Below are 57,671 nucleotides of genomic sequence, written 5' to 3'. Positions count from 1 at the left end.
GCGATCTCGGGCACCTCGAGCGCGAAGAGCTTGCGGACCAGGCCGGGGTGCGTGCGCGACACCGTGATCGCCGGCCCCTTCGTCCCCTTCGAGACGCTCGTCACGTAGACGCGGATGCGGGAACCGTGGCGGTACTCCTCGCCGGGCACCTGCTCCTCGGGCGGCAGGATCGCCTCGACGGTGCCGAGGTCGACGTGGACCATGCGAGGGTTGGGGCCCTGCTGGATGACGCCGGCGACGATGTCGCCTTCTTTGCCGCGGAACTCTCCCAGCACGGCGTCGTCGGCGATGTCGCGCAGTCGCTGGTTGATGACCTGCTTGGCGGCGAAAGCGGCGATACGGCCGAAGTCCTCCGGCGTGCTCTCCTCTTCTCCGACGATGACGCCCTCTTCGTCGCGCACGGGGATGAACACTCCGACGTGGCCCGTCTTGCGGTCGAGGTGAGAGCGCGCGCCCTCGGGCAGCTCGCCGCTCGGCGAGGTGTGCTTCGCGTAGGCGGTCAGGATCGCCTGCTCGATGATGGCGACGAGTTCGTCGAAGGGGATCTCCCTCTCGCGTTCGACGGTACGCAGCAGTCCGAGATCGATATCCACGGTGACCTCCTATATTCAGCTCTTCGCGGCGGGCGACGCCGCCGCATCCCCCCTACGTTACCCGATCCGGCCTCATCCGCCGCAGTCGTCGAAGACGCTCTCGGGCACCACGTCGGCGCGCAACGAGTTCGTCCAGCGCACCAGCGAGGTCAGCATTCCGGAGCGCGGCTGGAGGATGTCCTGGTGCCCGCGCCCCGCCACCGGCACGGCGCGCACGCGCTCCCCCGCCTCGCACAGCCGGTCCACGAGGTCGCGCTGCGTCTTCGTCGGCAGCACCTCGTCGTTCGTGCCCCACGCGATGAACATCGGCGTGTCCCATGGCCCCGTCGGCACGTTCTGGGCCAGGCGGCGTCCGAGGGCGCCGCGCGTGAGCTCAGCGGTGTCGAACGGGGTGTCTTCACTCAGCCCCAGCGCGGTCAGCGCCGAGACCATCACGCCCGGCTCGCTCAGGCACCGCTGCGTCATCTCTCGGATGAAAGAGCGCGCCCCCGTCGTCACGTAGTCCTCGAGCCGGACATCCGAGTACGTGTCTGCGTACGGCACGATGACCCAGGAGACGAGCACCGTCAGCATCGCCCCCGCGTCGCCCCCGGTCAGCTCGCTCGCCAGAGCGACGGGATCGGCGGCGGGAGCGAACGCGGCCGTCCCGAGCACATCGATGCCCGGTGTGTATTCCGGCGCGAGCATGGTCGTCCACAGCGCGGCATGACCTCCTTGCGAGTGCCCCCACACGACGGTCTCCGGCGACAGCACGAGATCCTCGATCTCGCCGGCGGCCAGCACCGCATCCAGCGCCGAACGTGCTTCGCCCGTGCCGATCAGGTACGGGAACTCACCCGGCGCACCCTGGCCGCTGTAGTCGGGCGCGACCACGACCCACCCGCGGGCGAGCATGCGCTCGAGCGCGGGGATCGCCCACTTCGTCGCCGTGCCGTCGGCGAGACTCGGTGCGCAGCCGCGCGCCACGCCCGTCGTGCCGTGGTTCCACAGCAGGACCGGGCGGGGACCGGGCGGCGGATCGTCGGGGATGATGACCATCCCGCTGCCGACGGCGGACGCACCGGTGGACGAGCGCGTCGTGTAGAGGATGCGCTGCACCGTGCCGCGGTCGGGCTCACGACCGCCGTACTCGCCCACACGGATCAGCTGCCCGTGTCCCTCGGGCACGTGCGCGGGAGGGTCGTAGAAGGCGTCGACGACGGGGGCGCCCTCGCGGAGCCAGTCGTTCAGTCCGAAGCCACCCACCGTGCTGACCACGAGCACGAACGAGAGCGCGTAGCGGCCCACCGCACGCAGGACCCGGCGTCGCCGTGAGGGAGCCGCCCGTATCCGGTCCGCTTCGGGCACGCGTGGATTCCGCGTGCGGATGCCACGGGCGATGAGCCCGACACCGAAGACGATCGTGCGCACACCGAAGACGACGGCGACGACGAGCAGCGTGACGTCGGGCCAGGTCAGCGACAGGACGCCGAACGCGACCTGAGCGCCACCCCAGACGGCCGAGAGCACGCGAACGCTGACGACGCCCCGCGCGAGCGCGTCACCGACGGATGCGAGACCGCCGACGACGAGCAGCACCGCGAGAGTGGGAGGCAGCAGTTCGATGCTGCGTCCGAGCCAGACGAGGATGACGATCCCGCCCGCGATCCACAACAGCGCGATCAACCGTGTCCACCAGGTGGGCCCGGCGCGCCGAGACACCAGCTCGAGCACCCCGGAGACGATGACGCTCAGCCCGACGTAGAGTCCGAGCAGCACGAGGGAGGCGAGCGGACGGATGACGATGAGCAGGCCGAGCACCACGACGACGACGCCGATGAGCAGCACGACTCGCGCGGGCGCCGCATCCAAGAGACCCGGCAGAGCACTGACCCGCAGTCGGCGGCGCAGCGGAACGTGTTCGGGCATCGGGACATTGTAGGCGCGCGGCACCCGCGGACCCGCATGCTCCGCAACCCCTCGGCTCTCGACGCGCGAGATCGTATTCTGCGTCGATGAGCACCCCGAAGAAGACCGCCCGGCGCCTCGAGAGCGACCCGCGTCTGCGCACGCTCGCGAAGGCGGGCTACGCGGCGACCGGCCTCGTCCACGTCATGCTGGGCGGCATCGTGCTCGCCGTCGCCTTCGGCGGGGACGGCCACGCCGACCAGTCCGGGGCGTTCCGCGCTCTGGCGGCCTCCCCAGGCGGACTCGTCGCGCTCTGGGCGGTGGCGCTCGCGCTCCTGGCGCTGGCGCTGTGGCACGCCGTGGCCGCGCTCGAGGGTGCGGGCGAGAAAGGCACATGGACCCAAAGACTGTCTGAGGCGGGCCAGGCCGCTGCGTTCGCGGCCCTCGGTGTCATCGCGATCGTCGTGTCCGTCGGCGGCCGATCGGATGGGGACGAGAGCGTCAAGGAGACAAGCAGCGGAGTCCTGTCGATCCCCGGCGGACCGTTCATCCTCGGCGCGGTGGGAGTCGGCGTTCTCGTGGCTGGCGTCGCGTTCGGCGTGATCGGGGTGCGGCGAGGCTTCCGCAAGAAGCTCTCGGTGCCGGCCGGAGCGATGCGGGCTGTGGTCGAGACGCTGGGCGTCGTCGGCTACGTGGCCAAGGGCGTCTCGCTCGCGACGGTCGGTGTGCTCCTGGGCGTCGCCGCGATCCGTGTCGATGCACAGGAGGCGGGTGGTCTGGACGGCGCGGTGCGGTCCCTCCTCGAACTGCCCGCGGGCCCGCTCATCGCGATCGCGGTGGGTGGAGGACTGATCGCCTACGGACTGTTCTGCCTGTTCCGGGCACGATACGCCCGCCTCTGAGGCGCGCAGCTCCCGGTCGCCGTGTTGCCGAGCTCCACCTGGAAACGGCAAGCTGGCTTGCGATACCCGTCGAACAAGGAGCGAGATGACGTCGTCCCCCACCCTCCGCGGCTACCCGTTCCAGCCGGCCGATCCCGGACTCATCGGGCTGCTCGGCTTCGTGATCGCGACCCTGACAGCGCAGCTCACGCACCTCGGACTGCAGGACGAGAACCCGGTGTTCTGGATCGGGGCGGCCTTCGGCGGCGTGGTGCAGGTGACAGCTGGAATGCTCTCCTACTTCATCGGTGACGACTTCCATTTCATCGTCTACAACGCGTTCGGGTGGTACTGGATCGTCGTCCCCGGATTCCTGCTGGGCGAGGAGCTCGGCTTCTTCGAGGTCACCGCGCAGGCGCGCGGACTCTTCTCGCTGATCTTCGCCGTGCTGGCGCTTCTGTTCGCCGTGCCCGGGGCGCTGCACAACGGGGTCCTGCCCATGACGCTGATCTGCGTCGCCGGAGGACTCGGCCTGCAGTCCGCCGGAGCCTTCGCCGACGCGCCGATGCTGGGATCCGTCGGATCGGTGCTGCTGCTGGCCGCATCCGCGCTGGCGCTCTACATGCTCGTCGAGAAGTTCCTGTGGCGCACGATGCACCGCCACCTGCTGCCGCTCGGCCGCCCGTGGCTGCGGGGCGAACCCGCGTCCGAGAGCTGAGGCTCAGCTCTCCTGCAGCAGCCGGTACGCCGCCTCGAGCGCGAGCTTCTCGCGTGAGCCGGTGCGACGATCCCACACCTCGACGAGTCCCTCGGCCGCATCACGGCCGACGACGACGACGCGCGGGATGCCGACCAGCTCGGCGTCGCCGAACTTCACTCCGGGCGAGACCTTGGGCCGATCATCGTAGAGCACGTCCATACCTCGGGACTCGAGCTCTGCACTGATCTCCTCCGCCAGCTCGAAAGCCGCGGCATCCCGCCCTGCCGCCACGACGTGCACGTCGAACGGCGCGACCGACGCGGGCCAGATGAGACCCTTCTCGTCGTTGTTCAGTTCGGCGATGATCGCGAGGATGCGGGTCACGCCGATGCCGTAGGAGCCCATCGTGACGGTGACGAGCTTGCCGTTCTCGTCGAGTACCTTGAGCCCCAGCGCCTCGGCGTACTTCCGGCCCAGCTGGAAGACGTGTCCGATCTCCATGCCGCGCGCGAGCGTGACAGGGCCGGAGCCGTCGGGGGCAGGGTCACCCTCGCGCACGTTCGCGACATCGACGGTGCCGTCGGCGAAGAAGTCACGGCCGGCGACGAGCGAGTGCACGTGCTTCTGGTCGATGTTGGCACCGGTGACCCAGCTCGTGCCGTCGACGACACGGGGGTCGAGAAGGTAGCGGATGCCGGTGGCCGACTCTTCGCCCAGCACGGCACCTTCGGGCGACCAGGGCCCGATGTAGCCCTTGACCAGCAGCGGGTGGGCGGCGAAGTCCGCCTCGGTGGCGGGTGCGACCTCGGCCGGCGCGAAGGCGACCTCGACGCGCTTGTCGTCGACCTCGCGGTCGCCCGGCAGTCCGATGACGACGAGCTCACGCGAACCGTCGAGGTGCGTGAGTGCCAACACGACGTTCTTGAGCGTGTCGGCGGCGGTGTACTCGCCCTCGAGGTGGGCGTTCATGTGGTCGACGAGCGTCGCGATCGTCGGGGTGTTCGGCGAGTCGAAGACGACCGGCTCCGGCAGACCCTCGATCGGACCGGCCTCCGGTGCCGCGGTCGTGTACGCCTCGACGTTGGCCGCGTACCCCCCGGCGGAGCGCACGAAGGTGTCTTCACCGACGGGAGTGGGGTGCAGGAACTCCTCGGAGCGCGATCCGCCCATCGCGCCCGCATCCGCCTGGACGATGACGTACTCGAGACCGAGCCGCTGGAAGATGCGCTCGTAGGCGTCGCGCTGCGCCTGGTAGGAGGCATCGAGCCCCGCATCCGTCGCGTCGAAGGAGTAGGCGTCCTTCATCGTGAACTCGCGACCGCGCAGCAGACCGGCGCGGGGACGCGCCTCGTCGCGATACTTGTCCTGGATCTGATAGATCGTCAGCGGGAGGTCCTTGTAGGACGAGTAGAGGTCCTTCACGAGCAGAGTGAAGGCTTCCTCGTGCGTCGGGGCGAGCAGGTAGTCACCGCCCTTGCGATCCTGGAGGCGGAAGAGCAGGTCGCCGTACTCGTCCCAGCGACCGGTCGCCTCGTACGCGCCACGGGGCATGAGCGCCGGGAAGTGCACCTCCTGCGCACCGGCCGCCGCCATCTCCTCGCGCACGACCGTCTCGATCTTCGCCTTCACGCGCAGCCCGAGCGGGAGCCACGCGAAGATACCGGCCGCCTGCGGTCGGATGTAGCCGGCGCGGATCAGCAGCTTGTGGCTGGCGACCTCGGCGTCGGAGGGGTCTTCGCGGAGCGTGCGGAGAAAGAACGTTGACAGACGTGTGACCACGATTCCCAGTCTACGGATGCGGCGGCCCGCCGTGAGCGCGACGGCTCACGGCGGGCCGGGTGTCCCGGGATGTCCGGGGGGTCAGCCGAGCGTGGCGTTGAGGGCCGTGAGGTACGGCTCCACGAGGTATGCCAGGGACTCCGGGGGCACCCCGTTGTCACCCGTGAGGATGAGGAGGTTTTCGCCGGACGCGACCACCAGCCGTGGGTCGTACGCTTCCAGACGGTCCAGCCCGCGTGCCGTTGTGGCACGGTCCGCGCCAGCGACTGTGACAGACTCGGCTCCTTCACTGGCGGCGATCGCGTCGAAGAACTGCGCGCCCCCGGGCACGACTGCTACTCCGGCATACCCGTAACCGCCGCCGTCTTCCGCTGCGATCGGGACGAGCCAGTTACACGAGGTTTCATAGCCGGCCAGCCCCTTCGCCGCTTCTGCGAAGCGACCGTCGAGCGCGGCATCGTCCTCGCCGAACTCCGCTTCCTTGGCATCGTTCGGCGTAGCGACGGAGGCGATCCACTCGCAGTCCGGCAGGGACCACCATCCGACGAGGCGCTCCGCTCGCTGCGGCGCTGGATACTGACCCGCTCGCGCGACGAGGTCGTCCACCAGTTGGGGCGCCCAATCCGCCGGCTGGTCCGCATACGCACGGATGTACATCCACGATCCGTTAGCAGCCACGGCGGCGATGCAGGTGCCGGCATCCTCCGGGCAGGACAACTCACTCGTCGCCAAGAGCGAGCCGTCGCGCGCGACCGCGGGGAGAACCGTGATCTCGAGCCGCGGACTCGCGTACGACTCGGGTGCGTGCCACCAACAGCTCAGAGCGCCGTTGAGCTCGTAGGCGGGGTATGGCCAGGCCAGCGGGTACTCGGCCATCGTGATCCCCACCCGCTGCGTCAACCACTCGGCATCGACGACATTCGCACAGGACCCGCCGAACGCCATCACCGCCGTCGCCGGCTCGTCGGGCGTCGTCGTGGGCTCCGGGGTGCGGGTCGGGGTAGGCGTCGCGGTGGTCTCGATCGGGGTGGCGATGCGGTCCGGGCTGCCGAGCGCGGTCAGCGCGACCGCACCCACCACGGCGGCGACCAGGACCACCGCGGCACCGCCCGTGACCGCTTGCATCCGACGCCGCCGCGCGGCACGCATCCTGCCCGCGCCCGCGGTGACCAGAGCACGCAGCTCGTTCTGTTCGCCGGCCGAGAGCCGGTCGTCGTTCACGCCCATGATGCCTCCACCTCGGCCATCTCCTCGCGGAGCCTTGCCTTCGCGCGCGCCAACCTCGACTTCACAGTCCCCGGCGCGATACCCAGAGCCTCCGCGACCTCCCGCTCCGAGTAGCCCTCCAGCACCGCCAGTACGACGACGGCTCGCTCCCGCTCGGGCAGCTTCTTCAGCGCGGCAAGCACCCCGGTCTCATCCGACACCGACGGCGCGTCGACATGACGCCCCGCCGGGGTCTTCGCCAACAGCGCCCGATACCGCCGGGCCGCCCGATCCAGATTCCGCGCGGCATGAGCAACCGTGACCAGCAACCACGGCAGCACCGAACCGTCCACCGCATGCACCGACCCATGCTTGCGCCACAGCTCAAAGAACGCGACCGCCACCGCATCCTTCGCATCCTCGTGATCCCCCAGCAACCGGAACGCATGCCGGAACACCCGCCCCTGATGCAGATCGAACACATCCCCCAACGCCGACTCATCGCCGGCACGCACCCGTTGCCACAACGCGGCTTCAGCATCTCTCACACTCTGAAGTGTCCGGCATCGCTCGTTCGGTTCCCGAACCGAGCAGATTCATCCGAACGCCGTGACATGTGCACGGCGAAGCTGCCCATGCAGGTCTCGAGGCCCCCTCCTGTTCACGTCTGCACCACGCGTCGTGCAGATGTCGCAGGACGGTGCGTCGATTTGACCGGGAGGGTGCCGGCATGCGCAATATATTGCATGCCGATTCCCTCGCAGACGCTTCCGCCTCGGTCCCTGCTGCGCGACGAGGTATACGTGCGCCTGCGCGACGCGATCGTCGACGGCACCCTCGCACCCGACGAGCAGCTGCGCGACACGGAGATCGCCGCCTGGCTCGGGGTGAGCCGCACGCCGGTCCGAGAGGCCCTGCTAGAACTCGGTCGATCGGGGCTCGTGCGGGCGCTTCCGGGCCGTTCCACCGTCGTCGCGCCGATCGACCCGCAGAGCGTCCGCGACGCGCAGGCGGTCGTCGCGGCCATGCACCGGCTGGCGGTCGAGACGGCGGTCCCCCGCCTGAGTGCGGACGACATCGAACGGATGCGGGAGGCGAACGCCGCCTTCACCGCCGCGCACGCGGCCGGCGACGTGGAGGCCGCCCTCGCCGCCGACCACGCGTTCCACGACGTCGCGCTCGCCGCATCCGGAAACGCCGCGGTACGCACCGTTCTGGGGCAGTACGAACCCGTGCTCCAACGCGCCGAGCGCCTGCGCTTCGGCTCGACCGAAGGGCACGCCTCGGCCGCACGCCACGCGCGACTCATCGAACTGTGCGCGGCCGGCGATGTCGCGGGCGCCGCAGCCCTCGCCGAACAGACCTGGCAGAGCCTCGCCGTCGAGCAGCCGCAGACCCCCGACACCCCGACAGCCGAGGAGTACTCCGCATGAAGCTCGACCAGTTCCCCCGCCACTCGCTCACCTTCGGGCCCAGCCCGCTGCAGCACCTGAAGCGTCTCACCCAGCACCTCGGCGGCGCCCAGGTGTGGGCGAAGCGCGAAGACGTCTCCAGCGGACTCGCCTTCGGCGGCAACAAGGTCCGCAAGCTCGAGTACATCGTCCCCGACGTGCTCGCCTCGGGGGCGGACACCCTCGTGTCGATCGGCGGCTACCAGTCGAACCACACCCGCGCGGTCGCCGCCGTCGCCGCACATCTGGGTCTGAAGGCGCGCCTCGTGCAGGAGAAGTGGGTGCCGTGGGACGACCCCACCAACGACAAGGTCGGCAACATCCTGCTCTCACGCATGATGGGAGCGGACTCGCGGCTCGACGACGCCGGCTTCGACATCGGCATCCGGGATTCGTGGCGGCAGGCTCTCGCGGAGGTGGAGGACGCCGGCGGCACGCCGTACCCGATCCCCGCGGGCGCATCGGAGCACCCGCTGGGCGGCCTCGGCTTCGCCAACTGGGCGTTCGAGGTGGCCGAGCAGGAGAAGCAGCTCGGCGTGTTCTTCGACACGATCGTCGTCTGCACGGTGACCGGCTCGACTCACGCCGGCATGATCGCGGGCTTCGCCGCGCTGGAGGACCTGACCGGCGTCAAGCGCCGGGTGCTCGGCATCGACGCATCCGCGACGCTCGCCAAGACCCGCGACCAGGTCGGCCGCATCGCCCGCGCCACGGCCGAGCTCATCGAACTGGGCCGCGACCTGCGCGACGACGAGATCCAGGTGCTCGAGGGGTGGGCGGGTGATCTGTACGGGATTCCGGTCGACTCGACCATGGAGGCGATCGCACTCGGCGCCCAGCTCGAGGCGATGATCACCGACCCCGTGTACGAGGGCAAGTCGCTCGCCGGGCTCATCGACCTCGTCGGCTCCGGCGACATCCCCAAGGACTCCACGGTGCTCTACGCGCACCTCGGCGGTCAGCCGGCGATCAACGCCTACCACTCGCTCTGGAGCTGATCCGCCACAGCGAAGCACCCCGCATCCGTCGCTCGGATGCGGGGTGCTTCTGCGTCAGGGGCGGGCACCGCGATCCACGATCACCCGCACGCCCGAGTTGCGTCGCGGTTGCGCAACCGCGCCAGTCATTGACAGGCGCATCTGCGCAAACCTGTGGCATCTGCGCATATGCGACGCAACTCGGGCAACCGAAAACACTCCGAGCGGCGACCGCAGACCCCGGCGAGCGGATGCGGGGGGGGTCAGGCGGTGACGACCTGGGCGGTGCCGAGGGGAGCGTCAGGGCCCATCTCGGCGGCGATGCGGTTGGCCTCCGCAATCAAGGTCGCGACGATCTCGCTCTCGGGCACCGTCTTCACGACCTCGCCCTTCACGAAGATCTGCCCCTTGCCGTTGCCGCTGGCGACACCGAGGTCGGCGTCTCGTGCCTCACCGGGTCCGTTGACGACACAGCCCATGACCGCGACGCGCAGCGGCACCGTCATGTCCTTCAGCCCCTCGGTGACGTCGTCGGCGAGGGTGTAGACATCGACCTGTGCACGGCCGCACGAGGGACACGAGACGATCTCGAGCTTGCGCTCGCGAAGATTCAGCGACTGCAGGATCTGGTGGCCGACCTTGACCTCCTCCGCAGGAGGCGCGGACAGCGAGACGCGGATGGTGTCGCCGATGCCCTCGGAGAGCAGGATGCCGAAGGCGGTCGCCGACTTGATCGTGCCCTGGAATGCAGGGCCCGCCTCGGTGACACCCAGATGCAGGGGCCAGTCGCCGCGCTCGGCGAGCAGGCGGTACGCCTTCACCATCACGACCGGGTCGTTGTGCTTGACCGAGATCTTGAAGTCGTGGAAGTCGTGCTCCTCGAACAGCGACGCCTCCCACACGGCGCTCTCCATGAGAGCTTCCGGGGTGGCCTTGCCGTACTTCTCCAGCAGACGCTTATCGAGCGAGCCCGCGTTCACGCCGATGCGAAGCGAAACGCCCGCCGCAGATGCGGCCTTCGCGATCTCGCCCACCTTGTCGTCGAACTGGCGGATGTTGCCGGGGTTCACCCGGACGGCGGCGCATCCGGCATCGATCGCCTGAAAGACGTACTTCGGCTGGAAGTGGATGTCGGCGATGACCGGGATCTGACTCTTCTTCGCGATGATGTGCAGCACATCGGCGTCGTCCTGGCTGGGAACCGCGACGCGCACGATCTCGCAGCCGGATGCGGTCAGCTCCGCGATCTGCTGCAACGTCGCGTTGATGTCGGTCGTCTTGGTCGTCGTCATCGACTGCACGCTGATAGGCGCATCCCCGCCGACGAGCACCTTGCCGACGCGGATCTGGCGGCTCTTGCGGCGCGGGGCGAGGATTTCCGGGACGCGCGGCATCCCGAGGTTGACGGCTGGCACGCGATCAGCCTACGCGCCCGCTCCTGTGTGGGGACCGAGGCTTGCGCCCACGTCGGCCCGACGTCACCGAGCGGTCATGGATGGATGTGGTACTTTCTCGCCATGCACACGAACCGCACCTGGTGGCACACCGCGTAGGCGGTGTGCGTGTGTGACACGGACCGCCCCTGGGCGGTCCTTCTTCATGAGGCGGCCGCTTTCTGGACGAAGGAACGACCAAGATGGACAACGCCGCCTCCCTGATCAGCGACCTGACCGCATCCGCTGCGCCCTTCGCGCTCATCGCGCGCGACACGCAGACCGTCGAGGTGCTCACCGGCGACGTCGTGGACGTCGAGCTGCTCGCCGACATCCCGCTGCACGACGCCGACGGCACGCCCCGCGAGGTGCTGGCGCTCGTGCCGTACCGGCAGGTGCGCGAACGCGGCTTCGTCTGCCACGACGACGGTGCGCCGCTGCGCTGCCTCGTCGTCACCGAGCATCGCTCGCTCCCGCGCGAGGAGGTGCTCGCCGCGCTCCCCACGACCCCCATCCCGCTCGAGGATGCGGGCTTCGACATGTCGGACGAGACGTACGCCGACATCGTCCGCACCGTCATCGCCGACGAGATCGGCCGGGGCGAGGGCGCCAACTTCGTCATCCGGCGCGACTTCACCGCGTCGGTGACGGCCGATCCGCGCGTGACCGCGCTCACCTGGTTCCGCGCTCTGCTCGAGCACGAGCGCGGCGCGTACTGGACCTTCGCGGTGGTCACCGACGGGCACGTCGCCGTCGGCGCGAGCCCCGAGGCCCACGTGAGCGCGCAGGGCGGCATCGTCACGATGAACCCGATCTCCGGCACGTTCCGCCATCCCGACACCGGCGCGACGGTGGAGACACTGGCCGAGTTCCTGGAGTCGACCAAGGAGACCGAAGAGCTCTTCATGGTCGTGGACGAGGAGCTCAAGATGATGAGCGCCGTCTGCTCCGACGGCGGACGCATCACCGGCCCGCACCTCAAGGAGATGTCGCGGCTCACGCACACGGAGTACATGCTGCGCGGCTCGTCGCGGCTGGATCCTCGCACCATTCTGCGCGAGACGATGTTCGCGCCCACGGTGACCGGTTCGCCCATGCAGAACGCGTGCACCGTGATCGCACGGCACGAGACCGAGCCGCGCGGCTACTACTCCGGGGTCGCTGCGCTGTTCACGCCGACGGCGGATGCGGCCGGCACCGGTCACGACCTCGACGCGCCCATCCTCATCCGCACCGCCTACCTCGTCGACGGCCGCCTGCGTGTGCCGGTCGGCGCCACGCTCGTGCGCCACTCGGACCCCGATGGCGAGGTCGGTGAGACCCACGGCAAGGCCGCGGGCGTGCTGGGTGCCATCGGCGCCGTCCCCCGTACGCGCATCGCGGACCCCGACGCACCCGCCGCGGCCCGACCGCTGGCGGAGGACCCCGGCATCGCCGCCCTCCTCGCCTCGCGCAACTCGCGCCTCGCAGCGTTCTGGCTGAACCCGCAGAGCGGCTCCTCCGACGGCCCCTTCGCGGGCCGCACGGCCGTCGTCGTGGATGCGGAGGACCGCTTCACGACGATGCTCGCGCACCAGCTGCGCCACCTCGGCCTCGAAACGACGATCGTCGACTGGAGCGTCGCGGACGCGGGCACGCTCGACGCGGCCGACCTCGTGATCGCGGGCCCCGGTCCCGGCGATCCCCGCGACGATGAGAGCGCCCGCATCCGTCGGATGCGCGAGATCGTCGGCGCCCGCCTGGACGCCCACCGCCCGCTGCTGGCCGTGTGCCTGAGCCATCAGATCCTCGCGGACCGGCTCGGCATCGCGCTCGCGCCGCTGGCGCGCCCGCACCAGGGTCTGCAGCTCGAGGTGGACGTCTTCGGTGAGCCCGCATCCATCGGCTTCTACAACACCTTCACCGCGCGCGTCGCACCGGGCACCTCGGTCATCGACCGCGCCGAGGTGTCGGCCGATCCCGTGTCGGGCGACGTCTATGCGCTGCGCGGAGACGGCTTCGCCTCGGTGCAGGGCCACCTGGAGTCCATCCTGTCCCGCGACGGGATGCGGACCCTCGAGCGTCTCATCGCCGCCGCCCTGAGGATGCCGACAGCCTGACGCCGCTCAGATCAGCGACAGCGGGTTGATGAGGTCTGCCAGGATCAGCACGCCGCCCATGACCGCGAGCGCCGCCACGACGACGAACGTCAACGGCACCAGCTTTGTCGCATCCACGGGGCGGGGCGCCGGGCGGCGCGCGATGCGCGCCCACCATCTCTTGATGCCGTCCCACAGGGCGACGACGACGTGCCCGCCGTCGAGCGGCAGCAGCGGCACGAGGTTGAAGACGAACAGCGCGATGTTCAGCGAGCCCAGGAGGCCGACGATGCCGGCCACGCGGTTGACGATCGGCGAGGAGGACGACGCCATCTCCCCCGCGATCACGCCCGCGCCCACGACGCTCAGCGGACCGTTCGGATCGCGCTCGGCGCCCGTGACGAGGGTCGAAGCCGTCTCTGCCACCATCACCGGCAGCTTGACGATGATGCCGGCGACGGCGCCCACGTTCTCGATCGCGGCCTGCGGGCCTGCCCACAACGGCTGAGCGACGAGCGCGCCGGTGGGACGCACCCCGATAAAGCCGATTTCCATGCTCGGGTCGTCCGCCTTGGGCACGGCCGCCGGCGTGATCGTCACGGTGCGCTGCGTGCCGTCCCGGTCGATGACGAAGTTCATCGCCCGCCCCGGCGACGCCTGGATGAGCGCGGTCGCCTCGGTGAAGTCGGCGACCGCAACACCGTCGATCGAGACGATGGTGTCACCCGGCTCGAGGCCGGCCTGCTCGGCCGGCGCGGAGGTGGACGCGCAGTCCTGGGACGCCGACGAGACCGGCACGCATTCGCTGAGCGAGGACACGGTCGTCGTCGCGGTCTGCACCCCGAACCCGCTGAAGAGGATCGTGAAGAGCACGATCGCCAGCAGCAGGTTCATGAAGGGCCCGCCCAGCATGATGATGACGCGCTTGTAGACGGGGAGCCGGTAGAAGGTGCGCTCCTCGGCGCCGATCAACGTCTCCGCGTTGGCCTCGCGTGCGTCCTGAACGAGCGTGCGGAAGAAGCGGGACGACACGCGCCGCCGAGCCGCGCGGCCTCGGGTCGCCGCGGCGTCCTCCACATCCTCTTGCCCCGTGGGCGCGGGCGGGTACATGCCCGCCATCGAGATGTAGCCGCCCAGCGGCAGCAGCTTGACGCCGTACTCCGTCTCGCCGCGGCGCCGCGAGAACAGCGTCGGGCCGAAGCCGATCATGTACTGCCCGACGCGCACGCCGAACGCCTTGGCGGGCAGGAGATGGCCGATTTCGTGGAGGGCGATCGAGACGGCGAGGCCGACGACGAGCACCACGACACCGATCACGAAGGCGAGGATCGTCACCGCACCACCGTAGCGGCGACGGCTTTGAGCGAGCCGTGCACCCCACGGCGAGCCACGGGCACGGATCGCGTCTGATTGAATGGAGGGCCATGTCATCGCCCGCGAATCTGCCCCCGGTCCTGCGCCCAGAGAACCCGCCGACGCGGGCGCTGGGCGATCTCGCGATCCGCTTCGGGGCCGAGGTGCGCGGCGACGCCCGGGGGGTCGAGCTGCACGGCATCACACTCGCGACGGCGGACCTCCGCCCGGGCGAGGCATTCGTGGCCCTCCGGGGCGTGAATCGCCACGGCGCGGAGTTCGCCGCTCAGGCGATCGAGCGCGGCGCCGTCGCGATCATCACGGATGCGGCGGGCGCCGAGCTCATCGGCGCATCCCCTGTCCCGCTGCTCGTCCTCGAGAACCCGCGGGCGCGGATGGGCGAGCTCTCCGCGTGGGTCTACGGCACGGGCATCGATGACGAGCTCCCCCTGCTGTTCGCCACGACGGGCACGAACGGCAAGACGAGCGTGTCCCACCTCCTCGAGGGCATGCTCTCGCAGCTCGGCGTCGTGACCGGGCTCTCCTCGACCGCCGAACGTCACATCGCCGGCCAGGTGATCGTGTCGCGCCTGACCACGCCCGAGGCATCCGAGTTCCACGCTCTCCTCGCGCTCATGCGCGAGCGGGGCGTCGAGGCGGTCGCGGTCGAGGTGAGCGCGCAGGCGCTGAGCCGTCACCGCGTCGACGGGATCGTCTTCGACGTCGCCGCCTTCACGAACCTCACCCACGACCACCTCGACGACTACGCGGACATGCAGGAGTACCTCGAGGCGAAACTCCCGCTCTTCCGCCCCGACCGCGCCCGCCGCGCCGTCATCTCGCTCGACTCGGCCGCAGCCGCCGACGTCGTGGCGCGGTGCGAGATCCCCTTCACCACGATCGCGACGCCCGACATCGCCGCCGATGCCACGCTCGCCGCCACCGCCGATTGGCGGGTCGAGATCATCGACGAGCGCCAGGAAGGCACCCGGTTCGCGCTCCACGGCCCCGACGGCGAACGCCTCGAGACCGTGGTGCCGGTGATCGGTCGCCACATGGCCGCCAACGCGGCGCTCGCCATCGTCATGATGTACGAGGGCGGCTATCCGTGGCAGCGGCTCGTGGACACGCTGGACGGCTCGCGCATCGATGCCTACCTGCCGGGTCGCACCGAGCGGGTCTCGGGAGACGCGGGACCCGCCGTGTACGTGGACTTCGGGCATTCGCCCGATGCCTTCGAGAAGACCCTGGCCGCGGTCCGCCGCGTCACCCCCGGCCGCGTGCTCATGCTGTTCGGCGCCGACGGCGATCGCGACACGACCAAGCGTCACGACATGGGGCGCACCGGCGTCGAGGGCAGCGACATCCTCGTCATCACCGACCACCATCCGCGTTTCGAGGAACCGACGTCAATCCGCGCGACCCTGATCGAGGGGGCTCGACGCGCCCGTCCGGATGCGGAGATCCACGAGTTCTCGCCGCCCGAGCGCGCGATCGTCGAGGCCGTCGCCCTGGTCGGCGAGGGCGACGCGATCCTCTGGGCCGGACCCGGCCACCAGGATTACCGCGATATCCGCGGGCAGCGCACGCCGTACTCCGCTCGCGAACTCGCACGCCGCGCACTGCGCGACGCCGGATGGCCCGTTCCCGAGCCGCGCTGGCCCGTTCCGTACGAGGACTGAACCCGCGTCCGCCTCCCGACGGCGGCCTCGATCACACGTGGGACCTTGGTCCCTGGCGTCGCGAGCACCTTGTTGTTCCCACACAACGAAGTAAGTGGTCTGACCTCTGTGATTATTCACGGCGTGCACGCTCGGAACGCCGCTCCAGCCCGGGTCTAGCGTGACAACAGGCCCGCCGGGCGGGCGCCCGACGACGAGCACCACCCGACGCGACCAGCCCCACGAGGACAAGGAAGCGACATCATGAGCATCGTCACCCCCGCAGGAGTATCCCGCGACGCGCAGGACGCCCAGCCCCAGGCCTGGGACGGCTTCACGGCCGGCCCGTGGCAGGACGGCGTCGACGTGCGCGACTTCATCCAGCGCAACTACACCCCGTACACCGGCGACGGCTCGTTCCTCGCGGGACCCACCGAGCGCACGACACGGGTGTGGAACACGCTCGCCGCCATGTTCCCCGAGGAGCGCGAGCGCGGCGTCTACGACATCGACCCCTACACGCCCGCCGCGATCACGGCCCACCAGCCCGGGTACATCGCCAAGGACGACGAGCTCATCGTGGGCCTGCAGACCGACGCGCCGCTCAAGCGGGCGATCATGCCCAACGGCGGATGGCGGATGGTCGAGGGCGCCCTCAAGACCTACGGGTACGAGGTCGACGAGACCCTGAAGGCGATCTACACGCAGTACCGCAAGACGCACAACGAGGGCGTCTTCGACGTGTACTCCCCCTCGGTGCGCGCCGCCCGCCGGTCGCACATCATCACCGGCCTGCCCGACGCCTACGGCCGCGGCCGCATCATCGGCGACTACCGCCGCGTCGCGCTCTACGGCGTGGACGCCCTCATCGCCGCGAAGAAACTCGACAAGCTGGGCCTCGACACGACCCCGTTCTCGGAGGACGTCGTCCGCGCCCGCGAGGAGCACGCCGAGCAGATCCGCGCCCTGGGCGAGCTGAAGCAGATGGCCGCCTCTTACGGCTACGACATCTCCGGTCCCGCCACGACCGCCCGCGAGGCCGTCCAGTGGCTCTACTTCGCCTACCTCGGTTCGGTGAAGGAGCAGAACGGTGCCGCGATGTCGCTCGGTCGCACCTCGACGTTCCTCGACGTGTTCGTGCAGCGCGACCTCGAGCGGGGATTGCTCACCGAGAGCGAAGCGCAGGAGATCATCGACGACTTCGTGATCAAGCTGCGCATCGTGCGGTTCCTTCGCACCCCCGAATACGACCAGCTGTTCTCCGGCGACCCGACCTGGGTGACCGAGACGATCGGCGGCGTCGGCGAGGACGGCCGTCCGCTGGTGACGCGCACCTCGTTCCGCTACCTGCAGACGCTCTACAACCTGGGTCCCGCACCCGAGCCGAACATGACCGTGTTCTGGAGCGAGCAGCTCCCCGAGGGGTTCAAGAACTTCTGCGCGCAGGTGTCGATCGACACGTCGGCCGTCCAGTACGAGTCGGATGACCTCATCCGCGCCCAGTGGGGCGACGACGCGGCCATCGCCTGCTGCGTGTCGCCGATGCGCGTCGGCAAGCAGATGCAGTTCTTCGGCGCCCGCGTGAACCTCGCCAAGACCCTGCTGTACGCCATCAACGGCGGACGCGACGAGGTCACCGGCGAGCAGATCGCCCCCGAGGAGACGCCCGTCGGCGACGGCCCCCTCGACTACGCCGACGTCGACGCTCGCTTCGACCGGATGATGGACTGGCTCGCCGCGACCTACGTGGAGGCTCTGAACTGCATCCACTGGTCGCACGACAAGTACGCGTACGAGCGTCTCGAGATGGCGCTGCACGACAAGGACGTGCTGCGCACGATGGCCTTCGGCATCGCCGGGCTCTCGGTCGCCGCCGACTCCCTCTCCGCCATCAAGTACGCGACCGTCACCCCGATCCGCGACGAGCGCGGCATCGTCGTCGACTACCGCACCGAGGGCGTCTTCCCCGCCTACGGCAACGACGACGACCGAGCGGACGCGATCGCCGTGGAGCTCGTCGAACGGTTCATGGCGAAGCTTCGCCGTCACCCGATGTACCGCAACGCGCTGCCGACGCAGTCCGTGCTGACGATCACCTCGAACGTGGTCTACGGCAAGGCCACGGGCAACACCCCCGACGGACGCCGCGCCGGCGAACCGTTCGCACCGGGCGCCAACCCGATGAACGGACGCGACACCCACGGGATGCTGGCCTCGGCGCTCTCGGTCGCCAAGGTGCCCTACACGGAGGCCCAGGACGGGATCTCGTTGACCAACACGATCGTGCCTGCCGGCCTCGGCCGCACCGCCGACGAGCGTTCGCACAACCTGGCGGGCCTTCTGGACGCGTACTTCAGCTCCAACGGCTACCACATGAACGTCAACGTGCTGAACCGCGAGACGCTGCTGGATGCCATGGAGAACCCCGAGGCGTATCCGCAGCTGACGATCCGCGTGTCCGGCTACGCCGTGAACTTCGTGCGACTGACGCGTGAGCAGCAGCTCGACGTGCTGTCGCGCACGTTCCACGGGGGGATGTGAGACGGTCATGACCGTGCTGCTGGGCACCCCGCTCCCCCGGGACGCGGTGCAGCTCGATGCTCCGGTCGTGGAGGCCGGCACCACCCGTCGCGGTGGTGCCGGCCTCCACGGCCTCGAAGTCGCCGACATCGATCGCGCGGGGCGCCTCGCAGCGATGCGCTCCGGCGAGCTCGGGTCCGTGCACTCCTGGGAGCTGGTGACGGCGGTCGACGGCCCCGGAACCCGCCTGACGCTGTTCCTCAACGGCTGCCCGCTGCGGTGCCTGTACTGCCAGAACCCTGACACGTTCGCCATGAAGGACGGGGTCCCCGTGACGGCGGATGCGGTACTGGAACGCCTCCGTCGCTACCTCGGCGTCTTCCGCGCCACCGGAGGCGGTCTCACGATCTCCGGGGGCGAGGTTCTGATGCAGCCCGCGTTCGCCGCCCGATTGATCCGCGGCGCCAAGGAGATGGGGATCCACACGGCGCTCGACACGTCCGGCTACCTGGGAGCGCACGCATCCGACGAGCTGCTCGCCGACACCGACCTGGTCCTGCTGGATGTGAAGTCCGGTGACCCCGACACCTACCGCCGTGTCACGGGTCGGGAGCTCGAGCCGACCCTCGAGTTCGGTGAGAGGCTCGCACGCCGGGGCGACGTCGAGGTATGGGTGCGGTTCGTCCTCGTCCCGGGTCTCACCGACGACGTCGACAATGTCGCCGCGGTCGCCCGATACGCCGCATCCCTGAACGAGATCACCCCGGGCACCGTCACGCGCGTCGAGGTCCTGCCGTTCCACCAGATGGGTCGCGACAAGTGGCACGAGCTGGGGCGCACCTACCCCCTCGAAGACACTCCCGCACCGGAGAAGGAGCTCATCGACCGGGTGCGCGGGCAGTTCGCCGCAGAAGGACTGACGGTCTACTGACCCGCCGCTGCCACGGCCGCATCCGCGGCACGGCGCGCCCAGCTCTCGGCATCGGCCAGGCCCTCGCGACTCAGGGTCGCGGGGGCCTCGTGCGTGTCGACGACGCGGCGGACGATGTCGAGGATGTCGAGGAACCCGATCCGTCCGTCGTGGAACGCATCGACGGCCTGCTCATTGGCCGCGTTGAACACCGCGGGATACGTGCGCCCCGCCTCCCCCACGCTCTTGGCGAGCGCGACCGCGCCGAAGGCCTCCTCATCGAGCGGCTCGAAGGTCCACGTCGACGCACGGGTGAAGTCGAGCGGTGCGCCGACACCGGTCATCCGGTGCGGCCAGTCCAGGCCCAGCGAGATCGGCAGGCGCATGTCCGGCGGCGACGCCTGGGCGATGGTGGACCCGTCCACGAACTCCACCATCGAGTGCACGATCGACTGCGGATGCACCACGACGTCGATGTCGGCGTAGCCGATGCCGAAGAGAAGGTGCGCCTCGATGACCTCGAGCCCCTTGTTCACGAGCGTCGCCGAGTTGGTGGTCACCACGCGTCCCATGTCCCACGTCGGGTGCGCGAGAGCCTCGGCCGGCGTGGCCGTGGCGAGCTGCTCGCGCGTACGTCCTCGGAACGGGCCTCCGGATGCGGTGAGCACGAGTCGGCGTACCTCGGAGTGCTCTCCCGACCGCAGCGCCTGCGCGATCGCCGAGTGTTCGGAGTCCACCGGCACGATCTGGCCCGGCGCGGCGAGGGCGGTCACCAGCTCACCGCCGACGATGAGCGACTCCTTGTTCGCGAGCGCGAGTGTGCGTCCCTCCTCGAGGGCGGCGAGGGTCGGACCGAGCCCGACGGAGCCCGTGATGCCATTGAGGACGACATCGGCGGCGACGTCTCGGACGAGCGCCTCCGCCTCGACGGCCCCGAGTGCCGTGTCGGCGACGCCGAACTCGGCCGCCTGGGCCGCGAGTCCGGCGGCATCCGTGCCCGCGGCCAGGCCCACGACGCGGAAGCGATCCGGGTTGTTGCGGATCACCTCCAGCGCCTGGGTGCCGATCGACCCGGTGGAGCCGAGGACGACGACGCGCCGCACGGGATCAGCCCTCGGTCGGCTTGGTGGAGACGATGTCGATGACGAAGACGAGCGTCTCGCCTGCGAGCTGCTGCTGCGACGACCCCGCCTCGCCGTAGCCGCACGCCGGCGACATGGACACCAGCACCTGCGAGCCGACCTTCTGCCCCTCCAGCGCTCGCTTGAAGCCGACGACCACGCCATCGGTGGAGAAGCTCGCGGTCTGACCGCGGTCGTAGCTCGAGTCGAACGTCGAGCCATCCGACCACTTCACACCCGCGTAATTGACCTCGACCGTGTCGCCGGCACCGACGGTGTCGCCGTCGCCCTCCTTGAGCACGTCGACGCGCACGCCGTCCTCGGGAGCGGAGGCGGGAATCGTGATCGTGGGCTTGTCGTCGGTGAAGGTCACCGCGGGCTTGTCGCCCGAGAACGGCTCCGCCGGGCACCATGCGGCCTCAGGCGTCGAGGAGATGAGATCCACGACGAACACCTGTGCGGCGCTGTTGCTGCTCGCGGGGAGGGTCGCTACGACACGGGTGCCGGGGGTGGCGCAGCCCAGAACCTTGCCGAGCACGCTCTCCGCGGCGATCGGCTGCGGCTGCACGGGCGTGCCGTCGTAGCCGACGGATCCCTGCAGCTGCCCTGTGGCGGCGTCGAACGCCGAAAGGGCGTACGTGACGTAGTCGCCCGCGGCGACCGGGGTGCCGGTGCCCTCAGTGACCACCGTGCGCTCCACGTCGGAGATGTCCAACGGAGCCGTGAAGGTCGCGGTCGGCTGCTGTCCGACCTCGCCCGACACGGTCACCGCGTCGGAGGCGGCGCCCGAGGAGGCGACATCCGCGCAGAGATCGGCTGCCGCGCTCGCGGCGGGCGTGGAGGTCGCGTCGGGCGAGGGTGCGGCGGAGCATCCGGCGAGCGCGAGGGCGCTGACCGCGAGTGCGGACAGGATGTAGAGCGGACGGCGCACGGGAACCTCCATGAATCGGTGCGGGGCCCACCCATCATCCCGCATCCGCCCATGCCCCGGCTGAGAGGGTCCGACGTGGCCTCATGCGCCGGAGGGAATGGAATCCGCAGTAGCCTCTTACGGTGACAGATGCGCAGAGCCGCGACGCGGAGAACGTCCCCGATCCGCGCGCATCCGAATCCAAGCCGGTCACGGATGTCGGCTTCGCCTACTTCCTCGGGCGCCGGGTACTGGCTCCCCTAGCGCGCGTCGCCTACCGGCCGCGCATCGAGGGGCGCCAGAACGTGCCGCGCACGGGACCGGTCATCTTCGCCGCGAACCACCTCTCGTTCATCGACTCCTTCGCGATCCCCATGGCAGCGCCCCGCCCGGTGCAGTTCCTCGCGAAGTCGAGCTACTTCGACGGCCCCGGACTCAAGGGCTGGCTGTCGCGGCAGATCTTCCTCGGACTCGGTGCGAACCCCGTCGAGCGCGGCGCGGGCCAGGCGGCGCTGGACGCACTCGACCAGCAGAAGCGGATGCTGGAAGCCGGCAAGGCCATCGCGCTGTATCCCGAGGGCACCCGCTCACTCGACGGCAGGCTCTACAAGGGGCGCACCGGCGTCGCCTTCCTCGCTCTTCAGACCGGAGCACCCGTGGTGCCGGTCGGTCTCATCGGCACGAACGAAGCGATGCCCGTGGGGGCGAAGTTCCCCCGCACGAAGCCGCGCGTCACGATCCGTTTCGGCGAGCCGCTCGATCTCTCCGCCCACGGTCCCGCCAGCTCCGGACGAGCACGCCGCGCGGCGACCGACGAGCTCATGGCGGCGATCCACGCCCTTTCGGAGCAGGAACTGGCCGGCACATACAACGAGGTGCCCGCGCACGGCGCCATCGAACGCATCAAGCGGGTCCTGCCTCACGAGCGCCTCTGACGGCACACTTTCTCATTCACGGCTTTCGGTACTTGACGCTCGACCCCACCGGGTGGAGATTCGGAGCGTCTGCGAAGCCACAATGAGGAGGCATCCGTGAAGAAATTCATCAACGACCCGGCCCAGGTACTCTCCGATGCTCTGACCGGCATCCGACTCGCACATCCCGAACTGCGCGTCGATTCCACCAACCGCGTCATCTTCCGCGCCGAGGCGACACGCCCCGGCAAGGTCGCGCTGGTCTCCGGCGGCGGCTCCGGCCACGAGCCCATGCACGGCGGGTTCGTGGGCACCGGGATGCTCGACGCCGCCTGCGCGGGCGAGGTGTTCACCTCTCCGACGCCCGACCAGATCCTCGCGGCCACCGTCGGCGCGGACTCCGGCGCCGGTGTGCTGCACATCGTGAAGAACTACACCGGCGACGTCCTCAACTTCGAGATGGCGGCCGAGCTCGCTGCCGCCGAGGGCGTGCGCGTCGAATCCGTCGTCGTCGCCGACGACGTCGCCGTGCAGGACTCCACCTGGACGGCGGGACGCCGGGGTGTGGGCACGACGGTGGTGCTCGAGAAGATCGTGGGCGCGGCCGCAGAGGAAGGCCTGGACCTCGACGCCCTCGCCGCCCTCGCCACCCGCGTCAGCGAGAGCGGACGATCCATGGGCGTGGCGCTCACCAGCTGCACCGTGCCCGCGGCGGGCAAGCCCACCTTCGACCTCCCGGAGGGCGAGATGGAGGTGGGCGTCGGCATCCACGGCGAGCCAGGACGTTCACGTGTCCCCCTCGCCAGCGCGCACGAGATCGCCCGCATGCTCGTCGACCCGATCGTGCACGACTTCGGCGACGCGCGCGGCGACGCCATCGTGCTGCTGTCGGGGCTCGGGGCCACTCCCCTGATCGAGCAGTACCTCCTGTACGGCGAGATCGCGCCGCTGCTGACGGAGGCGGGCTTCAACGTTCGCCGCGTGCTCGTCGGCGACTACATCACAAGCCTCGACATGGCCGGCGCGTCGCTGACCGTCGTGCGGGCCGACGACGAGTTCGTGCGCCTCTGGGATGCCCCCGTCGTCACGCCTGGCCTGCGCTGGGGAGCGTGAGCGCGCGATGACCGTAGCCACCCTCGAGACGCTGGGCGCCTGGATCTCCGGATTCCGTGACCAGATCGTGCAGCACCAGGCCGAGCTCACCGAGCTCGACTCCGTGATCGGCGACGCCGACCATGGCTCCAACATGGCACGCGGCATGGAGGCCGTCGTGGCGGCGGTGCAGGCGACGCCGCCGGCGGATGCGGCGGCGCTGTTCAAGACTGTCGGGATGACCCTCGTGTCGACCGTCGGAGGGGCGAGCGGGCCGCTGTACGGCACGTTCTTCCTCCGTTTCGGGGGTGCCGCGGGCGCCGCCGCGGAGCTCGACGCCGCGGCCCTCGGATCCGCGCTGCGTGCCGGCGCCGAGGGCGTGCGCACCCGCGGCAAGGCCGAACCCGGCGACAAGACGATGCTCGACGCGATGCTCCCCGCCGTCGACGCCTGGGAAGAGGCGGTGTCCGCGGGCTCCGACCTCGCGGCGGCCGCATCCGCCGCGGCCGACGCGGCCGCCACCGGCCGTGACGCCACCATCCCGCTCGTGGCGCGCAAGGGCCGCGCGAGCTATCTCGGCGAACGTAGCGCCGGTCATCAGGATCCGGGGGCGACGTCCACGGCGCTGCTGTTCACGACGCTGCGGGATGCGGTGACGGCCGCATGATCGGCTTCGTCGTCGTCTCCCACAGCCGCCCGCTCGCTGAGGCCGCCGTGGCCCTCGCCACCCAGATGGTCGCCGAGGCGCTGCCCCCGATCGAGATCGCCGCGGGCTCCGCGGACGGCGGATTCGGCACGGATGCGGCGGCCATCGCCGCATCCGTCGACCGGCTCGACGCGGCCGAGGACGTCGTCGTGCTGATGGACCTCGGCTCCGCCGTGTTGAGCGCCGAGATGGCGCTCGAGTTCGTCGAGAACCCCGACCGCGTGCACCTCAGTTCTGCACCCTTCGTGGAAGGACTCGTGGCGGCCGTCGTGCTCGCGGCGACGGGAGCCGACTGGACGAGCATCCACGCCGAGCTCGGCAGCGCGTATGCGCAGAAGGCGCGCCACCTGGGGGCGGAGCCTGGTCCCGACGAGTCGGCGCCGGAGCCGCCGGTTCCTCTGCCCGAGCCGGCGTCCGGCGGCGACGAGGCATCCTTCGAGGCGGTCGTCGTCAATCCCTCGGGACTGCACGCACGGCCCGCGGCCACGTTCGTGAAGACCGCGGCGAAGTTCGACGCCCTGGTGGAGATCGAGAACGTCGACGCGGGTTCGGGCCCGGTCTCCGCGGCGAGCCTGCTCGCGCTCATCGCCCTGGGCATCGGGCGCGGAGCGCGCGTCCGAGTGCGCGCGCGGGGGCGCGAGGCTCAGCCGGCGATCGACGCGCTGCGCGCCCTCGTCGAAGACGGCTTCGGGGAGCTCTGAGACGCCCGGGGGCTCATGCGCGAAAGGCTCATGAGCCGCCGGGCGACGGTCTCCTCGAGCACGAGGTCGGTGATCAGGCCCGCCGCCAGGGCGCCCTGCAGCGCGTCGATCTTCGACAGACCCGACATGACGCAGAAGCGTCGCGGGATGCGGCGGACGTCGTCAAGGTCGGGGCCGCTGGATCGCAGATTCAGCGACGGGATGTCGGAGGATCCGTCGATGCGGTAGAACATCGTCGCGCAGTCGCCGACGACGCCCTCCTGCTCGATGAGAGCCAGATCGCGCTGGTCGAAGTAGTCGCCCGAGTAGACGTGCGAGGGGACGGCGGCGCGGGGCGATCCGAGGCCGAACACGAACAGGCCGACCCGACGCTGCATCTGCAGCACGGCGCGCACCGACTTCTCCCGCCACATCGCCTCCTTGGTCGCTGCCTCGTCGAACAGCGCGGGCACCGGGAAATGGTGCACAGAGGCCGACCACGCGGCACCGAATCGCGACAGGATCTCCCCCGCGTACGGCACGCCGAACGTGTGCCCGTTGGCGGCCCCGTTCATCTGCACCACGTGCGTGTCGTGGGTGCGCTTGGTCGGCAGGTGTCGGGCGATCGCCGAGAGCGTCGAGCCCCAGGCGATGCCGACGGTCATCGAGGAGTCGACGTGCTCGCTGAGGATGCGCGCCGCCGACAACGCGGTGCGGTCCAGACGCTCGGCCTCGCCGATGTGACTCGTGGTGGGCACGATGTGCACCGTGATGCCGAACCGCTCCGCCAACCGTTCCTCGATCTGGCTGCGCGCCGCGAGTGGAGAGTGGACCGAGATCGACACCAGGCCCGTGTCGCGGGCATGGGAGATCAGACGGGAGACCGAGGAGCGCGAGGTGTGCATCTCACGCGCGATCGCCTCCATCGTGAGGTCCTGCAGGTAGTACAGCTGTGCCGCGCGCAACGCGTCGCGCACCTTCATCGCCCCGGCCTCCGCCATGATCATCCCTTCGCCCGTTGCACCATTCTGCACGTTTGTGCAGAGAACTTGCGACGATGTCCCACTCCCATGCAACCTGCGAGGGTTCCATCGATACGAAAGGTCGACGACGACATGTCGCTCTCCCCCTCGCTGCGGCCGCAGGTCGCACAGATCCGCGACGCTCAGGATCTCGACGTTCTCATCGTGGGCGGCGGGATCAACGGCATCGCCACGCTCCGCGACCTCTCCCTCCAGGGCGTCAAAGCAGCCCTGGTCGAGCGCGGGGACTTTGTCTCCGGCGCGTCGAGCGCGTCCAGCCACATGGTGCACGGCGGCGTGCGCTACCTCGAGAACGGCGAGTTCCGCCTCGTGAAGGAGGCGGTCACCGAGCGCAACGCGCTCCTGAAGACCGCCCCGCACTACGTGCGGCCGCTGCCGACGACGATCCCGATCTTCAAGACGTTCTCGGGAATCTTGTCCGCTCCCTTCCGGCTGCTGGTCACGCACGGACGCGGCAAGCCCAACGAGCGCGGTGCGCTGCTGATCAAGATCGGCCTCGTGATCTACGACACGTTCTCGCGCGACGGTGGATCCGTCCCGCGCCACCGGTTCGTGGGCAAGAAGAAGTCGCTCGCCGACTTCCCCAAGATGAACGAGGGGCTCGCTTACACGGCGACGTACTACGACGCTTCCATGCACGACCCGGAACGTCTCGCCTTGGACGTGCTCTCCGACGGCCTCGAGGACGGCTCGGCGATGGCCGCGAACTACGTCACGGCGATCGGCGCCGACGAGAACGGCGTGCTCCTGCGCGACGAGGTCACCGGCACCGAGTTCACCGTGGCGGCGAAGGTCGTCCTGAACACGTCTGGGCCGTGGACCGACCTGACCAACGCGGCACTCGGAACCCCGACCCGCTACATGGGCGGCACGAAGGGCTCGCACATCGTGCTCGACAACCCGGAGCTGCTGGCAGCCACCCGCGGCCGGGAGATCTTCTTCGAGCACTCGGACGGGCGCATCGTGCTGATCTACCCGCTCAAGGGCCGCGTCCTGGTGGGCACCACCGACATCGACGCCGACCCCTCCAAGAAGGTCACCTGCACGGACGACGAGATCCAGTACTTCTTCGACCTCGTGCGACACGTCTTCCCGACGATCGAGGTCAACCGGTCTCAGATCGTCTACACCTTCTCCGGCATCCGTCCCCTCCCGCGCCACGATGACACGGCTCCCGGCTTCGTGTCCCGCGACTACCGGATCGTCGACGGCACGCTGGGCAAGATCCCGACGCTCAGCCTGGTCGGCGGCAAGTGGACGACCTTCCGCGCGCTGGCGGAGCATCTCAGCACCCGCGCGCTCGAGAAGCTGGGCCGCACGCACCGCGTGAGCACGCAGGGCCTGGCGATCGGCGGCGGCAAGGGCTACCCGATGACCCCGGAAGCCCGCCGCGCGTGGGTCGCCGAGCGCAGCGGACGTCACTCCGCATCGCTCGTGCTCAGCCTGCTGGACCGCTACGGCACGCGCGCCGAAGCCGTCCTCGCCGACCTCCCGGCACAGCCCACCGAGCTCGAGCACGCACACGGCTACTTCCGCGAGGAGCTGGCCTACCTCGCACGCACCGAGCAGGTCGTGCACCTCATCGACCTGCTGCTGCGCCGCACGGACATCGCCTTCGTCGGCGGGCTGAGCGCGGCCACCCTCCAGGAGGCCGCCGAGGCGATCGCCGAACCGCTCGGTTGGGACGATGCCCGGGTGAACGAGGAGATCGCCCACGCCACCCAGATCCTTCGGGATGACCACCGTATCGACCTCGCAGAGGGCGGTCGACTGGCTTCCTGAGAGAACGTGCGGGCGCGTTCTCTGGTGCGCGCCCGCACACCCGCTCTAGTTTCGGAGCAACCCGATATCCCGCCGCACGAAGGGGCGACAGGCGGGCATCACTGAAAGGTCAATGTAGACATGAACGAAGTCAATCTCGGTTTGTACTTCCTCTCCGAAACCGTGGGAACGGCGATGCTGCTGTTGCTCGGTTGCGGTGTGGTTGCGAACGTCGCTCTGACGAAGACGAAGGGCAACGGTGGCGGGTTCCTCCTCGTCAACTGGGGCTGGGGCCTCGCGGTCTTCGCCGGTGTGATCGTCTCGGCGTACTCCGGTGCACAGCTGAACCCGGCCGTGTCCATCGGTCTTCTCGTCCACGGCGACATCAGCGTCACCCAGTTCGGGATCGCCGTGCTCGCCCAGATGCTGGGTGCCATCATCGGCGCCGTCCTGTGCTGGGTCGCCTACAAGCAGCACTTCGACGACGAGCCCGACCCGGCGAACAAGCTCGGCGTCTTCTCCACCGGGCCGGCGATCCGCTCGTACGGCTGGAACCTCATGACGGAGATCATCGCGACGTTCGTGCTGGTGTTCGTGATCTTCGGATTCCGTGACTACGGTGTCGCCGACATCGGCGTTCCCGGAGGCCTCGGTGGCCTCGCCGCCGTGCCGGTCGCGCTGCTCGTGGTCGGCATCGGCGCCTCCCTCGGTGGCCCGACCGGATACGCCATCAACCCGGCCCGCGACCTGGGTCCGCGCATCGCCCACGCCATCCTGCCGATCAAGGGCAAGGGCTCCAGCGACTGGTCCTACTCGTGGGTCCCGGTCGTCGGCCCTCTCATCGGTGGCACCCTCGCCGGTCTGCTCGCCCCGCTCCTGCTGGGCTTCGTCGCCGCCTGATCCGATCCACTCCCGGGTGGGCGGCGCCGCCGCGCGTCGCCCACCTCCCCACCATCCGAACCAATAGACAAGGAAGTCCATCCAATGGCTGACTACGTCCTCGCCATCGACCAGGGAACCACCTCCACACGCGCGATGATCTTCGACCGCAAGGGAAGCGTGATCTCCGTCGGGCAGAAGGAGCACGAGCAGATCTTCCCGAAGGCGGGCTGGGTCGAGCACGACCCCACCGAGATCTGGCACAACACCCAGGAGGTCATCGGCCTCGCCCTGAGCCGTGCCGACATCACGCGTCACGACATCGCCGCGATCGGCATCACCAACCAGCGCGAGACCGCGGTGGTCTGGGACAAGAACACCGGAAAGCCCGTCTACAACGCCATCGTCTGGCAGGACACCCGCACGCAGCCGATCGTCGATCGCCTCGCCGACGGTGACACCGACCGCTACAAGGACATCGTGGGCCTGCCTCTGGCGACCTACTTCTCCGGCACCAAGATCGTGTGGATCCTCGAGAACGTCGAGGGCGCGCGCGAGAAGGCGGAGGCGGGTGACCTCCTCTTCGGCACGACTGACACGTGGGTGCTCTGGAACCTCACCGGCGGCATCGACGGCGGCGTGCACGCGACGGACGTCACCAACGCCAGCCGCACGCTGTTCATGGACCTCGAGACGCTGCAGTGGCGCGACGACATCCTCGCCGACTTCGGCGTGCCGCGCTCGATGATGCCGGAGATCCGCTCCTCGTCCGAGGTCTACGGCAACGCCGAGTCGTCGTCGCTGCTGCGCGAGACCCCCGTCGCCGGCATCCTCGGCGACCAGCAGGCCGCGACCTTCGGTCAGGCGGCATACGACCCGGGTGAGAGCAAGAACACGTACGGCACCGGCAACTTCCTCATCTTCCAGACGGGTGAGGAGATCGTCCGCTCCAAGAACGGTCTGCTGACGACCCTGGGCTACAAGCTCGGCGACGGCCCGGCGCACTACGCCCTCGAAGGCTCGATCGCGGTCACCGGATCCCTCATCCAGTGGCTGCGCGACCAGCTCGGCATCATCTCGTCGGCACCCGAGGTCGAGAAGCTCGCCGAGAGCGTCGACGACAACGGCGGCGTGTACTTCGTCCCGGCGTTCTCGGGGCTGTTCGCACCGTACTGGCGCCCGGACGCCCGCGGCGCGATCGTCGGCATGACCCGCTACGTGAACAAGGCCCACATCGCCCGCGCCGCGCTCGAGGCGACGGCCTTCCAGTCGCGCGAGGTGCTGGATGCGGTCAACGCCGATTCCGGCGTCGACCTCACCGAGCTGAAGGTCGACGGCGGCATGACGGCGAACGACGCGCTCATGCAGTTCCAGGCCGACATCCTGGGCGTCCCGGTCGTGCGCCCCGTCGTCGCCGAGACCACGGCTCTGGGCGCCGCGTACGCCGCGGGCCTGGCCGTCGGATTCTGGGACAACCTCGACGACCTCCGCGCCAACTGGCAGGAGGACAAGCGCTGGGAGCCGAACATGGATCCCGAGGAGCGCGACCGTCAGCTCCGCCTGTGGAAGAAGGCCGTCACCAAGTCCATGGACTGGGTCGACGACGACGTGCGCTGATCCTCGCCACGAACAGACGCCCCGCGGGTTCCGACCTGCGGGGCGTCTGTCGTTGCGCGGCGCTCAGTGGGCTGCTGAGACCTCTGCCTGATGGCGCACGGGGAAGTTCACCGAGTTCGCGATGAAGCACCACTCGTGGGCGGTGGCGTGCGCGGCCTCGGCGGCCGGGATCATCGCCGCGTCGGCCACGACCACGCGAGGCATCAGCAGCACGTCGGTGAAGCGCCCCGCCCCCGAGCCGTCGTCGACCATCGTGCCTTGGGCGGCGTCCTCGTATGACACCACGACCACGCCCGCCACGACGCAGGCGTGCAGGTACGACAGCAGATGGCACTGGCTGAGGGCGGCGAGGAGCATGTCCTCGGGGTTCCAGCGCTCCGGGTCGCCTCGGAACGGCTTGTCGGCGGATCCCCGCAGCTCCGGCTTGCCGTCGATCGTCAGGGTGACGTCGCGGTCGTAGTCGCGGTAGCCGCTCGTCCCGGTGCCGCGGTTGCCGGTCCAGAGCGCGTTCAGGCGGTAGTGGTGGGTGCCAGACATGGGCACAGTCTGCCATGGCGGATGCGGGCGCCGACTACGCTGAGAGGATGCCCGAGACGTTCTCCGCCACCGCCGCCGTCGAGCTCGCCGTCGTGGAACGCAGCGGGTTCGTCGAGTCCCGCCACACCGGTTCCGCGGTGGTCCTCGCGCCCGACGGCACCGTGCTCGCCGCGCATGGAGACCCCGCATCCGCCGTGCTGCCGCGCTCCACCCTCAAGCCGCTGCAGGCCCTCGCGTGCGTGACCGCCGGGGCACGGCTGGAAGGTGAGCGACTCGGCCTCGCCACCGCCAGCCACGCGGGAACCGAGCGGCACGTCACCGTGGTGCGCTCCATCCTGGAGGACGCGGGCTGCACCGAGGACGACCTCGGATGCCCGCCGGCCTGGCCAGCCGACACGGCCACCCGCGACGAGATGGTGCGCGATCACGCGACGCGCTCCCGCATCCGGATGAACTGCTCCGGCAAGCACGCGGCGATGCTGCTCGCCTGCCGCGCGACCGGCTGGGACACCGACGGCTATCTGGATCCCGCACACCCGCTGCAGCAGCACATCCGCGAGGTCGTGGAGCGCCTGACCGGCGAGCGTCCGCTCGCGACGGCGATCGACGGGTGCGGCGCGCCCGTGCCGGCGTTGACGCTCACGGGACTCGCTCGTGCCCTGCATCGCATGGGAACGTCCTCGGAGCGCTCACCGTTCGCCCTGCATCGCAGCGCCGCGACGCTCATGAGCGCCGTCCGGGAGAACCCGTGGACGATCGATGGCCCGGGCCGCCCGGACACCGTGATCATCGAGCGTACCGGCGTGTTCACGAAGACGGGCGCCGAAGGACTCGTCGTCATGGTGGCCCCGGACGGGACCACGGCGGCGGTGAAGATGCTCGACGGCTCCTCACGCGCCACCGCGACGGTGGGCCTGCGTCTGCTCGAGCGCGCGGGCGCGCTCGCGACCTCCGAGGCGGATGGGGCGCGCCGCGACCTCTCCCTCGCCATTCACGGCGGGGACGCGATCGTCGGCGTCATCCGTCCGACGGTGTGATCTCCTTCTCCACCATCCCCCACGGCGAGCCGTAGCCCGCGGGCGCGGGCTCAGCCAGCAGGTCGAGGAACGGCCTCGCATCGAACGCCTCCGGGCCGAGCACGCCCTCCCCCGCCCAGTCCCCCCGCGCCAGGAGTTCCAGGGCGATGACCGGATTGATGGCGGTCTGCCAGACGACGGCCTGCGAGTTGTCCTGGCGCATGGTCTGCTCGTTGTCCGCCACGTGGTACAGGTAGGTCGATCGCGGTCTGCCGTCCTTGCCGGTGCCGCGCACCCACACTCCCGCGCAGGTCTTTCCGGTCATGCGGTCGCCGAGAGTCGCGGGGTCGGGAAGCGTCGCCGCCACGACATCGCGGGGAGAGACCTGGACACCCTTCACCGTCACAGGGTCGGTCCCGTCGAGTCCCGTCTTGTGCAGCACCTGCAGTACCTGGATGAACTCGTCGCCCAGTCCGTACTTGAACGTGACGCGCTTCGCATCCGTCCAGCGCGGCATCAGGAGGACCTCCTCGTGCTCCACGTTCACACACTCCACCGGCCCGATCCCCTCGGGGAAGTCGAAGACCTCGGGCTCCGAGAACGGAGCGGTCGTGTACCAGCCTCGGTCCTTCTCGTAGATCACCGGGGGGTTCAGGCACTCCTCGATCGTGGTCCAGATGGAGAACGAGGGGGCGAAATCGTAGCCCTCGACGACGAGGTTCGCACCGTCGCGCACGCCGAGCTCGTCGATCTCATCGAACAGTTCGTCCTGCGCGTAGCGAGCGAACACGTCCGACAGCCCGGGCTCGACCCCGATGCCCACGAGCGCCAGTCGCCCCGCCGCGCGCCACTTCTCGGCGGCAGCGAACTGCTCGTCGCCGAGCTTCACACCCGGCAGTTCGTAGGGCTTGTCCGGATGCGGCTTCGACAGGCTCATCGCCATGTCGAGGTAGGTGGCGCCGGCGTCGAAGACGCCCGTGAAGATCGGCATGACGAAGCGGGGATCCACCGCGTTGAGCACGTGCGTGGCGCCGCTCTCGCGAACGAGGGCCGCGACCGATGCCGCATCCGAGGCGTCCACCTGGGCGGCGCTGAAGCGGGGGTCGCCGAGTTCGTCGACGAGCGCCTCGGGCCTGGCCGGATCGTAGTCGGCGATGACGACCGCCTCGAAGAAGTCGCGACGGACGGCGATGCGGGCCGCGGCGGAGCCGACGCCGCCGGCGCCGACGATGAGGATGCGCATGTCGTGCTCCTGTCTCAGATCAGGCCGCCGTCGACCGAACGTCCGTAGTCGCCTTCATCCGGGACGAGGACCTCGGTGTCGCGGTTGAGGCTCTCGCCCCGGAAGAACCTCTTCGAGCGCGGGAAGAGGAACCACACGAACATCAGCACGACGCCGACGGCGAGCGCGCCGATCCCGATGACGAAGGTGCCGCCGATCCCGAACAGGACCGTGTAGCCGTAGTCGACGTCCCACATGTCGATCGCCGACTGGATGAACGCATAGGTCAGCATCAGCGCACCCAGCAGCGGCAGCAGTCCCTTGACCACGAACGCCCCCGCCGAGCGGAAGAGCTCTCGCCGGAAGTACCAGACGCACGCGTATCCGGTGATGGCGTAGTAGAACGCGATCGCGAGACCGAGAGAGAGGATCGAGTCCTGCAGGATGTTGTCGCTGATGAGCGACATCCCCACGTAGTACACGACCGCGACCACGCCCATCACCAGCGTCGAGAACGACGGCGTGCGATAGACCGGATGCACGTCCTTGAACCGCGCGGGAAGCGCGCGGTAGACGCCCATCGCGAGCGTGCCGCGCGCCGTCGGCAGGATGGTGGTCTGGGTCGACGACACGGCCGAGATGAGCACCGCGATCACGAGCACCCATCCGAAGGGGCCGAGCAGGCCGTCCTTGATGGCGAGGAAGAAGTCGTCGGCGTTGCTCTCGTTGCCCAGTCCCACGCCGTCCTCGCCCAGGCCCGCGTACATCATGGCCGCGATCGTCACCGAGACGTAGGTCACGAGCAGGATGACCGTGGTGAGCAACGCCGCGCGGCCGGGCGTGCGCTTGGGGTCTTTGGTCTCCTCGTTCAGGGCGAGACAGGTGTCCCATCCCCAGTAGATGAACAGGGCCAGCAGCACCGCCTCGGTGAAGCCGCTCCAGTCCGCGAACCCGAAGGGATTGAGCCACGAGATGTCGAACGGGGTCGGGTTCGGAGCAGTACCTGCGAAGAACTGCCAGAGCGCCGCCACGACGAAGATCGCGAGCGCGAGGTACTGGATGGCGAGCAGGATGTTCTGAATGCGTTCGCCGATCTCGACGCCGCGCCAACTCACCCAGGTCATCGCGGCGATGAAGGCGACGGCGACCAGCAGGATGCGCCAGTCGTTGTTCTCGAACTCGAGGCCGAACAGCGCCCAGAAGTAGATCGAGGCGATCTGAGCGAGGTTGGCCAGCACCACCATCCCGGCGACGGCCACACCCCACCCGCCCATCCAGCCCACCCAGGGGCCGAACGCTTTGGTCCCCCACGTGAAGGTCGTCCCGCAATCGGGGACCGCCCGATTCAGCTCGCGGTAGGCGAACGCGATGAACAGCATGGGAATGAAGGCGATGACGAAGGCGATGGGCGCCTGGGCGCCCACGGCGAGGACGACGAAGCCGAGCGTAGCCACGAGCGAATACACCGGCGCCGTGGACGCGAGCCCGATGACGGTCGAGCCCCAGAGCCCCAGCGTTCCCGCAGCGAGCCCCTTCCCGTCCGGGCGCTGCAGGTGGATGGGGGTGGTTGTCATGCCCAGACGTTAGGGGTCGGATCCATCGGCGGTCAAGCAATCCGACGCGCACGCGCCGGCTCAATGCCCGGCAGTTGCACGCGCACCGGCGCTGCCCCCTCACGCACGAGCCATGCACGCCCCCGCCCGGGAGCGCAGAAGGGCGGCAACGCGCGATCGCCGGTGAGCATCCGATACTCGGCCGCGCAATCCGCGTCCACGAGAAGATCGCCGCGCGAGCGCACCTTCTGCAGCACCGGCCAGGACCGCTGCCACAGTTCGGGGTCCGCGACGATCGCGTGCGCCGGGCCCGTGGCGTCGCGGTCGGCGTCGGAGATGCCGACGATGTCGAACCCACCGGTGGCGAGAGCTGCCGCGACGCGTCGCGCCTGCATGCCGTCGCGGACGACGACGCCGACCGGTCTCGTGCCTCCCGGGTAGGCGGCCGGCTCGGCGGCGATCGCCTGCGGGGGGACGTCGACCCACGGGACCTGGATGACACGGCCGCCGAGAGTGCCGCGCCCGGCCGGTGCCTGCGGATCGAACAGCTCCGGCGCACCGCCCGCACCGAGGTGGTCGATCTTGCTCGGCATGCGCAGCAGCAGCCGCCGCGGAAGAAGGTCGGCGATACGTGCGAGCGGGCCCATGACCCGACCGGTCGAGATCGCGAAGCGCCGTCCGTGGGCACGGGCGGATCGGCAGGATCGCTCGATCATGGCCAGCGCGGCGGCCGCGTAGTCGGGCGGAAGCCCGGCCAAGGCGGCATCGAGATCGTCCACCAACACGAGGGAGTCCGCGGCTGCGTCGAGCTCGCACAGTGCGTCCCAGAATCCCTCCGGGTCAGCGGGAAGCCACCGGGCCGGGGTCTGCACGGCGAGCGCGGCGAGCGCCGTCGTCCGCCCGCTGCCAGGCCCACCGAGGATCAGAATGCCGGCGTCGTCCTGCTCCAGACGCGCGGCCCGCTGGCGCTGGTTCTCCGGTTCGTCGACCAGCCCGATCACGGGGCGCTCGGCGCTCACCGGCACCTCGGACAGCGGCCATCGCTCCGGAAGCGGCGGTTGCCAGGGGCGCCGAGGCGGAGGCTCGGCACGGCGGTGGGCGCAGATCCTCGCCACATCCGCCCGAGTGGTCCGAGCCACACGCAGAGCGTGCGGCTCGGCGTCGCCAGCCCGCCGCACGAACGCGGTACCGCGCGATGCGGCGTCTCCCGGGATCTCGGCCGCAGCGTGGGTGCCGATGACGAAACGGCTGTCGGTGTCGTCGACGACTCGCATGCTGACGCGGAGCGGACAGTTCGCCAGCAACGATTCCCGCACGACCCCCGCGGCACGTTGCGTTCCGAGGATCAGATGGATCCCGAGCGCCCGCCCTCGCGCCGCCAGATCGGAGAACAGCGTTCCGAGCTCGCGGTGCGTGTCCAGGAGCGCGGCGAACTCGTCGACGACCACGACGAGCCGCGACAGCTCGACACCCGCATCGGCGACGTCGCGCGCCCCGGCGGCGGCGAGAGCACGTTCGCGGTGGCGTACCTCCGCCCGGAGACTCTCCAGAGCGCGCTGCGTCGCTTGCGGGTCGAGGTCGGTCAGCACGCCCGCGACGTGCGGCAGATCCGCGAGCGTATCGAACGCGGTCCCGCCCTTGAAGTCGGCCAACAGGAACGTGACCTCCCGCGTGCTGCGCGTCGCCGCCAACTGCGCGACCCACGTGACCAGGAGTTCACTCTTGCCGGAGCCGGTCATCCCGGCCACGAGGGCGTGCGGACCGTCGGCGACGAGGTCGACGACGACCGGCCCGTTCCCGTCGGCGCCGATCGCGACCGCAAGACCGCCGCGTGCCGTCGAGTGCGCGAGCTCGACCGCGGCGACCGCTGACGGCAACTCGCGCCGGCCGGGCAGTTCCCGGTACCGATCGCCCAGTGCCGACGCGAGCTGCGCGGCCTGAGCGGCCGAGAGCACGTCGACGCGGACATCGACCGCGCGCCCGGCGTACTCGAGGCGGGCGCGAGCGATGTCGTCCAGCGTGAGCACCGCTGCACACCGCGTCGGGAGTGGCTCGTGCGGCTCGACGACGAGCACCGCTGCGTCCTCGGCGCCCCGCACCTGCGCTTCGTCGACGTCCAGATGACACCGAACACCGGACGCGAGGTGATGTGGCAGTGCGCTGGTCCACGCCTCCGCAATCTCGCCCACGACACCGAGCGCACCGGGAGGGTGGGCACAGCACAGCTGCAGCACGAGTGCGCGAGCCACAGCCGACGCGGCGACCCGCGGGCCGCGCACGGCGATTCCCGCGCCGAGCGGAATGGCCACGGGCGCGTCAGAGAGTGTCCCGGCGCGCGCGATCAGGTCGCGTGAGAGCTCGTCGTCCGCGGCACTGACCCTCACGTCACTGACGACATCACCACGCCCGACGACGAGCATCCCGCTGCGAGACGGATGCGGCCGCCACAGTTCGCCGGGGTCATCGAGATAGCCGTCGAGCGTGGGCGTCGCGCGTAACGCCTCCGAGCGTTCCAGGGCGTGACGCCGATCGACCTCCTCGCGGATGCGACCGGCGAGATCCGCACGCGTCCGTTGCTGTTCTCGCGCGTCGCGGCGGGCGCCGCGCGAGGCGTCCAGCACCCCCGCGACGGCGATGACGGGCCCGAGCAATGCGAACCACAGCACACCTGCGTAACCCGTGACCTGCCAGAGGACGACCGCTCCCAGGACAGGGGCCAGCGAGGCGAGCCATGGGATCGGCGGGCGGCGTCGAGGCGGATCCGGTGGCGGCAGCGTCAGGTGCGCCGACGACGCAGCGGCAGGGCTGACGGCGGGCTGAGGAGTGAACACCACCTCAGTGTCGAGGGGCGGTCGCCCGCTCGAACTCGGCAGGTCCTGCACGGTGCACGCAACGCGGTGAGCGCGCGCCTGTGGAGAGTCAGTCCGTGCGCGTGACGTTCAGAACGATCACGGTCACGTTGTCGCGCCCGCCGTTCTCGAGTGCGGCATCCATCATGGCCGCTGCCGCTTCTGCCGGGTCCTCGTGCTCGCGCAGGAAGTGCTGGATGCCGTAGTCCGTGAGCTCCTTGGTGAGCCCATCGGAGCAGACGACGAAACGGTCGCCGTCGAGCACATCGAGCCGGATGTAGTCCGGCCGCACGCTGTCACTGGGACCCACGGCGCGCGTGATCACGTTTCCGTAGGGGTGATGCTCGGCTTCCTCGGGGCTGAGCCGGCCGGCCGCGACCAGCTCTTGCACCACCGAGTGATCGGTCGTGATCTGCACGAGGGTATCGTCGCGCAGCAGATACACGCGCGAGTCGCCGATGTTCAGACTCACCCAGTGCGGCTCGCTGCCGGTGAGCTCGAGAAACACGCCCGTCACGGTGGTGCCCGTGCCGTCGTCCGTCGCTTCGGGGTGCGATGCGATGTCCTTGACGGCCTTCGCGAGCGCCTTCTCGATGGTCTTCGGGGTCACCGAGCCCGACCCCACGACCGCCTCGAGGCGGTTCACGGTGCTGGAGCTCGCGATCTCTCCCCCGATGTGCCCGCCCATCCCGTCGGCGACGACGAACAGCGGATACTCGGCGAACACAGCGTCCTGATTGACCTCACGGCGGCGCCCGACATCCGTCAGGGCAGCCCAGGCGAGCTCGATCGATCCCTGCGGCAGCGGCACAGTGCGCCGCCGGGTCGCAGCCTCGGGCACGCGGTGTCCTTCCATCGGGGGTGTGGCCACGCCGGTGCCGGCGCGGTCCTCACATCCTAACGACTGCGCCCGCCGGATCAGACCCGGCGGGCCGGATGCGGCGAGCCTCCGTTCGCGGGGAACGGAGGCTCGCTCGATGAGATGATCAGCCGCGCGGGGGCTCGGCCTCATCGGATCCGGGCGTCGTCGGCGGTGCCGGCGGAGCCGTGGGCGGAGCCGGCGGGGTGGCCGGGTCGCTCGGTGCCGGCGTGCCACCGGCGGGCGGCGGGGTGTAGGCGGGCGGCGGGTATGCACCCGGCTGCGGTGCCGCCGGCGGCGGGTACGCACCGGGAGCGGCGTAGCCACCCTGCTGCGGGGGCGGCGGGTATGCGCCCGGCTGCTGCGGGTAGGCACCCGGCTGCGCGTAGCCCGCGGGCGGCGGGTAGGCGCCGGGAGCACCGTAGGCGCCCTGGGGCGCGGGAGCGCCCGGCTGCACCGGAACGCCCGACCACACGACGTTGTCCGCGAGGAAGCTGCGGCTCCACGGCGCCGGCGCGATCTGCGGGTTCCAGCGCGACTTGTCGAACGCGACGATACCGAGCCACACGATGCTGAGGAAGAAGTAGAGCACGACCCACGCGCCCTCCTTCTGCAGCTTCTGCCCCACGCGATACGCGGCCATCACCAGGTAGACGGTCGCGGCGAGCGACGGGATCCACGAGATGAGGGCCCCGATGTAGGGAATCAGGCTGAGAACGAAGGCGGCTCCGAACAGAACGAGCAGCCACCACGGGTTCAGATCGCCGAGCTTCACAAACACCATTTCGCGATAAAACGGCACCCATCCCCGCCACTTGCCCTCGACCCCCGCCTTCTCGAAGAGCTTGGCGTAGAAGATCGAGCTGACGACGTACAGCGCGGCGCCAAGAACGAGGAACACGCCGAGGAAGAGGAAGATGAATCCGAGCGCTGCAGCGCCGGAATAGCCGTAGTCGTAGTCGTACGCATAAGGGTTCACGGGGAATCCTCTCGGGTCAGAGGCATGGTGGCCTCGCGGAACCAGCGCCCCGCGGCTCACATCGTAGCGAGCCTGAGTGTTCCCTGACAGGGGGTTGCGTGAAGTTGGGGATAAACCCTCACACCGTGAGGCGGAGATCGCCGTTCTCGGCGTCGGCGACCGCGATCCCGGCGCCGGTGGCCCAGCGGAGGAACGCCGCACGGGACGCGATCCGCGGACGCTCCTGCGCGAGTCGGCGGACGAGCGCACCCTTGGCGTGCTTGTTGAAGTGGTTCAGTGCCCGCACCTCGCCCTCCTCGCCCACAGTGACGACGCGAACGTACGCGGATGCGGCCTCCCGCGGAACAGGGCCGAGCGCGACGTAGGCCTCGGAGCGCAGGTCCAGGATGAACGGCGCCGAGGTCTCCCCCAGTGCTGAGGTCACCGCCTCCGCCCAATGGCGGCGCAGTGGAGCGAGCCCCGGCAGGGATGCGCCGGCGCTCAGCCGATAGCTCGGGATCGGATCGAGCGCCCCGATCGGACCGAACGGGGCCGAATGGATCAGCACGTACTCTCCCAGCCACCGCCGCGCCCGCGCGTCGAGAGACGAGGCGTCGAGCGCGTCGAACAGCACTCCCGTGTATCTGTCGACCGCGGGCATCGTGGGCGACGAGCGCAACGCCGCGTTCACCGCGATCTCGCCACGCTGGCGCGCGCTCAGCTTGAGAGTCTTCGCCGCCGCCTCCTCGTCGCCGGAGAGCTCCACGAGCGCCGACACCACGGCCTCGCGTTGCGGCGCCAGCTGCGGCAACCGCAGCTCCGCCGCGTTCCACGGCGCCCCCGCACCACCGGGGAACTTGGTCTCGGACGGTGGCAGCAGCACGAGCATGGTCACTCCAGGAGCACGACACACGCCGCCCGCGGGAGCGGACGGCGTGTGTACGGGATGCGGGTCAGGAGACGAGTGCCGCGTTGCCGGCGACGATCGTCACCTGGTCGTGCTCGACGGAGATGAAACCGTCGTGCGCGTTCGCGACGATCTTGTTCCCGCCGGGCTCGGTGATGCGCACCTGGCCCTCGGCGAGGATCGCCAGCACCGGTTCGTGACCGGTCATGAAACCGATCTCGCCCTCGATGGACTTCGCGATGACCAGGTCGGCCTCACCGGACCAGACCTCGGCATCCGCGGAGACCAGACTCACCTTGAGCGGCATGATCAGCCGTTCTCCTTCTGGATCTGCGCCCACTTGGCCTCGACGTCGGAGATACCGCCGACGTTGAAGAAGGCCTGCTCGGCCACGTGGTCGAACTCGCCCTTGACGATCGCGTCGAACGACTCGATCGTCTCCTTGATCGGGACCGTGGAGCCCTCGACACCGGTGAACTTCTTCGCCATGTAGGTGTTCTGCGAGAGGAACTGCTGGATGCGGCGTGCGCGCGACACGACGATCTTGTCCTCTTCCGAGAGCTCGTCGACACCGAGGATCGCGATGATCTCCTGCAGTTCCTTGTTCTTCTGCAGGATCTGCTTCACGGACGTGGCGACGCGGTAGTGGTCCTCACCGATGTAACGCGGGTCCAGGATGCGGCTGGTCGAGGTCAGCGGGTCGATCGCGGGGTACAGACCCTTCGATGCGATCTCGCGCGAGAGCTCGGTGGTCGCGTCCAGGTGGGCGAACGTGGTCGCCGGAGCCGGGTCGGTGTAGTCGTCGGCGGGCACGTAGATCGCCTGCAGCGAGGTGATGGAGTGACCGCGGGTCGAGGTGATGCGCTCCTGAAGCACGCCCATCTCGTCGGCGAGGTTCGGCTGGTAGCCGACGGCGGAGGGCATGCGGCCCAGCAGCGTCGAGACCTCGGAACCGGCCTGCGTGAAGCGGAAGATGTTGTCGATGAACAGGAGCACGTCCTGCTTCTGGACATCGCGGAAGTACTCCGCCATCGTCAGCGCCGACAGCGCGACGCGCAGACGCGTCCCCGGCGGCTCGTCCATCTGGCCGAAGACGAGGGCGGTCTTGTCGAACACACCCGCCTCCTCCATCTCGCCGATGAGGTCGTTGCCCTCACGCGTGCGCTCGCCCACGCCGGCGAACACGGAGACGCCGCCGTGGTCCTGCGCGACGCGCTGGATCATCTCCTGGATGAGGACGGTCTTGCCGACGCCCGCACCGCCGAAGAGGCCGATCTTGCCACCCTGCACGTACGGGGTGAGCAGGTCGATGCTCTTGATGCCGGTCTCGAACATCTCGGTCTTGGACTCGAGCTGGTCGAAGCTGGGCGCCTGGCGGTGGATGCCCCAACGCTCGGTCACCTCGACCTGCTCGCCGGGGACGCCGTTGAGGACGTCACCCGTCACGTTGAAGACCTTGCCCTTGGTGACGTCGCCGACCGGCACCGTGATGGGGCCGCCGGTGTTGCGCACCTCCTGGCCGCGGACGATGCCGTCGGTCGGCTTGAGGGCGATGGCGCGCACGAGGTCGTCGCCCAGGTGCTGGGCGACCTCGAGGGTGATCTCCGTCGACTCCTCGCCGATGGTGATCGTGGTCTTGAGCGCGTTGTAGATGTCGGGGATCGCGTCGTGGGGGAACTCGATGTCGACGACGGGGCCGGTCACGCGCGCGACGCGCCCGACGACGGCGACGGACGCCTGATCGGCCGTTGCGGTGGTGGTCATGTTGTCTTCCTCGTTTTCTACTTGCCGGACGCCAGGGCGTCGGCGCCGCCGACGATCTCGGCGATCTGCTGCGTGATCTCAGCCTGACGCGCATTGTTGCGCAGGCGGGTGTAGTCGGTGATGAGCTTGTCGGCGTTGTCGCTGGCCGACTTCATCGCCTTCTGCGTGGCGGCGTGCTTGGCCGCCGAGGACTGCAGGAGGGCGTTGAAGACACGGCTCTGGATGTAGACCGGCAGCAGTGCGTCCAGCACCACCTCCGCATCCGGCTCGAACTCGTAGAGCGGGTACACCGCGCTGGCCGACGCGGACTCCTCTTCGCCGGCCTCGACGACCTCGAGCGGAAGCAGTCGAACCGTCTCGGGAGTCTGCGTCATCATGCTGACGAAGCGGTTGTAGACGAGGTGGATCTCGTCCACTCCCCCGAGCTCGCCGCCGAGGTGGAAGGCTTCCAGCAGCGCGTCGGAGATCTGCTCCGCCGTCGAGAAGTGCGGGGTGTCGGTGTCGCCGGTCCACTCTGCGGCCGAGGCCAGCTTGCGGAACTGGAAGTACCCGACGGCCTTGCGACCGATCAGGTAGTACACCGGCTCACTGCCTCGACTGCGCAGCAGTTCGCCCTGCTCGAGACCGGCGCGGATCACCTGGGAGTTGAATGCCCCCGCGAGACCGCGATCGGACGAGAAGATGACCACCGCGGAGCGGCGGATCGTCTCGGGCTCACGCGTGAGCGGGTGATCGACGTCCGAATAGGTGGCGACGGCCGACACGGCGCGAGTGACCGCACCCGCGAACGGGCCGGCCGCCCGCACGCGGGTCATGGCCTTCTGGATCCGCGAAGCGGCGATGAGCTCCATCGCCTTCGTGATCTTCTTGGTGGTCTGGGCAGAAGCGATCTTCTGCTTGTAGACCCGGAGTTGTGCGCCCATGATTCAGCTCTCAGGCACTCAGCCGCGACGGCCCTTGACGATCTTCTCCTGGTTGACGTCACCGGCATCCGCCGCATCGATCTGCTCGCTGCCGGGAGCGTCGATGGCGACGGTGCCGGCGGAGCTGAACTCCAGGATGAACTCGTCCGTGGCCTTCTCGAGCTCGGCGACCGTGGCGTCGTCGAGAACGTTCGTGTCGCGCAGCGTCTCGAGCACCTGCGTGTTGCGACGCAGATGGTCCAGCAGCTCGCGCTCGAACTTCAGGACGTCTTCGACAGCGATCGAGTCGAGCTTGCCGTTGGTGCCGGCCCAGATCGAGACGACCTGCTCCTCGACGGGGTACGGCGAGTACTGCGGCTGCTTGAGCAGCTCCGTCAGTCGCGCACCGCGGGCGAGCTGGCGGCGCGATGCCGCATCCAGGTCGGACGCAAACATCGCGAACGCCTCGAGCGAACGGTACTGAGCGAGCTCGAGCTTGAGCGTTCCGGAGACCTTCTTGATCGACTTGACCTGTGCGTCACCGCCGACGCGCGAGACCGAGATGCCCACATCGACCGCGGGACGCTGGTTGGCGTTGAAGAGGTCGGACTGCAGGAAGATCTGGCCGTCGGTGATGGAGATCACGTTGGTCGGGATGTACGCGGAGACGTCGTTGGCCTTGGTCTCGATGATGGGAAGACCCGTCATCGATCCCGCACCGAGCTCGTCGCTCAGCTTCGCGCAACGCTCCAGCAGGCGCGAGTGCAGGTAGAAGACGTCGCCCGGGTAGGCTTCGCGGCCCGGCGGGCGGCGCAGCAGCAGCGACACGGCACGGTAGGCCTCGGCCTGCTTCGACAGGTCGTCGAAGATGATCAGGACGTGCTTGCCGCCGTACATCCAGTGCTGGCCGATGGCCGAGCCCGTGTAGGGCGCGAGGTACTTGAAGCCCGCGGGGTCGGATGCGGGTGCGGCGACGATGGTCGTGTACTCCATCGCTCCGGCGTCCTCGAGCGCGCCCTTGACGGAGGCGATCGTGGAGCCCTTCTGACCGATCGCGACGTAGATGCAGCGCACCTGCTTGTTCACGTCGCCGGAGTCCCAGTTGGCCTTCTGGTTGATGATCGTGTCGATCGCGATCGCCGTCTTGCCCGTCTGGCGGTCGCCGATGATGAGCTGACGCTGGCCGCGTCCGACCGGGATCATGGCGTCGATGGCCTTGATGCCCGTCTGCAGCGGCTCGTGCACGCTCTTGCGCTGCATGACGCCGGGCGCCTGCAGCTCGAGGGCGCGACGGCCCTCCGCCTCGATGGCGCCGAGGCCGTCGATCGGGTTTCCGAGCGGGTCGACCACGCGGCCCAGGAAGCCGTCGCCGACGGGAGCCGAGAGCACCTCACCGGTGCGCGTGACCGGCTGGCCCGCCTCGATGCCGGCGAAGTCGCCGAGGACGACGACACCCGCTTCGTGCTCGTCGAGGTTCAGCGCGAGGCCCTGCGTGCCGTCTTCGAACACGACGAGCTCGTTCGCCATGAGCCCCGGGAGGCCCTCGACGTGCGCGATGCCGTCGGCGGCGTCGATGACGGCGCCCACCTCGGCCGTGGCGGCACCGGTCGGCTCGTATGCTGCGACGAAGTCCTTCAGGGCGTCACGGATGACGTCGGGGCTGATGGAGATGTCTGCCATTGGTCTTCCTTCGGTTCGTGGGGCCAGGGCCCCGAAGTCTCCGCGCCGAGCCGTGGGGGACGGTGCGGGAAGTCTGTGCTCAGCCCGCGAGGCGCTGGCGGAGATCGGCGAGCTTCGCGGAGATGCTCGCGTCGATGACGTCGTCGGCGATCTGCACACGCAGGCCGCCCACGATCGTCGGGTCGATGACGGTGTTGAGCGAGATCTCGGTGCCGTATTTCGCCGCGAGCGCCTGACGCAGACGCTCGGCCTGCGCGGGGGTCAGCGCGGTGGCGGAGACGACGGAGGCGACCACGCGACCGCGCTGCGCGGCGGCGAGTCCCATCGCCCACGAGAGCGCCTGCCGGATGCGTCGATCCGCCGACTGCTGCGCGATCGAGGAGACCACCAGCACCGTCGACGCGCTCGCACGGCCGCCCAGCAGCTTCTCGATCAGCGCGCCCTTGGCCGACGCGTTACCGAAACGACTGCCCAGAGCGAGCTCGAGCTCGGGGTTCTCTGCGACGGTCCGCGCGAACGCGAACAGCTCGCCCTCGAGGTCGACGTCCGGCTCGGCGACGGCCGCTGCGCGGATCGCCAGCTCCTCGACGCCCTCGACGAAGTCCTCCTCGGACGACCAGCGAACCGTGGCGGCCGAGGTCAGCAGCTGTACGGCGTTCGCCGAGAAGACCCGACCGAACACGTCCGAGACGACCTGGGAACGCGCGGCCGGCGCAGCGGCCGGGTCGGCGAGCGCTCCGGCCAGAGCGGGCGTCGAGCCGAGCAGACGTGCGGCCTGGAACAGCTCGCGGGCGACGGTGAGGTCGATTCCGCTCGCGTCACCGAGGACGGCGCCGACTCGAGCGCGGGCCTGCGTGGTCGCGCTTCCCATTACTTGGCCGCCTTCTCGGAGGCTTCGAGGTCGGCGAGGAAACGATCGACGACGCTCTGTGCGGTCGCGTCGTCGTCGAGCTTCGCACCGAGCACTCCGCCGGCGAGGTCGAGCGCGAGCGTGCCCACCTCTGAACGCAGCGCCGTGCGAGCGGTCTGCGTCTCCGCCTCGATCTGCGCGTGCGCCTGAGCAGTGAGGCGCGCAGCCTCGGCGGCGGCGTTCTCGCGGGACTCGGCGACGATCTTCTTGCCGTCCTCGCGGGCGGCCTCGCGGATCGCACCGGCTTCCTTGCGGGCCTCGGCGAGCTGAGCCGTGTACTCCTCGAGCGCGGCCTCTGCCTGACGCTGAGCCTCGTCGGCCTTGGCGATGTTGCCCTCGATGGCGGCGGAACGGGCGTCGAGCACCGTACCGATGCGCGGCAGCGCCACGCGCCACACCACGAGGACGATCACCAGCATGCAGACGCCCGACCAGATGATGTCGTAGTAGGCGGGCAGCAGCGGGTTGCCGGAGGCGCCCTCCTCGGCGGCGACTGTGACAAGAGCGTTCAGCATCTTGCCTCCTTATCGGTTGCTGACGTCGATCAAAGAGCGTTGAAGATGAACGGCGTCGCGATGCCGATCAGCGCGAGGATCTCGATGAAGGCGACACCGATGAACATCGTGGTCTGCAGACGACCGGCCAGCTCGGGCTGACGGGCGGTGGCCTCGATGGTCTTGCCGATCATGATGCCCAGGCCGATGGCGGGACCGATCGCCGCGAGGCCGTAACCGACCGTCGCGATGTTGCCCGTGATCGCGGCGAGAACCGTCGTAGCTTCCATGGGTCGTTTCCTTTCGTAGGGTGAACAGCCGTGCGGCCGTCCGTCAGTGCTCCTCGGCCACGGCGAGCTGGATGTACACCGCGGTGAGGACCGTGAACACGTACGCCTGAAGTGCGGCGACGAAGATCTCGAAGAGGGTGAAGGCGAAGCCGAGCGCGAGCGTGCCCGCCGCCAGGGGCATGAACCAGTTCAGGCTCAGGAGGAAGAACTGCGTCGCCGCGAAGAAGAGGACGAGCATGAGGTGCCCGACCATCATGTTCAGCAGCAGTCGCAGGAACAGCGAGACGGGCCGGGCGATGAAGGTCGAGATCAGCTCGACGATCGCGATGATCGGCACCAGGTAGACCGGCACGCCGCTGGGCACGAGCGAGTTCTTGACGAAGCGTCCGACACCGTGCTTGCGGATGCCCGCATAGATGAACAGCACGTAGGCGATGATCGCGAACACGAACGGCGCGCCGGCGACCGATGTGCCCGCGATGTTCAGACCGGGGATGACCCCCGTGAGGTTCATGAAGAGGATGCCGAAGAACAGTGCCGACAGGATCGGCATGAAGCGCTTGCCGTCCTTCTCTCCCAGCACCTGGTAGGCCACCTGGTCGCGCACGAAGCCGAAGCCGAGCTCGACGACGCTCTGGAAGCGGCCGGGCACGACGCGCATCCGTCGCGTTCCCCAGACGAGGAAGACGACCAGAACCAGCGTCGCGAGGACCTGGACCAGGTTGATCCGCGTGAACGCGAAGGGCGTGCCCTCGAAGAGGAGGATCTGCGGGAAGAAGTCCGAGATCGAGGGCGGGTGGAATTCGTTGTCCGCAGTGGGAAGCAGCGCGGCGAGCACGTTCGCTTGAGTCAACGGAGTGGCTCCAGCTTCTCGTGCCATGGCGACAGGCACGGGGGAATGATCGGGAACAGTCGTCCTCGGTAGGTTCCCAGCGTCGCCGCTGTCCACCTAGCCGTCGAGGCTGGAGAAAGCTTATCAAACGGATCGGGATGTGTCGGCCACGTCGGGATCATCTTCTCCCCCCTCCCCTTCGGTGTCGGCGAGCGTGGGCATCACGACGTCGGACGCAGCGGGCATCCGCATCCTCGCGAGCACGACGAGATCCACCACGAGCGAGGCGACCGCGGTCGCCAGCAGCGAGAAGTAGAACACCAGCGGCACGACCCAGTCGACCCGGGTCAGGACCACGAGCGCCACGATCACGAGGACGAACTTGAGCAGCCAGCCGCCCAGCACGACGCCGAAGAAGATCTGCAGGTAGGCCGGGGTGCCGAACCACCGGTTGGCGATCAGGATGCTGAGCGCCGTGAAGGCGGGGAACACGGCGCCGATGAGCGCACCCACCAGGCCGCTCGCGAGCCCTTCCCCTCCCGCGACGAAGAATCCGACGGCGGCGGCGGCGACCGTCAGGACGACGCCGACGATCGTCCCGAGCAGCAGCGTGGCACGCAGGATCGGTGTGCTGGAGACGGCGGGGCGGGTGGTCATGGGGATTCCTCGGCGATCACGTCGGGGGCTGCCGTTCTCGGGCGGCGCGCGGGCAGGAAGGTGACGACGAGGCAGGCCGCGACGCCGACCACGCCGAAGGCCACACCGATCCAGTACTGGCCGAACCAGTCCTCACGGGTGGCAATGTACATGAGCAGGAAGGTGATCCCGATGATCGCCGTCCACGCGTAGAAGATCAGTACCGCATCGCGATCGGAGTGGCCCATGTCGAGCATCCGGTGATGAAGATGCTTGCGATCCGGCGAGAAGGGCGACTTCCCCGCCCGCATCCGCCGGAAGACCGCGGATCCGAAGTCCAGGAGCGGCAGGATGACGACGGCGACGGGCAGCAGGATCGGGATGAACGCCCCGAGCAGCTGCGAGCGGCCGAGCTGGTCGGGATCGAGCGCCGCCGGAGAGAGGTTGCCGGTGATCGACACGGCGGAGGTGGCCATGAGCAGTCCCAGCATCAACGCGCCCGAGTCCCCCATGAACATCTTCGCGCGGTTCCAGTTGAACGGCAGGAAGCCCGCGCACGCGCCGACGAGGACGACGGCGATGAACGAGGAGAGGTTGAAGTAGTTGCTGGCCCCGATGTCGCGGGTCAGGATGTACGCGTAGACGAAGAAGATTCCGTTGGCGATCAGGCACACCCCCGCCACGAGGCCGTCGAGCCCGTCGATGAAGTTGACCGCGTTCATCACGATGACGATCGAGAAGACCGTGAGCGCGATGCTCATCCAGCTGGATCCGACCGTCACCCCGCCGATCGGCAGCGCATAGATCTGGATATTGCCGAACCACGCGACGATGCCCGCCGCGACGAACTGGGCGCCCAGCTTGATCATCCAGTCGAGATCCCAGAGATCGTCGGCGACGCCGACCAGGACGATCACCAGGGTCGCGGCGAGGATCGACAGCGTCGGCCACGGATTCGTCCAGAAGATCGAGAAGAACGGATTCGTGGAGGAGATGGCGAAGGCCGCGACCACCCCCAGGAACATCGCGATCCCGCCCAGACGCGGCGTCGGGCGGGTGTGGACGTCGCGTTCTCGGATCGCGGGATGGAGTTTGTACCGGATCGCGACACGCCAGACGGTCCACGACAGCGCCGCCGTGATGAGCGCCGTGACGACGGCGATCAGCAGGTACTGCGTCACGCGGAGTCGCCCGCGCCCTCATCCGGCTCCGGCTCGAGCCGGTCGCCCAGGATCTCCAGGATCTCGGACCGCTCGACAGCGCCGTAGCGGAGGATGCGGGCCTGTCCCGTACCCCCGAACGCGAGCGGCGTCGCGTCGAGGATCGTCGAGGGCACCCCGCGATCGCTCGCGCCGTCGTCGAGATACACCGAGACGCTGTCACCGAGCATTCCGAGCGCGGCGTGCGCGTCGACCGCGGCGGGCTTGCCGGTGAGATTCGCGCTCGAGACGGCCAGCGGGCCGGTCTCCTCGAGGAGCTCCAGCGCGAGCCGATGCGCGGGCATCCGGACAGCGACCGTGCCTCGGGTCTCCCCCAGATCCCACGACAGCGAGGGCTGAGCGGGCAGGACGACGGTGAGCCCGCCGGGCCAGTGCGCCTCGACGAGCCGCTCGATGGGCTCTGGCAGGTCGCTCACGAGCGCACGCACGGTCGACAGACCCGCGACGAGCACGGGCGGAGGCTGTTGGCGTCCGCGGCCCTTCGCTGCGAGCAGCGCCGCGACGGCAGCCGGGCTGAACGCGTCGGCCGCGACGCCGTAGACGGTGTCGGTGGGCATGACGACCAGCTCGCCGCGCGCGATCGCCTGGCGGGCTGCGCGCATACCGGCTAGCAGCTGCGACTCGTCGCGGCAGTCGTAGAGAGGGGACATGTCGGCTCCATTCTACGTGTGAGGCGGCCGCCGACCGAGGCGCGGGGCGGTGCTCACGTCGCGGGATCAGGGTCGGATGGCGGTGGTGGCCCGGTCACGCAGTGTGAGGTCGGGGTGCGTCGCGGCCGATCGCCATCCCGCCGCGGTGAGAACCTCGCGGACGGGCGCTCCCTGCACCTCGGCGTGCTCGATGATGATCGTGCCTCCGGGGTGGAGCAGCCGCAGTCCGACGCGGGCGAGCACACGCACGACGTCGAGGCCGTCCTCGCCGCCGTACAGCGCCTGCGGCGGATCGTAGAGGCGCACCTCAGGGTCGCGCGGAATCGCCTGCGCGGGGACGTACGGCGGGTTCGACACCAGAACGGAGACGCTCCGATCCAGTTCGGCGAACGCGTCCGCCAGATCGGCGAAGACGAGCCGAGCGTTCGGCGCGTTCACGCGGGCAAAGTTCTCCTTGGCCCAGATGAAGGCGTCGACGGAGTTCTCCGCGGCATGCACCCGTGCGTGCGGGACCTCGGTCGCCATCGCCAGCGCGATCGCGCCGGAACCCGTTCCGAGATCGACCGCGACCGGCTCGGGCGATGCGCTGGCACGCAGTGCGTCAATGGCCAGCTGGGCGACCATCTCGGTCTCGGGGCGCGGCACGAACACGCCGGGTCCCACGGAGAGCTCCAGATGCCGGAACGGCGCCACACCCGTCAGATGCTGCAGCGGCTCGCGTGCCGCACGGCGCTCGACGAGGCGCATGAGGCGCTCGAGCGCGCCGGTGTCGATGTCGGCCGCGCGGATGGCGGCGGCCTGCACCTCGCCGCGTCCGACTCCCAGCACGTGGGCAACGAGCAGCTCCGCATCGACGCGCGGGTCGACGATGCCGGCGCGCGCGAAGCGCGCCGAGACGTCTCCGAGGACGACGTCGATCCGCGAGGTCGCAGGCGCGTGGACGTGCTGATCGGAAGGCGTGGAAGGGCACATGAGCCCGCCCAGCCTACCCGCTGCGTCATACTCGGCCTTCGGCGGGATTGCTCCCCTAGGCTGGGCGCACCTCGTCCCCGACTCGAAAGGTCGCGTCATGCCCGGCATCCACTCCGACATCACCTCCGCTTTCGGCGAGACGCCTCTCGTGCGTCTGAACCGCGTGACGGAGGGCGTCGACGGCGTCGTCCTGGCCAAGCTCGAGTTCTACAACCCCGCCTCCAGCGTGAAGGACCGCCTCGGAATCGCGATCGTCGACGCGGCGGAGGCATCCGGCGAACTCAAGCCGGGCGGAACGATCGTCGAGTCCACGAGCGGCAACACGGGCATCGCCCTCGCGATGGTGGGAGCCGCCCGCGGTTACCGCGTCATCCTCACCATGCCCGCCTCGATGTCGAAGGAGCGCCGCATCCTGCTCAAGGCCTTCGGCGCCGAGCTCGTGCTCACCGACCCCACGAAGGGCATGTCGTTCGCCGTCGACGAGGCCAAGCGGATCGTCGACGAGACCCCCGGCGCCGTCTGGGCCCGCCAGTTCGAGAACGAGGCGAACCCCGCCATCCACCGCCGCACCACGGCCGAGGAGATCCTGCGCGACACCGACGGCAAAGTCGACTACTTCGTCGCGGGCATCGGTACGGGCGGCACGATCACGGGTGTCGGCGAAGTGCTCAAGGAGCGCGTGCCGGGCGTGAAGATCGTCGCCGTCGAGCCCGCCGACTCCCCCATCCTCACCAAGGGACACCCGGGACCCCACAAGATCCAGGGCATCGGGCCGAACTTCGTCCCCGCCATCCTCAACCGCGACATCATCGACGAGGTCATCGACGTCGAGTTCGACGACTCGATCCGCGTGGCTCGGGAGACCGCAGCCAAGGACGGCGTGCTCGTGGGCATGTCCAGCGGCGCCGCGATCTGGGCGGCCCTCCAGATCGCCGCACGCCCCGAGGCCGCCGGCAAGAACATCGTCGTCATCATCCCGTCCGCGGGCGAGCGCTACCTCACCACGGCGCTGTTCGAAGACCTCCGCGAGGACTGATGCCGCTCGCCGTGGTTCGCCGCATCCGGGAGGACATCGCCGCCGCCCGGATGCGCGACCCCGCCGCGCGCGGCGGGGTGGAGATCGCCCTGCTGTACCCCGGACTCCACGCGATCTGGGCGCACCGCGTCTGGCACGCGCTGTGGCGCCGACGTCTGCGCTTCGTCGCACGGGCGGGCTCGCAGCTCACGCGATGGCTCACGGGTATCGAGATCCACCCCGGGGCGCGGATCGGACGCCGCTTCTTCATCGATCACGGCATGGGTGTCGTGATCGGCGAGACGGCCGAGGTCGGTGACGACGTCATGCTCTACCACGGCGTCACCCTCGGCGGCCGCCAACGCGAAGGGGGCAAGCGGCACCCGACCCTCGGCGACGGTGTCGCGGTCGGCGCCGGCGCCAAGATCCTGGGGCCCGTGCACATCGGCGCGCACAGCGTCGTCGGAGCCAACGCTGTCGTCACCCGCGACGCCCCCGCCGACAGCGTGCTCGTGGGTGTACCGGCGAAGGCACGGCCGCGGGGGCGCGGCGAAGACACCCGTGCGCTGCTGACCGCCCCCGAGTACTCGATCTGACCCGCGACGTCCGCACGGCCCACTCGGGCCTCGGCGCCGCATCCGCATCACCGGCGCACTCCCGTACCGCCGTCGTGCACACGTCGCGGCGCCGTACGCTCGGAGGATGACCGAGCTGCACGAGCTGTCCCTCGTCGAGCTGGCGCGGATGCTGCAGGGCGACGAACTGGGCCCGCTCGATCCCACTCGGCACTACCTGTCGCGCATCGCCGCGCGCGCGGATCTGGGCGCGTTCGCCGAGGTCACCGCCGACGCCGCGCTCGAGCGTGCGGAACAGCTCGCCCGCGCGACCGCGCGCGGGCCCCTCTACGGCGTCCCCCACGCCGACAAGGATCTCGTGGCTCGGGCCGGCGTCCCCACGCGCTACGGCTCCCGTTCCCGCGCGGATCACGTCCCGGCCGAGTCCGATCCGCTGGCTGTCGCCCTCGACGCCGCGGGCGCCGTGAACGTCGGCAAGACGGCGACGAGCGAGTTCGGCCTCACCGGCTACACGGAGCCTCGGATCGGGTCACCGGCGCGCGATCCCTGGAATCCGGCGAACGGCGCCGGCGGCTCGAGCGGCGGCGCGGCGGTCGCCGTGGCCGCGGGTCTGCTGCCGGCCGCCGTGGGCTCGGACGGCGGCGGCTCGATCCGCATCCCCGCTGCGACGGTCGGCGTCGTGGGTCTCAAGCCGTCCCGGGGTCGTCTGCCGATCGGCTCGGGTCTGGACTCCCCCGACCAGCTCGCGGTGACGGGGCCCCTCGCACGCAGCGTCGCCGATGCCGCCTTCCTGTTCGACGTGCTGGCGCAGCTCGCGCCGTACCCGTACGCGACCGCGGCGCCCCCATCGGGCAGTCTCCTCGACGTCGTGCGACGCGCAGCGCAGCCCTCACGCATCGGGGTCACGACCGTCTCCCCATGGGACGACGACGAGGACATCCGCCTGGACCCCGATGCGCGCGAGGCCGTCTCGCGAGCCGCGACCTGGCTCGCCGGCGACGGACACGAGGTCGAGGACGCACCGTGGCGCCCGCGAGGCTACGCCGCCATGTTCCGCCGACTGTGGCGGGTCAGCGCGGCGCGGATCCCGCTGTCGGACACGGACAGCGATCTCGTCGAACCGCTGACCGCGTGGCTGGTGCAGCAGGGGCGCGGGCTGTCGGGCATCGAGACGTTGGAGACGCTGAGCGCCGCACGGGCGTTCGAACGTCAGACCGTCGCCGCCTTCGCGCCGTACGACGCGGTCCTCATGCCCGCCCTCGCGCAGTCGCCGCGCCCGGTGGGCTGGTACGACGGGCATGACCCGCTGCGCACTTTCGCACTCCAGGTGGAGTACGCGCCCTACTCGAGCTTCGTCAACGTCGCGGGGCTGCCCGCGGTGACGCTGCCGGTGACCGCCACCGCATCGGGGCATCCGGTGTCGGTGCAGCTCGTCGGTCGCCCCGGCGGCGAAGCGACGATCCTGTCGCTCGCGGCTCAGCTGGAGGACCGCCGCGGCGCGCTGCCGCATCCACCCGCGTGGTGACGCAGAGGGCTCACTCTCCCGCGAGCGCCGCCAATCGCGCCTCTTCGTCCGCGGCGATGGCGGAGTCGATGATCGGTCCCAGCGCACCGTCCATGACCTGATCGAGGTTGTAGGCCTTGTAGCCGGTGCGGTGGTCGGCGATGCGGTTCTCGGGGAAGTTGTACGTGCGGATGCGTTCGGAGCGGTCCATGCCGCGGATCTGCGAGCGTCGCGCATCGGATGCGGCGGCGTCCCGCTCCTCCTGCTGCTTGGCGAGCAGGCGGGCGCGCAGCACCCGCATCGCCGCCTCGCGGTTCTGCAGCTGGCTCTTCTCGTTCTGCATCGAGACGACGATGCCCGTGGGCACGTGCGTGATGCGAACAGCCGAGTCGGTCGTGTTGACCGACTGGCCGCCGGGGCCTGAGGAACGGAAGACGTCGATCTTCAGATCGTTCTGATCGATCTGGATCTCCTCCGGCTCATCGACCTCGGGGAAGACGAGAACGCCGGTCGTCGAGGTGTGGATGCGGCCCTGCGATTCCGTGGCCGGGACCCGCTGCACGCGGTGCACACCGCCCTCGTACTTCAGGTGGGCCCACACACCGGCGGCGGGGTCGGTGCTGGAGCCCTTGATCGCCACCTGGACGTCCTTGTAGCCGCCCAGATCCGATTCGTTGCGCTCGAGCAGCTCGGTCTTCCACCCCTGAGATGCCGCGTACTGCACGTACATGCGCAGCAGGTCCGCCGCGAACAGTGCGCTCTCGGCGCCGCCTTCGCCGGCCTTGATCTCCATGATCACGTCGCGCGCGTCATCGGGATCGCGCGGGATGAGCAGGCGTCGCAACCGCTCCTGGGCCGCGTCGCGCTGCTCCTCGAGCGCGGGCACCTCGTCGGCGAACGCCGCGTCCTCGCCCGCGAGCTCACGAGCCGCCGCCAGGTCGTCGACAGCGCCCTGCCACGCCTCATACGCGTGGACGATGCGGGAGAGCTCGGCATAGCGCCGGTTGACCCGCTTCGCCCGCGCGGCGTCGGCGTGCACGGCAGGGTCGGAGAGTTCCTCCTGGACCGCCCTGTGCTCGTCGAGGAGTCCGCGGACGGACTCGAACATGCCGGAATCGGACACGGCCGACGGGATCAGCGGATGTTGTTCTCGTGACCGTGCGAGTGCCCGCCCGAGGCCGGAGCCGGGATGGACTTCTGCATCTGCACGAGGAACTCGACGTTCGAGGACGTCTCCTTGAGCTTGCCCAGCACGACCTCGAGGGCCTGCTGCGGGTCGAGACCCGCCAGCGCGCGCCGAAGCTTCCAGGTGATCTTCACTTCGTCCGCCGACAGCAGCATCTCTTCGCGACGCGTGCTCGACGCGTTGACGTCGACCGCGGGGAAGATGCGCTTGTCGGCGAGCTGACGGCTGAGCCGCAGCTCGCTGTTGCCCGTTCCCTTGAACTCCTCGAAGATGACGTCGTCCATCTTCGAGCCGGTCTCCACCAGCGCCGTCGCGAGGATCGTCAGCGAGCCGCCGTTCTCGATGTTGCGCGCGGCGCCGAAGAAGCGCTTGGGCGGATAGAGGGCCGCGGCATCGACGCCGCCGGAGAGCACCCGACCGCTCGTCGGTGCCGACACGTTGTACGCGCGGCCCAGGCGGGTGATCGAGTCGAGCAGCACGACGACGTCCCGGCCGAGCTCGACGAGACGCTTGGCGCGCTCGATGGCGAGCTCGGCGACCGTGGTGTGGTCCTCGGCGGGGCGGTCGAAGGTCGAGGCGATGACCTCGCCCTTCACCGTGCGCTGCATGTCGGTGACCTCTTCGGGGCGCTCGTCGACGAGCACGACCATGAGGTGGACCTCGGGGTTGTTGTGGGCGATCGCGTTGGCGATCTGCTGCAGCACGATCGTCTTACCCGCCTTGGGAGGCGCGACGATGAGACCACGCTGGCCCTTGCCGATGGGAGCGACGAGATCGATGATGCGCTGCGTCAGCTTCTCGGGGGCCGTCTCCAGGCGCAGACGCTCCTGCGGATAGAGCGGGGTGAGCTTGCCGAACTCGACCCGCTCGGCTGCATCCTCGACGGAGAGGCCGTTGATCGCGTCGACCTTGACCAGCGCGTTGTACTTCTGACGGCCCGACTGCTCGCCCTCGCGGGGCTGCTTGATCGCCCCGACGACCGCGTCGCCCTTGCGGAGGTTGTACTTCTTGACCTGGCCGAGCGAGACGTAGACGTCGCTGGCGCCCGGCAGGTAGCCGGTCGTACGCACGAAGGCGTAGTTGTCGAGCACGTCGAGCACGCCGGCGATCGGGATGAGGACGTCGTCCTCGCCGATCTCCGTCTCGAACTCGTCGTTCTGCCCCTGGCCCCGACGCTTGTTGCGCTGGCGCCCGCGACCGGACTGCTGTTCGTCGTCCTCCGCGGCCGCGGGAGCGACGTTCTGGCTCTGGTTCTGCTGGCCGTTCTGGCCGGCGGCGCCCTGCGCGTTCTCGCGACGGTTCCGGTTGCGACTGCGGCTGCGACTGCGGCTGCGGCTGCTCTGCTCGCCCTCGGCGTTCTGCTCGGCCTCGGCGCCGGATGCGTTCTCGCCCGAGGCGTCGGCGGCGGGTGCCGCGTCGGCGGCCTCGGCGGGCGCGGTCTCGGACTCGGCCGGCGCGGCATCCGTCGATGCGACCTCGGCGGCGGCTTCCGGAGCCACGGGCTCCGCAGCGGCATCGGCGGTCTCAGCCGGGGCCTCCTCGGGGGCCGCAGCGGACTTGCGTGCGCGGCGCGGGGCCTTCTTGGCCGGCGCCTTCGCGGCGGGGGCCTCGTCGTCCGCGGCGGGGGCGGCTTCGGCGGGCGCCTCGGCGGCCGGAGCCTCGGATGCCGCGGGCGCCTCCTCGGCGACCTCGGCCGCAGCGGCGGCATCCGCCGCGGGCGCCTCAGCGCTCTTGGCCCGACGAGGGGCGCGCTTGCGCGGCGCCTTGACCGGGGCCTCGGCGACGGCGGCATCCGCGGCGGGCGCCTCGGATGCGGGCGCCTCGGTGGCGGGGACGGCCTCGGCGACGGTGTCGTCGACGTTCGCGTCGGTGGACTGGATCTCGGAGATGGACTCCACGAGTACTCCCTTGATGAAACGTGTGTCAGCGCGTGACCGCACAGAAGGCCCAACAGACAGGCATTCGTCTACACCCAGCGCATGCTCGGGATACGCGCGACGGCATCGCGGGGATGTGTCGCGGGTATGAGTGCAGGGGTCACGCGGCCGGTTCGCAGATTGCGACGGAGGCCAGATTCACGTCAGTGACGTGGCACCCTCCGCGTTGTCCCTCACTGTACCACCCTTGAAGTCGACCGCGAGCATGAGCGCCTCCCACGGAGTGTCCGCGTGCGCGGCGACCAGCTGGGCGGCTTCCAGCCGGCGTCCGGGGCCGTCGGCGAGCACGAGGACGGACGGTCCCGCGCCCGAGACGACCGCCGCGAACCCCTCCCGCCGCAGCGCCTGTACGAGGCGATCGGTCTCGGGCATCGCCGCTGCGCGATAGCTCTGGTGCAGCTTGTCCTCGGTGGCGGCCATGAGCAGCTCGGGGCTCTGCGTCAGCGCCGCGATCAGCAGCGCCGAGCGCGAGACGTTGAACACCGCATCCGCCCGCGAGAACTGGTCGGGCTGCAGGCCGCGCGCGACCGAGGTCGACATCGTGAACTCCGGCACGAAGACGATCGGGGACACGCCGCGATGCACCAACAGCTTCTTGTGCTGCGGACCGTTCTCGTCGACCCACGCGATCGTGAGCCCGCCGAAGAGGGCGGGCGCGACGTTGTCGGGATGGCCTTCGAGTTCCGTGGCCAGTCTCAGCAGCGTGTCGGCGTCGAGATCGGCCTCACCCTCGAGCAGTCCTTTGGCGGCCAAGAGCCCCGACACGACGGCGGCACCGGAGGAGCCCATCCCCCGTCCGTGCGGAATGACGTTGCGGGCGCGCAGGCGCAGGCCGGGCATCGGCAGACCCGCATCCGCGAAGGCGTGGGCGATGGCGCGCACGACGAGATGCGACCCGTCGCGCGGCACCTGCTCGGCGCCGGCACCTTCGACCTCGATCTCGAGCACGCCCGGCTCGAGGGCCTCGACCTCGAGCTCGTCGTAGACGCTCAGCGCGAGGCCGAGCGTGTCGAACCCGGGGCCGAGATTGGCGCTCGTGGCGGGCACGCGC

The 57,671-nt window shown here is 69.7% G+C and carries 51 protein-coding genes (2 of these 51 cut by a window edge); 19 read left to right on the top strand and 32 right to left on the bottom strand.

What is annotated here, in order from left to right; translation table 11 throughout:
* Both nusA and KYX17_RS11675 read right to left on the bottom strand, forming a co-directional pair.
* Positions 1-593, bottom strand: partial view of a transcription termination factor NusA gene (gene nusA, locus KYX17_RS11680; protein ID WP_243227143.1) — the 5' portion only. Its footprint begins 394 nt before the window's first position; 593 of the gene's 987 nt are visible here — the first part of the coding sequence; the start codon lies at positions 591-593; its stop codon lies off the left edge, out of view.
* Between the two features lie 72 nt (positions 594-665).
* Positions 666-2,501: a lipase family protein gene (locus KYX17_RS11675; RefSeq protein WP_243227142.1), complete on the bottom strand. Its 1,836-nt coding sequence runs from the start codon at positions 2,499-2,501 to the stop codon at positions 666-668.
* An 86-nt stretch (positions 2,502-2,587) separates the two neighbouring features.
* Between KYX17_RS11675 and KYX17_RS11670 the strand changes: the two genes are divergently transcribed.
* On the top strand, positions 2,588-3,382 hold the full coding sequence (locus tag KYX17_RS11670) for a DUF1206 domain-containing protein (protein WP_243227141.1): 795 nt from the start codon (positions 2,588-2,590) through the stop codon (positions 3,380-3,382).
* An 85-nt stretch (positions 3,383-3,467) separates the two neighbouring features.
* On the top strand, positions 3,468-4,079 hold the full coding sequence (locus KYX17_RS11665; RefSeq protein WP_243227140.1) for an acetate uptake transporter family protein: 612 nt from the start codon (positions 3,468-3,470) through the stop codon (positions 4,077-4,079).
* Positions 4,080-4,082: 3 nt separating this feature from the next.
* On the opposite strand, the gene KYX17_RS11660 is transcribed toward KYX17_RS11665, so the two are convergent.
* The 3 genes from KYX17_RS11660 to KYX17_RS11650 form a co-directional block, all read right to left on the bottom strand.
* A complete protein-coding gene (locus KYX17_RS11660) occupies positions 4,083-5,840 on the bottom strand; it encodes a proline--tRNA ligase (RefSeq protein WP_243227139.1) in 1,758 nt (585 codons plus the stop codon).
* Between the two features lie 81 nt (positions 5,841-5,921).
* Positions 5,922-7,067, bottom strand: a complete 1,146-nt coding sequence (locus KYX17_RS11655; protein WP_243227138.1) for a hypothetical protein — start codon at positions 7,065-7,067, stop codon at positions 5,922-5,924.
* A complete protein-coding gene (locus KYX17_RS11650; RefSeq protein WP_243227137.1) occupies positions 7,058-7,594 on the bottom strand; it encodes an RNA polymerase sigma factor in 537 nt (178 codons plus the stop codon). Before KYX17_RS11650 ends, KYX17_RS11655 begins: the two co-directional genes overlap by 10 nt.
* A 198-nt stretch (positions 7,595-7,792) precedes the next feature.
* On the opposite strand from KYX17_RS11650, the gene KYX17_RS11645 reads away from it, so the two are divergent.
* Positions 7,793-8,479 carry a GntR family transcriptional regulator gene (locus tag KYX17_RS11645; protein ID WP_243227136.1) on the top strand — a complete coding sequence of 229 codons (687 nt, stop codon included), beginning with the start codon at positions 7,793-7,795 and terminating at the stop codon, positions 8,477-8,479.
* Positions 8,476-9,495 (top strand): 1-aminocyclopropane-1-carboxylate deaminase, encoded by a 1,020-nt coding sequence (locus KYX17_RS11640; RefSeq protein ID WP_243227135.1) that lies wholly within the window; start codon positions 8,476-8,478, stop codon positions 9,493-9,495. The genes KYX17_RS11645 and KYX17_RS11640 overlap by 4 nt, the downstream gene beginning before the upstream one ends.
* Before the next feature lie 242 nt (positions 9,496-9,737).
* Here KYX17_RS11640 and ispG read toward each other — a convergent pair whose 3' ends face one another.
* Positions 9,738-10,868: a flavodoxin-dependent (E)-4-hydroxy-3-methylbut-2-enyl-diphosphate synthase gene (gene ispG, locus KYX17_RS11635; RefSeq protein WP_234075467.1), complete on the bottom strand. Its 1,131-nt coding sequence runs from the start codon at positions 10,866-10,868 to the stop codon at positions 9,738-9,740.
* Between the two features lie 242 nt (positions 10,869-11,110).
* Between ispG and KYX17_RS11630 the strand changes: the two genes are divergently transcribed.
* Positions 11,111-13,006: a chorismate-binding protein gene (locus KYX17_RS11630; protein ID WP_243227134.1), complete on the top strand. Its 1,896-nt coding sequence runs from the start codon at positions 11,111-11,113 to the stop codon at positions 13,004-13,006.
* A gap of 6 nt (positions 13,007-13,012) precedes the next feature.
* On the opposite strand, the gene KYX17_RS11625 is transcribed toward KYX17_RS11630, so the two are convergent.
* Positions 13,013-14,320: an RIP metalloprotease gene (locus KYX17_RS11625; RefSeq protein WP_243227133.1), complete on the bottom strand. Its 1,308-nt coding sequence runs from the start codon at positions 14,318-14,320 to the stop codon at positions 13,013-13,015.
* Positions 14,321-14,409: 89 nt separating this feature from the next.
* On the opposite strand from KYX17_RS11625, the gene KYX17_RS11620 reads away from it, so the two are divergent.
* The 3 genes from KYX17_RS11620 (at position 14,410) to pflA (ending at position 19,450) form a co-directional block, all read left to right on the top strand.
* Entirely contained in the window at positions 14,410-16,020 is a 1,611-nt protein-coding gene (locus tag KYX17_RS11620) for a Mur ligase family protein (RefSeq protein WP_243227132.1), read from the top strand.
* 243 nt (positions 16,021-16,263) lie between these two features.
* Positions 16,264-18,540, top strand: a complete 2,277-nt coding sequence (gene pflB / locus KYX17_RS11615; RefSeq protein ID WP_243227131.1) for a formate C-acetyltransferase — start codon at positions 16,264-16,266, stop codon at positions 18,538-18,540.
* 7 nt (positions 18,541-18,547) lie between these two features.
* The gene (pflA, locus tag KYX17_RS11610) at positions 18,548-19,450 is read left to right on the top strand and encodes a pyruvate formate-lyase-activating protein (protein ID WP_243227130.1); all 903 of its coding nucleotides are present in this window, start codon (positions 18,548-18,550) and stop codon (positions 19,448-19,450) included.
* Here pflA and dxr read toward each other — a convergent pair.
* Together dxr and KYX17_RS11600 are read right to left on the bottom strand one after the other, a co-directional pair.
* Entirely contained in the window at positions 19,444-20,532 is a 1,089-nt protein-coding gene (gene dxr, locus KYX17_RS11605) for a 1-deoxy-D-xylulose-5-phosphate reductoisomerase (protein ID WP_243227129.1), read from the bottom strand. The genes pflA and dxr overlap by 7 nt on opposite strands.
* Before the next feature lie 4 nt (positions 20,533-20,536).
* The gene (locus tag KYX17_RS11600; RefSeq protein WP_243227128.1) at positions 20,537-21,481 is read right to left on the bottom strand and encodes an FKBP-type peptidyl-prolyl cis-trans isomerase; all 945 of its coding nucleotides are present in this window, start codon (positions 21,479-21,481) and stop codon (positions 20,537-20,539) included.
* Between the two features lie 122 nt (positions 21,482-21,603).
* Between KYX17_RS11600 and KYX17_RS11595 the strand changes: the two genes are divergently transcribed.
* The 4 genes from KYX17_RS11595 to dhaM all read left to right on the top strand — a co-directional run bounded on the left by KYX17_RS11595 (position 21,604) and on the right by dhaM (position 24,873).
* Complete coding sequence (locus tag KYX17_RS11595; RefSeq protein ID WP_137416489.1) at positions 21,604-22,395, top strand: 1-acyl-sn-glycerol-3-phosphate acyltransferase; 792 nt, start codon at positions 21,604-21,606, stop codon at positions 22,393-22,395.
* A 96-nt stretch (positions 22,396-22,491) separates the two neighbouring features.
* Entirely contained in the window at positions 22,492-23,487 is a 996-nt protein-coding gene (gene dhaK / locus KYX17_RS11590; protein ID WP_243227127.1) for a dihydroxyacetone kinase subunit DhaK, read from the top strand.
* Positions 23,488-23,494: 7 nt separating this feature from the next.
* Complete coding sequence (gene dhaL, locus KYX17_RS11585) at positions 23,495-24,133, top strand: dihydroxyacetone kinase subunit DhaL (RefSeq protein WP_243227126.1); 639 nt, start codon at positions 23,495-23,497, stop codon at positions 24,131-24,133.
* Entirely contained in the window at positions 24,130-24,873 is a 744-nt protein-coding gene (gene dhaM / locus KYX17_RS11580) for a dihydroxyacetone kinase phosphoryl donor subunit DhaM (RefSeq protein WP_243227125.1), read from the top strand. Before dhaL ends, dhaM begins: the two co-directional genes overlap by 4 nt.
* On the opposite strand, the gene KYX17_RS11575 is transcribed toward dhaM, so the two are convergent.
* A complete protein-coding gene (locus tag KYX17_RS11575) occupies positions 24,816-25,853 on the bottom strand; it encodes a sugar-binding transcriptional regulator (protein WP_243227124.1) in 1,038 nt (345 codons plus the stop codon). The two genes, dhaM and KYX17_RS11575, sit on opposite strands and share 58 nt — an antisense overlap.
* Before the next feature lie 114 nt (positions 25,854-25,967).
* Between KYX17_RS11575 and KYX17_RS11570 the strand changes: the two genes are divergently transcribed.
* From KYX17_RS11570 to glpK, 3 genes are all read left to right on the top strand, one after another.
* Positions 25,968-27,677: a glycerol-3-phosphate dehydrogenase/oxidase gene (locus KYX17_RS11570; RefSeq protein ID WP_243227123.1), complete on the top strand. Its 1,710-nt coding sequence runs from the start codon at positions 25,968-25,970 to the stop codon at positions 27,675-27,677.
* 120 nt (positions 27,678-27,797) lie between these two features.
* A complete protein-coding gene (locus KYX17_RS11565; protein ID WP_243227122.1) occupies positions 27,798-28,556 on the top strand; it encodes an MIP/aquaporin family protein in 759 nt (252 codons plus the stop codon).
* 84 nt (positions 28,557-28,640) lie between these two features.
* On the top strand, positions 28,641-30,152 hold the full coding sequence (gene glpK / locus KYX17_RS11560) for a glycerol kinase GlpK (protein ID WP_243227121.1): 1,512 nt from the start codon (positions 28,641-28,643) through the stop codon (positions 30,150-30,152).
* Positions 30,153-30,215: 63 nt separating this feature from the next.
* On the opposite strand, the gene KYX17_RS11555 is transcribed toward glpK, so the two are convergent.
* Positions 30,216-30,689: an OsmC family protein gene (locus KYX17_RS11555; RefSeq protein WP_243227120.1), complete on the bottom strand. Its 474-nt coding sequence runs from the start codon at positions 30,687-30,689 to the stop codon at positions 30,216-30,218.
* 47 nt (positions 30,690-30,736) lie between these two features.
* Between KYX17_RS11555 and KYX17_RS11550 the strand changes: the two genes are divergently transcribed.
* Complete coding sequence (locus tag KYX17_RS11550; protein WP_243227119.1) at positions 30,737-31,726, top strand: asparaginase; 990 nt, start codon at positions 30,737-30,739, stop codon at positions 31,724-31,726.
* On the opposite strand, the gene KYX17_RS11545 is transcribed toward KYX17_RS11550, so the two are convergent.
* The 18 genes from KYX17_RS11545 to prmC form a co-directional block, all read right to left on the bottom strand.
* Positions 31,707-32,948 carry a saccharopine dehydrogenase family protein gene (locus tag KYX17_RS11545; RefSeq protein ID WP_243227118.1) on the bottom strand — a complete coding sequence of 414 codons (1,242 nt, stop codon included), beginning with the start codon at positions 32,946-32,948 and terminating at the stop codon, positions 31,707-31,709. The two genes, KYX17_RS11550 and KYX17_RS11545, sit on opposite strands and share 20 nt — an antisense overlap.
* 14 nt (positions 32,949-32,962) lie before the next feature.
* A complete protein-coding gene (locus KYX17_RS11540; protein WP_243227117.1) occupies positions 32,963-34,501 on the bottom strand; it encodes an APC family permease in 1,539 nt (512 codons plus the stop codon).
* Between the two features lie 32 nt (positions 34,502-34,533).
* Positions 34,534-37,311, bottom strand: a complete 2,778-nt coding sequence (locus KYX17_RS11535; RefSeq protein ID WP_243227116.1) for an FtsK/SpoIIIE domain-containing protein — start codon at positions 37,309-37,311, stop codon at positions 34,534-34,536.
* An 88-nt stretch (positions 37,312-37,399) separates the two neighbouring features.
* A complete protein-coding gene (locus tag KYX17_RS11530) occupies positions 37,400-38,170 on the bottom strand; it encodes a PP2C family serine/threonine-protein phosphatase (RefSeq protein WP_243227115.1) in 771 nt (256 codons plus the stop codon).
* 145 nt (positions 38,171-38,315) lie between these two features.
* The gene (locus KYX17_RS11525; protein WP_243227114.1) at positions 38,316-39,167 is read right to left on the bottom strand and encodes a DUF5684 domain-containing protein; all 852 of its coding nucleotides are present in this window, start codon (positions 39,165-39,167) and stop codon (positions 38,316-38,318) included.
* A 118-nt stretch (positions 39,168-39,285) separates the two neighbouring features.
* Entirely contained in the window at positions 39,286-40,035 is a 750-nt protein-coding gene (locus KYX17_RS11520; protein ID WP_243227298.1) for a YaaA family protein, read from the bottom strand.
* Positions 40,036-40,099: 64 nt separating this feature from the next.
* Positions 40,100-40,360, bottom strand: coding sequence for a F0F1 ATP synthase subunit epsilon (locus tag KYX17_RS11515; RefSeq protein ID WP_243227113.1), 261 nt, complete (start codon positions 40,358-40,360; stop codon positions 40,100-40,102).
* 2 nt (positions 40,361-40,362) lie between these two features.
* Positions 40,363-41,817, bottom strand: a complete 1,455-nt coding sequence (gene atpD / locus KYX17_RS11510) for a F0F1 ATP synthase subunit beta (protein ID WP_243227112.1) — start codon at positions 41,815-41,817, stop codon at positions 40,363-40,365.
* A 17-nt stretch (positions 41,818-41,834) separates the two neighbouring features.
* A complete protein-coding gene (locus KYX17_RS11505; protein ID WP_243227111.1) occupies positions 41,835-42,740 on the bottom strand; it encodes a F0F1 ATP synthase subunit gamma in 906 nt (301 codons plus the stop codon).
* 18 nt (positions 42,741-42,758) lie between these two features.
* Positions 42,759-44,399: a F0F1 ATP synthase subunit alpha gene (gene atpA, locus KYX17_RS11500; RefSeq protein WP_243227110.1), complete on the bottom strand. Its 1,641-nt coding sequence runs from the start codon at positions 44,397-44,399 to the stop codon at positions 42,759-42,761.
* 79 nt (positions 44,400-44,478) lie between these two features.
* A complete protein-coding gene (locus KYX17_RS11495; protein WP_243227109.1) occupies positions 44,479-45,270 on the bottom strand; it encodes a F0F1 ATP synthase subunit delta in 792 nt (263 codons plus the stop codon).
* A complete protein-coding gene (locus tag KYX17_RS11490) occupies positions 45,270-45,824 on the bottom strand; it encodes a F0F1 ATP synthase subunit B (RefSeq protein ID WP_243227108.1) in 555 nt (184 codons plus the stop codon). The genes KYX17_RS11495 and KYX17_RS11490 overlap by 1 nt, the downstream gene beginning before the upstream one ends.
* A gap of 29 nt (positions 45,825-45,853) precedes the next feature.
* A complete protein-coding gene (atpE, locus tag KYX17_RS11485; protein WP_243227107.1) occupies positions 45,854-46,093 on the bottom strand; it encodes a F0F1 ATP synthase subunit C in 240 nt (79 codons plus the stop codon).
* A gap of 43 nt (positions 46,094-46,136) precedes the next feature.
* The gene (gene atpB / locus KYX17_RS11480) at positions 46,137-46,973 is read right to left on the bottom strand and encodes a F0F1 ATP synthase subunit A (protein WP_243227106.1); all 837 of its coding nucleotides are present in this window, start codon (positions 46,971-46,973) and stop codon (positions 46,137-46,139) included.
* A 96-nt stretch (positions 46,974-47,069) separates the two neighbouring features.
* Positions 47,070-47,582 carry a hypothetical protein gene (locus KYX17_RS11475; protein ID WP_243227105.1) on the bottom strand — a complete coding sequence of 171 codons (513 nt, stop codon included), beginning with the start codon at positions 47,580-47,582 and terminating at the stop codon, positions 47,070-47,072.
* The gene (locus KYX17_RS11470; protein ID WP_243227104.1) at positions 47,579-48,742 is read right to left on the bottom strand and encodes an MraY family glycosyltransferase; all 1,164 of its coding nucleotides are present in this window, start codon (positions 48,740-48,742) and stop codon (positions 47,579-47,581) included. Before KYX17_RS11470 ends, KYX17_RS11475 begins: the two co-directional genes overlap by 4 nt.
* Positions 48,739-49,431, bottom strand: a complete 693-nt coding sequence (locus KYX17_RS11465; RefSeq protein WP_243227103.1) for an L-threonylcarbamoyladenylate synthase — start codon at positions 49,429-49,431, stop codon at positions 48,739-48,741. The genes KYX17_RS11470 and KYX17_RS11465 overlap by 4 nt, the downstream gene beginning before the upstream one ends.
* Before the next feature lie 66 nt (positions 49,432-49,497).
* Positions 49,498-50,403, bottom strand: a complete 906-nt coding sequence (prmC, locus tag KYX17_RS11460; RefSeq protein WP_243227102.1) for a peptide chain release factor N(5)-glutamine methyltransferase — start codon at positions 50,401-50,403, stop codon at positions 49,498-49,500.
* 97 nt (positions 50,404-50,500) lie between these two features.
* Between prmC and cysK the strand changes: the two genes are divergently transcribed.
* The 3 genes from cysK (at position 50,501) to KYX17_RS11445 (ending at position 53,518) form a co-directional block, all read left to right on the top strand.
* The gene (gene cysK / locus KYX17_RS11455) at positions 50,501-51,439 is read left to right on the top strand and encodes a cysteine synthase A (RefSeq protein WP_243227101.1); all 939 of its coding nucleotides are present in this window, start codon (positions 50,501-50,503) and stop codon (positions 51,437-51,439) included.
* Positions 51,439-52,014 carry a serine O-acetyltransferase EpsC gene (epsC, locus tag KYX17_RS11450; RefSeq protein ID WP_243227100.1) on the top strand — a complete coding sequence of 192 codons (576 nt, stop codon included), beginning with the start codon at positions 51,439-51,441 and terminating at the stop codon, positions 52,012-52,014. Before cysK ends, epsC begins: the two co-directional genes overlap by 1 nt.
* 106 nt (positions 52,015-52,120) lie before the next feature.
* Positions 52,121-53,518: an amidase gene (locus tag KYX17_RS11445; RefSeq protein WP_243227099.1), complete on the top strand. Its 1,398-nt coding sequence runs from the start codon at positions 52,121-52,123 to the stop codon at positions 53,516-53,518.
* 10 nt (positions 53,519-53,528) lie between these two features.
* Here KYX17_RS11445 and prfA read toward each other — a convergent pair whose 3' ends face one another.
* From prfA to thrB, 3 genes are all read right to left on the bottom strand, one after another.
* On the bottom strand, positions 53,529-54,605 hold the full coding sequence (gene prfA / locus KYX17_RS11440) for a peptide chain release factor 1 (RefSeq protein WP_243227098.1): 1,077 nt from the start codon (positions 54,603-54,605) through the stop codon (positions 53,529-53,531).
* Between the two features lie 26 nt (positions 54,606-54,631).
* Positions 54,632-56,581, bottom strand: coding sequence for a transcription termination factor Rho (gene rho / locus KYX17_RS11435; protein WP_243227097.1), 1,950 nt, complete (start codon positions 56,579-56,581; stop codon positions 54,632-54,634).
* Positions 56,582-56,758: 177 nt separating this feature from the next.
* Positions 56,759-57,671, bottom strand: the 3' portion of a protein-coding gene (gene thrB, locus KYX17_RS11430) for a homoserine kinase (protein WP_243227096.1). The gene runs 32 nt beyond the window's last position; 913 of the gene's 945 nt are visible here — the last part of the coding sequence; its start codon lies beyond the right edge, outside the window — the gene reads right to left on this strand; it ends in the stop codon at positions 56,759-56,761.

This window comes from Microbacterium sp. CIAB417, from assembly GCF_022788845.1.
The sequence above is the reverse complement of the archived record's forward strand: the minus strand, read 5'-3'. Positions and strand labels throughout refer to the sequence as shown.

Bases quoted from the DNA above. Each gene is read 5' to 3' on its own strand.
- glpK (WP_243227121.1), top strand. From the start codon at position 28,641: ATGGCTGACTACGTCCTCGCCATCGACCAGGGAACCACCTCCACACGC.
- cysK (WP_243227101.1), top strand. From the start codon at position 50,501: ATGCCCGGCATCCACTCCGACATCACCTCCGCTTTCGGCGAGACGCCT.
- KYX17_RS11655 (WP_243227138.1), bottom strand. From the start codon at position 7,067: ATGGGCGTGAACGACGACCGGCTCTCGGCCGGCGAACAGAACGAGCTG.
- KYX17_RS11565 (WP_243227122.1), top strand. From the start codon at position 27,798: ATGAACGAAGTCAATCTCGGTTTGTACTTCCTCTCCGAAACCGTGGGA.
- KYX17_RS11495 (WP_243227109.1), bottom strand. From the start codon at position 45,270: ATGGGAAGCGCGACCACGCAGGCCCGCGCTCGAGTCGGCGCCGTCCTC.
- atpE (WP_243227107.1), bottom strand. From the start codon at position 46,093: ATGGAAGCTACGACGGTTCTCGCCGCGATCACGGGCAACATCGCGACG.
- atpA (WP_243227110.1), bottom strand. From the start codon at position 44,399: ATGGCAGACATCTCCATCAGCCCCGACGTCATCCGTGACGCCCTGAAG.
- KYX17_RS11555 (WP_243227120.1), bottom strand. From the start codon at position 30,689: ATGTCTGGCACCCACCACTACCGCCTGAACGCGCTCTGGACCGGCAAC.
- KYX17_RS11445 (WP_243227099.1), top strand. From the start codon at position 52,121: ATGACCGAGCTGCACGAGCTGTCCCTCGTCGAGCTGGCGCGGATGCTG.
- prmC (WP_243227102.1), bottom strand. From the start codon at position 50,403: ATGTGCCCTTCCACGCCTTCCGATCAGCACGTCCACGCGCCTGCGACC.
- KYX17_RS11670 (WP_243227141.1), top strand. From the start codon at position 2,588: ATGAGCACCCCGAAGAAGACCGCCCGGCGCCTCGAGAGCGACCCGCGT.
- atpB (WP_243227106.1), bottom strand. From the start codon at position 46,973: ATGGCACGAGAAGCTGGAGCCACTCCGTTGACTCAAGCGAACGTGCTC.
- KYX17_RS11540 (WP_243227117.1), bottom strand. From the start codon at position 34,501: ATGACAACCACCCCCATCCACCTGCAGCGCCCGGACGGGAAGGGGCTC.
- KYX17_RS11465 (WP_243227103.1), bottom strand. From the start codon at position 49,431: ATGTCCCCTCTCTACGACTGCCGCGACGAGTCGCAGCTGCTAGCCGGT.
- KYX17_RS11520 (WP_243227298.1), bottom strand. From the start codon at position 40,035: ATGCTCGTGCTGCTGCCACCGTCCGAGACCAAGTTCCCCGGTGGTGCG.
- KYX17_RS11505 (WP_243227111.1), bottom strand. From the start codon at position 42,740: ATGGGCGCACAACTCCGGGTCTACAAGCAGAAGATCGCTTCTGCCCAG.
- prfA (WP_243227098.1), bottom strand. From the start codon at position 54,605: ATGTTCGAGTCCGTCCGCGGACTCCTCGACGAGCACAGGGCGGTCCAG.
- atpD (WP_243227112.1), bottom strand. From the start codon at position 41,817: ATGACCACCACCGCAACGGCCGATCAGGCGTCCGTCGCCGTCGTCGGG.
- KYX17_RS11515 (WP_243227113.1), bottom strand. From the start codon at position 40,360: ATGCCGCTCAAGGTGAGTCTGGTCTCCGCGGATGCCGAGGTCTGGTCC.
- ispG (WP_234075467.1), bottom strand. From the start codon at position 10,868: ATGCCGCGCGTCCCGGAAATCCTCGCCCCGCGCCGCAAGAGCCGCCAG.
- KYX17_RS11545 (WP_243227118.1), bottom strand. From the start codon at position 32,948: ATGCGCATCCTCATCGTCGGCGCCGGCGGCGTCGGCTCCGCCGCGGCC.
- pflB (WP_243227131.1), top strand. From the start codon at position 16,264: ATGAGCATCGTCACCCCCGCAGGAGTATCCCGCGACGCGCAGGACGCC.
- KYX17_RS11675 (WP_243227142.1), bottom strand. From the start codon at position 2,501: ATGCCCGAACACGTTCCGCTGCGCCGCCGACTGCGGGTCAGTGCTCTG.
- pflA (WP_243227130.1), top strand. From the start codon at position 18,548: ATGACCGTGCTGCTGGGCACCCCGCTCCCCCGGGACGCGGTGCAGCTC.
- dhaL (WP_243227126.1), top strand. From the start codon at position 23,495: ATGACCGTAGCCACCCTCGAGACGCTGGGCGCCTGGATCTCCGGATTC.
- KYX17_RS11575 (WP_243227124.1), bottom strand. From the start codon at position 25,853: ATGGCGGAGGCCGGGGCGATGAAGGTGCGCGACGCGTTGCGCGCGGCA.
- KYX17_RS11475 (WP_243227105.1), bottom strand. From the start codon at position 47,582: ATGACCACCCGCCCCGCCGTCTCCAGCACACCGATCCTGCGTGCCACG.
- KYX17_RS11490 (WP_243227108.1), bottom strand. From the start codon at position 45,824: ATGCTGAACGCTCTTGTCACAGTCGCCGCCGAGGAGGGCGCCTCCGGC.
- KYX17_RS11570 (WP_243227123.1), top strand. From the start codon at position 25,968: ATGTCGCTCTCCCCCTCGCTGCGGCCGCAGGTCGCACAGATCCGCGAC.
- KYX17_RS11550 (WP_243227119.1), top strand. From the start codon at position 30,737: ATGCCCGAGACGTTCTCCGCCACCGCCGCCGTCGAGCTCGCCGTCGTG.
- epsC (WP_243227100.1), top strand. From the start codon at position 51,439: ATGCCGCTCGCCGTGGTTCGCCGCATCCGGGAGGACATCGCCGCCGCC.
- KYX17_RS11620 (WP_243227132.1), top strand. From the start codon at position 14,410: ATGTCATCGCCCGCGAATCTGCCCCCGGTCCTGCGCCCAGAGAACCCG.
- KYX17_RS11630 (WP_243227134.1), top strand. From the start codon at position 11,111: ATGGACAACGCCGCCTCCCTGATCAGCGACCTGACCGCATCCGCTGCG.
- KYX17_RS11665 (WP_243227140.1), top strand. From the start codon at position 3,468: ATGACGTCGTCCCCCACCCTCCGCGGCTACCCGTTCCAGCCGGCCGAT.
- KYX17_RS11645 (WP_243227136.1), top strand. From the start codon at position 7,793: ATGCCGATTCCCTCGCAGACGCTTCCGCCTCGGTCCCTGCTGCGCGAC.
- dhaM (WP_243227125.1), top strand. From the start codon at position 24,130: ATGATCGGCTTCGTCGTCGTCTCCCACAGCCGCCCGCTCGCTGAGGCC.
- KYX17_RS11640 (WP_243227135.1), top strand. From the start codon at position 8,476: ATGAAGCTCGACCAGTTCCCCCGCCACTCGCTCACCTTCGGGCCCAGC.